The sequence below is a fragment of the Inquilinus sp. 2KB_23 genome (genome assembly GCF_052115705.1).
In the GTDB taxonomy this organism is placed as follows: Bacteria; Pseudomonadota; Alphaproteobacteria; order DSM-16000; family Inquilinaceae; genus Inquilinus; species Inquilinus ginsengisoli_A.
The window spans coordinates 112,113-168,445 of sequence record NZ_JBFRHF010000004.1 but is presented as its reverse complement, the minus strand read 5'-3'; the positions used below and the strand labels follow the sequence as shown (position 1 = coordinate 168,445).

Below are 56,333 nucleotides of genomic sequence, written 5' to 3'. Positions count from 1 at the left end.
GCGGCGGGCGACTGACCGGCCATGACCTCCGGTCGCTCCCTCTTCGCGAAAGCCAAAAAAGCCCCGCTTGCGGGGACCGGAGATCACTGCCCGCGGTAACCCGCCGCGCGCTTCAGGATCCACCAGACCCCGCCGGTTCGGACGGGGTCTTGTCATTTCGGCACCATCCCCGTCTCCGGCCCCAGGAGACGAACGATGCCCCTTCTCAATCCCAACGGCCTCTGGCTGCCGCTGATCACCCCGTTCCGCGACGGCGTGCTGGACGAGACCTCGCTGCGCCGGCTGGTCCGGCACTATGCCGCCGGCCCGGTCGACGGGCTGATCCTGGCTGCCACCACCGGCGAGGGCATGACGCTCGATGCCGGGGAGACCGAGCGCGTGGTCGCGATCGCGGCGGAGGAGTCCATGCAGCCGCTCATTCTCGGCCTGTCCGGCAGCGACACGCGCAAGCTGGTCAAGGAGATCGCCCACACCGCCGACTGGCCGATCGCGGGAACCCTTATTGCCTGCCCGTATTACGTCCGCCCGTCGCAGGATGGCCTCATCCGCCACTTCTCCGCCCTGGCCGACGCGACGGACCGGCCGATCCTGATCTACAACATCCCCTACCGGACCGGCGTCAACCTGGGCAACGAGGCGATGCTGCGCCTGGCCGAACGGCCGAACATCGTCGGGGTCAAGGATTGCTGCGCCGATGCCCGGCAGTCCTTCGAGCTGCTGCGCGACCGGCCGGCCGGGTTCTCGGTGCTCACCGGCGAGGATGCGCTGTTCTACACCGCCCTGACCCAGGGCGCCGATGGCGGCATCCTGGCCTCGGCCCATGTCGAGACCGAAGCCTTCGCCGCGATCCGCAACCGGCTGCTGGCCGGCGACCAGCCGGGCGCCCTCGCCGCCTGGCGGGACCTGTCCGAGCTGCCGCCCCTGCTGTTCGCCGAGCCGAGCCCGGCGCCGATCAAGCATTGGCTGTGGCGCACCGGCCTGATCGACAGCCCGGAGCTGCGCCTGCCGATGACCGGAGTCAGCGACGCCGTCGCCGCCCGGCTCGACCGCGAGATCGACCGCCGTCGGCCGGCCGGCGGCGTGGCGCGAGCGGGGGACCGGCAGCCGGGCCTCGTTCCCGCCTGAACCTGCGGGTCAGCCCGGCCCGGGCCGGGCGATCAGCCGGTCGACCTCATGCGGCTGCAGCCGGGCGTCGATCACCAGCCAGGCGGCGCCGAGCAGCCCCGCCCCCTCGCCCGAGCGGGCGGCGACGATGCGCAGATCCTGCGTCGCCAGCGGCAGGCAGCGCTGGTAGACCAGCTCGCGCACCCCCGCCAGCAGGTGCTCCCCGGCACGGGACAGGGTGCCGCCGATCACGATGATGCTGGGGTTCAGCACGCTGACCACGTCGGCCGCGACCTCGCCCAGCACCCGGCCGGCCTGGCGCACCAGGCTGATCGCCTCTGGCCGGTTGCGCTCGACCAGGGCCATCACGTCGCGGGCGTCCCGGGCGTCGAAGCCGCGGGCGCGCAGGTCGCGGGCGATGGCCCAGCCGGCGGCGTAGGCTTCGACGCAGCCCAGCTTGCCGCAGCGGCACAGCGGCGCGTCGGCATCGCGCAGCTGGATGTGGCCGATATCGCCGGCGGCGCCGCGGGCGCCGCGATGCATCCGGCCGTCGGTGATGACGCCGCTGCCGATGCCGGTGCCGGCCTTGATGAACACCAGCTGGCGCTCCTCAGGCCAGAACTGGCGGTGCTCCGCCAGGGTGCGCAGGCGGACGTCGTTCTCGGCGAAGACCGGCGCCGCATACTCCCCCGCGAACCAGCCGGGCACGTCGAAATGGTCCCAGCCGGTCATCACCGAAGGCCCCACCACCTGGCCGGCGGCATGGTCGACCGGGGCCGGCAGGCTGAGCCCGATGCCCAGCACCTCGGCCGCCGGCCGGCCGATCTCCGCCAGCAGCTCGCGGAACTGGGCCGCGATCCAGGTCAGGATCGGCACCGGCCCGCTGCCGACGCCGAGCGTGCCCAGCCGTTCGGCCAGGATGGTCGGGCCCAGGTCGGTGGCCGCCACCCGGATCCGGCTTTCGCCGATATCCGCCACCAGCGCCACGCCGAAGGCCTGGTTCAGCTTCAGCACCCGCGCCGGGCGGCCGCCGCTGGCCTGGGTCTCGCTGGCCTCGTGCAGCAGCCCGGAGTCGAACAGCACGCCGAGGCGCTGGGCGATGGTGGCGCGGGAGAGGTCGGAGATCCGGGCCAGGTCGGCCCGCGACTTCGCCTGGCCGGACAGGATCAGCGACAGCACATGGCCGGCGCCGGCGGTGCCCAAAGCGTGGATCTCGGGGGCTGTCTGTCGCATCGCGCTTCCTAGCAAGGCGCGCCGGGGAAGGCCATCGGCCATTGACGCCATAATGATCGTTTTTGATCAAAAGATCCATAAGATCGGATTGACTCTCAGCAAAAGTCCGATTTATCGTCTGGCGTCGGACAACCGTCCGGCCAATGGTCGGCGCCGCAGAAGCGGCGACCCGCAAACAGGAGGAAACCGCGATGATCCGATCGCAGACGCCCGTGGTTGCGCTTGTCCCGAAATCCCATCGCCTCGCCGGCCTGCTCGCCGCCGGCGCGGTCGCGCTCGCCCTGATGGGCGGCAGCACCGCCGCGCTGGCCCAGGAGGCCATCGTCGGCCTGGTCACCAAGACCGAGGTCAACCCGTTCTTCGTCAAGATGCGCCAGGCCGCCGAGGCCGAAGCCAAGGCGAAGGGCCTGAAGCTGATCGCCCGCGCCGGCAAATTCGACGGCGACAATGAAGGCCAGGTGGCGGCGATCGAGGATTTGATCAGCGCCGGCGCCAAGGGCATCCTGATCACCCCGAACAACTCCAGCGGCGTGCTGGGCGCGGTCAAGAAGGCCCGCGACGCCGGCATCCTGGTGATCGCGCTGGACACCGCGACCGACCCGGCCGACGCGGTCGACGCCACCTTCGCCACCGACAACTTCCAGGCCGGGGTGCAGCAGGGCCAGTACGCGCGCAAGGCCCTGGGCGACCGGGCGCCGAAGCTGGCGATGCTGGACGGCACGCCGGGCGGCACGGTCGACACCTTCCGCCATGACGGCTTTCTCAAGGGCTTCGGCATCGCCGAGGGCGACGCCGCCATCGTCGGCAAGCAGAACACCAACGGCGCCCAGGACAAGGGCCAGACGGCGATGGAGAACCTGCTGTCGGCCCATCCCGACATCAACGTCGTCTACACCATCAACGAACCCGCCGCCCAAGGCGCCTATGCCGCGGTCAAGGCGGCCGGCAAGACCGACGACGTCGTCATCACCTCGATCGACGGCGGCTGCCTGGGCGTGAAGTACGTCAAGGACGGGCGCGTCGCCGCCACGGTGATGCAGTTCCCGTTCAAGATGGCGCAGATGGGCGTCGATGCCGTGGCGGAGTACGCCAAGAGCGGCAAGAAGCCGAGCGGCTTCGTCGACACCGGGTCCTTCCTGATCACCGGCAAGGCGCTGCCGGGGCTGGAGTCGAAGGATCTCGAATTCGGAGAGAAGAACTGCTGGGGCTGATCGCCAGCGCGATCCGGGCGGGCCACGGACGGCCCGCCCGTTCCACTCCCTCCGATCCGTGAGAGAGCGATGGCCCCTCCCCCTTCGTCCTGGATCGGTCGCACGGCGCGGGTGCTCACCACCCCGCCGCTCGGCCCCCTGATCGTGCTGGTCGCCTTCGGCGCCGTGTTCACGGCGATGAGCGACCGCTTCCTGACGCCCGGCAACATCTCGCTGATCGTGCAGCAATCGGTGATCATCGGCACGCTGGCGATCGGCCAGACGCTGGTGATCCTGACCGCCGGCATCGACCTGGCCAACGGCGCCATCGCCGTGCTGGGCACCATCGTCGCCGGCAAGCTGGTCGATCAGGGCCACGACGCGCTGCCGGCGCTGCTGCTGGCCGTTGCGCTGTGCAGCCTGGTCGGGCTGGTCACCGGCACACTGGTCAGCCGGCTGAAGCTGCCGCCCTTCATCGTCACGCTCGGCCTGCTCGGCATCGTCACCGCCGCGACCCGGCTGTTCTCCGGCGGCGGCGCCTTCCCTGTGATGGACGACTTGCTGGGCTGGACCGGCAACACGCTGCGCCTGGGCAGCGCCGTCGTCACCTACGGCATGGTCATCATGCTCGGGCTCTATGCCCTCGTCTGGTACATCCTGACCCAGACCGCCTGGGGCCAGCACATCTACGCCATCGGCAACAGCCCGGAGGCGGCGCGTCTGGTCGGCATCCCGGTGCGGCGGCGCATCCTGTCGGTCTATCTGTTCGCCGCCTTCCTCTACGGCATCGGCGCCTGGCTGGCGCTGGGGCGGATTCCGAACGCCGACCCCAACGCCATGCAGAACGCCAACCTGGACAGCATCACCGCGGTCGTGATCGGCGGCACCAGCCTGTTCGGCGGCCGCGGCAGCCTGATCGGCACGCTGATTGGGGTGCTGATCGTCGGCGTGCTGCGCAACGGCCTGACCCTGATCGGCATCGACCCGCTGTGGCAGGACCTGGTCACCGGCGTCCTGGTCATCACCGCGGTCGCGCTGGACCAGCTGTCGCGATGGAGGCGGGTATGACCGATGTGGTGCTGGAGGCCCGCAATGTGGTCAAGCGCTACGGCCATGTCGTGGCGCTGGGCGGGGTCGATTTCGAGCTGCGCGCCGGCGAGGTGCTGGCGGTCATCGGCGACAACGGCGCCGGCAAGTCGACCCTGATCAAGATCCTGTCCGGCGCCATCACCCCGGATGAGGGCGAGGTGCTGCTGGACGGCGCGCCGGTGCGGTTCCACGGGCCGCTCGACGCCCGCCGCCGCGGCATCGAGACGGTGTACCAGGACCTGGCGGTGGCGCCGGCGCTGGACATTGCCGCCAACCTGTTCCTGGGGCGCGAGCTGCGCCGGGCCGGGCCGCTGGGGCAATGGCTGCGGCTGCTGGACAAGCCGCGGATGCGGCGCGACGCGCAGCGCCATATGGACGAGCTGCGCTTCCGCCTGCCCTCGATCGGCCATGCGGTCGAAAGCCTGTCTGGCGGCCAGCGCCAGGGCGTCGCCGTGGCCCGCGCCGCGGTGTTCGCCCGCAAGCTGGTGATCATGGACGAGCCGACGGCAGCGCTGGGCGTGCGCGAGACCGGCCAGGTGCTGGACCTGATCCGCACCATCCGCGACCGCGGCCTGCCGGTGGTGCTGATCAGCCACAACATGCCGAACGTGTTCGAGGTCGCCGACCGCATCCACGTCATGCGCCTGGGCCGCCGCGTGGCCGTGACCACGCCGCAGCGCCACAGCATGGCCGAGGTGGTGGCGATCATGACCGGGGCGATGCCGGGCGACCAGCCCGCCCCGAACGAGACGACCACATGACACCCCTTTTCCTCCCCTGACCGAAAGACGAGAGAGCGAGCATGACCCGCCTGGACGAGAAGCTGGCCCGCATCCGCGCCGGCCATTACAAGCGCAGCGACTTCATCATCGCCGATGCCAAGGACGGCGACATGGGGCCGAGCCTGACCTCGACCGGCCCGAAGCGCGCGCCGGACGGCAGCTGGACCCGCTACCGCACCCGCGACGAGTTCCTGGACACCATCCGCCAGGTGGTCGAGCAGGACATCGTCGACATCATGCTGGTCTCGGCCTCGAACCTGGAGCGGCTGGTCGAAAGCGGCACCTTCCGCAATAGCAAGGTGAAGCCGGCGATCCGCGCCAACGACACCACCGATGTCTGGGTGGTGCGCGGCTGCAGCTATCCCCAGCAGCCCTCGCGCCCGTTCCGCTCGGCCCTGCTGCCGCGGGTGAAGCATGGCGGCCTCGCCCCCGACCCGAAGGCGCCGGTGACCGGCACCGATCTCGGCCTCTACTCCGTCACCTTCAACAACGACCTCGACTCCGACATCCGGTCGCTGGAGGCCTTCGCCGAATTCCGGGCCGACTGCGCCGCCAACGGCTTCAAGTACTTCTTCGAAGTGTTCAACCCGAATGTCTCGAGCGGCATCGACCCGGCGCTGCAGCCGCATTACCTCAACGACTGCATCCTGCGCTGCCTGGCCGGGGTGATGAAGGCCGACCGGCCGGAATTCCTGAAGATCCCCTTCAACGGCCCGAAGGCGCTGGAGGAGCTGGCCGGCTTCGATTCCAGCCTGATCGTCGGCGTGCTCGGCGGCGGCGCCGGCACCACCCGCGACTGCTTCGAGCTGCTGCACCAGGCCGAGAAATACGGCGCCCGCGTCGCCCTGTTCGGCCGCAAGATCAACCTGGCGGAATCGCCGCTGGCGATGGTGAGCTTCATGCGCCAGGTGGCGGACGGCACCATCGCGCCGGAAGAGGCGGTGCGCGCCTATCACGGCGAGCTGCAGAAGCAGGGCATCACCCCGCTGCGTCCCCTGGCCGACGACGTGCAGACCACCGAAGCCGTGCTGAAGCAGGGCTGAGCCGTGGAGCAGCGTTCGGGCATCATCTGCGGCGGCACCATCTGCATCGACGTCAACAAGGTGCTCGACCGCTTCCCGCCGCAGGAGCACGTCGCCAGGATCCTGGAGGAGACGCCGGATTCGGGCGGCCCCGGCTTCAACATGGCGGTCGACCTTGCCCGGCTGGGCGCCAGCTTCCCGATCGAGGTCGTCGGCGTGATCGGCGACGACCCCTACGGCCGGCTGGCGCTCGAGGTCTGCCGCGACCACGGCATCGGCGCCGGCCGGATCGCGGTGCTGCCGGGCGGACGCACCGCCTACACCGACGTGATGATCGTGGCCGAGGGCGGGCGGCGGACCTTCTTCTACCAGGAGGGGGTCAACGCCCTGCTCTCGCCCGGGCATTTCGACCTGACCGGGTCGACCGCGAAGATCTTCCATGTCGGCTCGCCCGGCGTGCATGCCCGGATGGACGCGCCGCAGGGCAACGGCAACGGCTTCACCGAGGTGCTGGCCCGCGCCCGCGCCTCGGGCCACCGCACCAACATGGAGCTGGTCGGCGTGGCGGGGGAGCGGCTGCGCGACCTCACCGTGCCCTGCCTGCCGCTGCTCGACAGCATCATCATCAACGAGCTTGAGGCGACGGCGCTGACCGGCGTCGAGACCCACCGCGACGGCCGGCCGGACTGGGCCCTGGTCGAGGCGGCGGCGGCGGCGCTGATCCGCATGGGCGTGTCGACCCTGGCGGTGGTGCATTTCCCGGACGGCGTGGTCGCCGCCGACCGCGACGGCCGCCTGTGGCGCCAGGGCGCGGCCTGGGTGCCGGCCGAGGCGGTGAAGAGCACCAACGGCGCCGGCGACGCCCTGGCCTCCGGCGTCATGCTCGGGCTGCACGAGGGCTGGCCGGTGGAGAAAGGCCTTCGGCTGGGCGTCTGCGTCGCGGCGCTCAGCCTCGGGTCCTACAGCACGTCGCGGGCGATCCCCTCGGCGGAAGAGTGCTTCGCGTATGGCGAGAGGGCGGGGTTCAAGCCGACGAGCTGACCGGCAGGCACCGCGCCACCCCCTCACCCTCCCGGCCCAAGCGGGCCGGGCTCCTCCCTCTCCCCAAGGAGAGGGATTCGTCACCTCTCCTTGGGGAGAGGTCGAAATCGCACCGCGATTTCGGGTGAGGGGGTGGCCCGCCCTCTCCTCCCCGCTCACCCCGGGATCGGGAACCGCCGGGCGAAGTCGCGCACGGCGTTGGCCAGCGCCCCTTCCGGCCGCGCGCCGGTGACCGCGTCCACGATCAGATCCGCCAGCGTCGCCATCTGGCCTTCGCGCATGCCGCGGGTGGTGACGGCCGGCGTGCCCAGCCGCAGGCCGGACGGGCGCAGCGGCGGTCGGGTGTCGTCCGGCACGACCTGCTTGTTCGAGACCAGGCCGATGCGGTCGAGGCGCTGCTGCGCCTCGTCGCCGTCGATGCCGAAGCTGGCGGCGACGTCGACCACCATCAGGTGGTTGTCCGTGCCGCCGGTGACCAGCTGCGCGCCCCGCCCCTCCAGCGCCTCGACCAGCGCCTTGGCGTTGTCCAGCACCCGCCTGGTATAGGCCTGGAACTCCTCCTGCGCCGCCAGGTGCAGCGCGGTGGCCAGCGCCGCCACCTGGTCCATATGCGGGCCGCCCTGCAGGCCGGGGAACACCGCCTGGTCGATCGGCTTGCGGAACGGCTCGCGGCACAGGATCAGTCCGCCGCGCGGGCCGCGCAGGGTCTTGTGCGTGGTGGTGGTGACGACGTCGAAGCCGGCCGCCAGCGGGTTCGGCAGCGTCTTGCCGGCGATCAGCCCGCCGATATGCGAGACGTCGGCCATGGTGATCGCCCCGACCTCGTCGGCGATCGCCTTGAAGGCGGCGTAGTCGATGTCGCGCGGGTAGGAGGAGAAGCCGGTGATCAGCAACTTCGGCCGCTCGCGCCGCGCGGTCTCGCGGATGGCGTCGAAGTCGAAGCCGCCGCCGGCCACGGTGCCGTAGCGGATGAAGCGGAAGATCCGGCCCATGGCCGAGACCGGCGCGCCATGGGTCAGGTGTCCGCCATGCGACAGGTCCATCGCCAGGATGGTATCGCCGGGCTGCAGCAGGCCGAAATACACCGCCTGGTTCATCGGCGACCCCGACAGCGGCTGGACATTGGCGTGCTCGGCCCCGAACAGCGCCTTGGCCCGCCCCTGGGCCAGCCACTCGATCTCGTCGGCATGGCCGTTGCCGCCGTAGTAGCGGCGCCCCGGCTGGCCCTCGGCATACTTGTCGGCGAAGACCGAGCCGAGCAGCGGCCGCAGCTCGGGGAAGGCGTGGTTCTCGGAGGCGATCAGGGTCAGGCCCTGGTGCTGCCGGCGCTCCTCGCGCTCGAGGATCGCGGCGGCCTCGGGGTCGGCGGCGGCCAGCACGGCGCGGGGGTCGAGATCGGCCGATTCGGGTTGGTGCTGCATGGGAGTCTCCGTTTCGATGCCCAGAAAACAAAAATCGCCCGACCAGCTTCCAGGAGAAGGCTGCCCAGGCGAACGGCATCGAAACGGTCTTCCGCGCTCCCTCGGGGTGATCCCCGTCTCGCCAGTCACGCGGAAGGTATGGCTGATCTCGCGACCGCTGGGATGATCGGCGGGACTCGCCTTCGCGTCAACTGCCGATCAGACCGGCCCCTCGCAGCTGTCGGCGAGATAGGCCCGCCGCGCGGCGTCGTCGCGGCCGGAGCGGAGGTAGCGCCGCCACGCCTGCTGCTCGTGCCACACCGCGCCGAGCTCCCAGACGCAGAAGGTGCCGCGATGCGGCCCGGGCAGCGGGAACAGCCGGAAGTCGGGCTGCTGCCGCCCGTCCTTGGCGTAGACCGTCTCCCACAGCTCGTTCTCGTTGTGCCAGGTGCTGACCAGCAGGAAGTAGAAGTCGGCGCCGCAGCGATGCAGGATGGCGAAGCCGAGATCGCCGGAGACCTTCAGGGCACCGGCCCGGTCTTCGCGCAGCACGAAGTCACGGGCCAGGGCCCGGATCCCGGCCGGAACCGGCGCGTCGGCCAGCGCGATGTCGTACCATTTGAGCCGGGCGCCCGGCAGCGCCACCGGCGCGCCCGGCGTGATCAGCTTGTCGCGATGGATGTAGCCGGCGGCGACATTGGTGACGGCCGGCAGGTCCGCGGCGGCCGATGTGTCGGGCATCCGATCCTCCTTGCTAGGGTCGGATCAGGAGAACATAAAGCGAACATTCAGTCAAGGATCGGGACAGCCCACGGCCCTAGTACAGCCGCCCGCCATTCGGCACCGGGCGCTCGATCGCGGCCAGCACGACATTGCCGTCGGCGTCGGGGAAGCCCAGCACCAGGATCTCGGACATGAACTTGCCGATCTGCTTCGGCGGGAAGTTCACCACCGCCGCGACCTGGCGGCCCAGCAGCGCCTCCGGCGTGTATAGCGCCACCAGCTGGGCCGAGCTGCGCTTCCGCCCGATCTCGGGCCCGAAATCGACGGTCAGCTTGTAGGCCGGCCGGCGCGCCTCGGGATAGGGGTCGACCGCCACGATGGTGCCGACCCGGATGTCGACCTTGGCGAAATCGTCGTAACTGATCGTCATGCTGCCCTCTGCGCTGCCGGCGCAGACTGCCGCGCCGGATCCGGCAGGGCAAGACGCAGAAGGCCGCCCGGAGGCGGCCTTCGATCGCGACGTCGGAACAGCCGGGTTCAGCGCTTGGCCGGGGCCTTCAGCACGCCCTTGAGCTCGTCGAAGCTGGCGCTGACGCGCTTGCTGACGATCTCGGCCGCCTCGGTGTTCGACTTGGCCAGCAGCTCGGCCAGTTCCTTCATGTCGGTGATCGCCTTCTCGAAGGCGGTCTTGGCCAGCTCGGTCTGCTGCGCCAGCTTCTCTTCCGGCTTGCCCGGGGCGGCGACGGAGGAGAACTGGGCCTGCAGCTCGGTCAGGTTCTGGCGCAGGATCTCGCCCTGGCGTCGGGCGAAGGCCTGGAGCCCCTCGGCCGCGGTGCGGTTGGCGGCGGTCAGCGCCTCGATGTTCTTGCGCTGGGCCTGCAGCACCGCGTCGACATCGACGCCCGGCAGCTTGAACTCGCCCAGCACCTTGGTGAAATCGACGTCCCAGACCGGCGGCTTGCTCATGGCCCAACTCCTGATTGCACAAGAATGCAGCACCTTACACGCGCCGCCCCTGCCGCAAAAGGAAAATTGTGCACTGCAACAAAGCCGTCACTTCAATGCAGTGTCGGCTCCTGCCCTTCCACCGCCTCGGGCGCCACCCCCGCGGCAGCGCGGCGGGTGCCGCGACCGCGGCCGAAGGTGTTCTCCAGCTGCTCGGCCTGGCGCAGTCGCTGGTCCAGCGCCTTCATGGTGCGGTCCAGCTCCGGCGAATCATCCTGCTCCCACACCCGCAGCACCAGGAGGTAGACGAGCCCGAGCGCCCGCACCCGGGCCCGGCCGAACAGCCCGGCGGTGGGGATGCCGGCGGATTGCAGCGTCCAGCGCATCGACAGTTCGAGCTGGCGGGCCTGCGCCAGCGCCGACAGCGGGTCGAGCCGCAGGTCGCGCAGGATCGCCTTGACCCCGGCGCGGTGCGCCGTCAGCACGTCGAAGCGGCGCATCAGCAGGTCGAACAGCCGGTCGCGCGGGGCCTCGTCCTCGCCCGGCAGCGCCTCGGACAGCGCCGCCTGGTCGATCAGCCGGCCCAATCCGGCCAGCAGGTCGGTCTTGCTGGGATAGTGGCGGTACAGCGCCGACATCGGCACCCGCGCCGCCTGGGCGACATCCGCCAGGGTCAGGGCGCGCCAGCCCCTCTCCGCCGCCAGGTCGACCGCGGTGGTGACGATGTGGTTGGGCACGTCGGCCTTCTTCGCCATGCTTCCCGGCTCCTCGAGGATCAGGCCTTCCAGGCCGCATAGGGCCCAATCTAGCGCAATTCGGCAGCAAGGCGAGCCCGGTTACTGGCAGACCGCCTCCAGCTTGTGGCCGTCCGGGTCGAACACGAAGGCAGCGTAGTAGGCCGGCCCGTAATGCGGCCGCAGCCCGGGGGCGCCGGCGTCACGGCCGCCCTGGGCCAGGGCTGCGGCATGGAACCGGTCGACGGCCTCGCGCGTCGGGGCGTTGAAGGCGAGGTGGAAACCCGGGCCCGGCGGAACCACCGGCCCCGGCTGCCGCTTCAGCGCAAGCTTATCGTTGCCGCCGGGCGGGCCGTAGCCGGCGGCGGTGTCGTCGACCCACACCCGCACCATGCCGACCGGGGCCAGCACCGCATCGTAGAACCGGACGGCGCGGTCGAGGTCGAAGACGCCGAAGGAGAGATGGCCGATCACGGCGTCCTCACGCCCGGCGCTGGGCGATGTCCGCGACGACGCCGCCGGTCAGTGCGACCAACTGGTCGGGCGTCAGGGCGAAGACCGAGTTCGGCGTCCCGGCCGCGGCCCAGATCGCCGGCAGCGCCAGCAGGTCGCGGTCGATCACCACATGCGGCGGCGTGGCGTGGCCGACCGGGGCGACGCCGCCGATGGCGAAGCCGGTGGCATCGCGCACGAAGCCAGCATCGGCCCGTTCGATCCGGGCGCCGCCGAGGCGGTCGGCCAGGGCCGCGGCCACCGCCGCCTCGTCGACCCGGTTGACCCCGCTGGCGATCACCAGCACCGGCCGGCCGCTGCCGCGGGCGCGGAACACCAGCGACTTGGCGATCTGCGCCACGTCGCAGCCGATCGCGGCGGCGGCATCGGCCGAGGTGCGGGTCGATTCGCCGAACACCCGGATGTCGGGCTCGTGGCCCAGCGCCTGCAGCGCCGCGGCGACGCGCTCAGCACTGGTCGCCACTACGCCAGCTCGCGTCCGCGGCGGGCGGCGGCGGCGACGGCGCGGGTCATCAGCGGCTGCAGCCCGTCCGGCGCCATCAGCACGTCGAGCGCCGCCTGGGTGGTGCCCTTCGGGCTGGTCACCGCGATGCGCAGCTCGGCTGCGCTTTCGCTGGCGGCGCCGGCCAGGGCGCCGGAGCCGACCACGGTCTGCCGCGCCAGCCGCATCGCCAGGTCGGCGGGCAGCCCGGCGGCATGGCCGGCCGCTGCCAGCGTCTCGATCAGGTGGAAGACATAGGCCGGGCCGCTGCCGGACACGGCGGTGACGGCATCCATCAGCGCGTCGTCGTCGATCCAGGCGGTCTGCCCGGCGGCCTGCATCAGCGCCTCCGCGCGCTGGCGCTGCGCCGGCGTCGCCAGCGGATTCGCCACCAGCACGGAGATGCCCTGCCCGATCGCGGCCGGGGTGTTGGGCATGGCGCGGACCACCGCGGCCTCGGGCCCCAGCCCCTGCTCCAGATACGCCAGGGTGCGGCCGGCGGCGATCGACAGGAACAGGGTGCCGGGCCCGGCAAAGCGGCGATAGGCCGGCAGCGCCTCGAGCATCATCTGCGGCTTGACCGCCAGCACCACCACCTCGGGCGCCAGGTCGGCCGGCAGGCCCGCGGCGTCGCGGACATGGTGCAGGCGCGGATCGGCCAGGGCGACATCGGCCGGCTCGACCGCCCAGATGTGGTCGGCGGCCTTGCCCGCCAGCCAGCCCTGCACCAGCGCGCTTCCCATCCGGCCGCAGCCGACCAACAGAAGATCGGTCACCCCATTGCTCCCCATATCGTCAGGCCGGCCATCATGGCGCCACGGCCGGGCAGCGCAAGCGGTATCGGGAGAGATGCCGGCATGCGTCGTCTTTCCCGCCGGCCCCCGTCATTGCGAGCGCAGCGAAGCAATCCGTGGCGCCGCCTGGCATGGATTGCTTCGTCGGCTACGCCTCCTCGCAATGACAAAGAGGGGCGTGCGAGGGGCGATGCTGACAGTCTTGATGGGAATCGGAAGAACGCCCACAGCATCGGCTCAGCTGCTGTTCGGCGGCTTGCGGGCCGGTCGGCCGGCCTCTTCCGCATCTGCGGAGGGCTCGGGCGCTTCGGGGGGCGGGTCGGTGAGCGCCTCGTCGAGCGGTTCGGCCGCCTCGTCCCCGGCGATGACCTCGTCCCAGCCCTGGGGCAGCCGGCCCGGCTCGCGGCCGAGGCGGCGGCAAATGCGCCGCACGATCTCGTCGATCGGCAGGGTGTCGAGTTCGACGTCCAGCGGCTCGGTCTCGGTCAGGCTCTCGCGCGGTGCGGCGGCCGCCTTGGCACCGGCCGGCCGCTCGGGCCCCAGCGCCACGGCCACGGCGCGGGCGACCTGCGCCCGCCGCCGCTGCCGGCGCTCCTGGATCTCGGCGGCGGCTTTCTCCGCCGCGTCCTTGCGGGTCCGGTAGGCCTCGCGGATGCGCTCGGTCATGGCGATGGTCAGGCGCACCGCACGGGCGATGCGGGCCTGCGACAGCGCGAAATCGATCACCGGCGGCTCGAACCGGTTCCCGGCCACGATGTGCTGGCCCTCGAGCCGGCGGGCGGTGCGCATGTCGATGTCGACCAGCTCGCGCAGCGTGCCCAGCGCCCACACCGTCCACTCCCGGTCGGGGTCGACCGGCTGGGTCTCGGCTGGGGCGGCGTCGATCGGCGCGTTGTCCATGGAACATATCATGAACAAACTGGACCGCTTGCGCAATGAACAAGGCGTTTACGGTCCGGGCCACGCGTAGCCTCTCCCGCTTGCGAGACCTTTTCAGAATGCCTCCGAACCGTCCCGGCGGCTCGCAACGACATTGGCCTAGGTTAAAATGAGTCCCCCCTCCCCTCGCGGGAGGGGGTAGGGGGAGGGGGTTTTCGATGCCCAGAACCGGCCCTGACTCTGGCAATTTGGCTCCGACGGCGAAGCCTGTCCTTTGCGTATTCATGCGCGGACGCGCGCAGACCCCTCCCCCTACCCCCCTCCCGCAAGGGGAGGGGGAGCAAGAAAGGAGCGGGCTCGGTCTATTCCGAAAAGGTCCCGCAAGCGGGAAAGGCTACGCGTCAGCTCGATCTGACGACTTAGGCCACCCGCAGCAGCGGCGCGGCCTTGGCCGGGGTGCGGAGCGCCTCGGGGATCCACTCGCCATGGGCGGCGAGCAGCTCGTCGACCAGCCGCCAGATCTGGTCGAGATCCAGCTCCGCCGCGGTGTGCGGGTCCAGCATGGCGGCGTGGTAGATGTGGTCGCGGTTGCCGGTCAGCAGCGCCTCGACCGCCAGCGACTGGACGTTGATGTTGGTCTGCATCAGCGCCGCCAGATGCGGCGGCAGCCGGCCGAGGCCGATCGGCTGCACCCCGTTGCGGTCGACCAGGCACGGCACCTCGACCGTGCAGTCGGACGGCAGGTTGTCGATCAGCCCGTGGTTCTGCACGTTGCCGTAGATCACCGCCGGCGTTCCCGTCTCCTTGGCATGGATGATGGTCGAGCCGTATTCGACGCTGCGCTTGATCTCCAGCGGCACCGACGGGTCCTGCAGCTGCGCGCGCAGGGCGCCCCATTTGTCGATCTGGCGCTCGCAGCGGGTGATGTACTCGTCGAGCGGGATGTTGAAGCGGTCGACGATCTCGTCGCGCCCGCGCTTGATGTACCAGGGCACGTATTCGCTGAAATGCTCGCTGGATTCGGTGACGAAGTAGCCGAGGCGCAGGAACATGTCGTAGCGGACGCGGTTCCACTCCGGCACCCGGCCCTCCTCCACCACCTTGCGGATCAAGGGGGTCAGGTCTTCGCCGTTGCGTTCGAACGTCAGGTAGAACGCCATGTGGTTGATGCCGCCGCAGACATAGCTGATCTCCTCGACCGGCACGCCGATGTCCTCGGCGATCTCGGCCGCGGTGCCCTGCACGCTGTGGCACAGCCCGACGGTCTTGATCCTGGTCGCCCGGTTCAGCGCCCAGCAGTTCATCGCCATCGGGTTGGCGTATTGCAGATGGGTCACGTCGGGGCACAGCCGCTCCATGTCGCGGGCATGGTCCAGCAGCACCGGCACGGTGCGCAGCGCCCGCATGATGCCGCCGATGCCGAGCGTGTCGGCGATGGTCTGCCGCAGCCCGTAGGTCTTCGGCACCTCGAAATCGGTCACGGTGCAGGGCTTGTAGCCGCCGACCTGGATCATGGTGATGGCGTAGTCGGCGCCGTCCAGCGCCCGGGCACGGTCGGTGGTCGCCTCGATCGTCGCTGGCGCCCCCAGCGTGTCGGCGATGCGGTGCGCCACCGTTTCCGACGTCGCCAGCCGCTCGGGATCGATGTCGAACAGGGTGATGCGGGCATCCGCCAGGTCCGGATAGGACAGGATGTCGCCGATCAGGTTCTTGGCGAAGACGGTGCTGCCCGCGCCGATGAAGGTGATCTTAGGAGAGGTCATGGTCGGATCCCGGTTGGCGGAAGGGCCCGCGGCCAGGGCGGCCGCGGGCCGGGTTGGAATGGCTATTGGAACAGCGCGTTGACCTGGTCGTTCGCATCCTTGAGCAGCGGCGCGACCGGCACGTCCTCGAGGAAGATCCGGTCGAAGGCCACGTTCATGATCGACAGGATCTGCGGCGAGTAGTCGGTGATCGGGTACAGGAAGGTCTGGTCCGGCGTCGCCTCGCTGGTGAAGGCGGTGACATCCTGGCCGCGGCCGGCGAAGGCCTCCTGCGCCAGCTTGGCCGCCGACGGGATCGCCGGGAACACCACGCCGGCCTTGCCGATGATGTCCTGGCAGTCGGTCGACCCCAGGAACTTGACCCATTCCCAGGCCTCGTCGGGGTGCTTGGTGCCGGTCCAGATCGAATCGCCAAGGCCGTTGAACATGCTCTTGCGGCCCTGCGGCCCCTGCGGCAGCGGCACGAAGCCATAGGGGAAGGACACGTTCTTGGCGTACCAGGTCGAGTTCCAGGACCCGTCGGAGACCAGCGCCCCCTTGCCGGCGCCGAGCAGGGCGGTGCCGCCGAGGGCGCCGACATCCTTCTGCGGGATGGCGTAGCCCTTCTTCAGCGACAGGTCGCGCAGCCAGGTCAGGGTCTCGGCCAAGACCGGGTCGTCATAATGGTAGGCGGTGCCCCAGGGCCCGTCGGTGAACTTGAAGCCGGCGGAGACGGCGAGGTAGCTCCACTGGGTCTGGCCGTAGCCGTCGATCTTGGGAATGATCAGCCCGTACTGCACGACCTGCTTGGGGTCGAAGCCGGCCTCGTTGCCGCGCTTGCCGTTGGCGTCGAGCGACAGCCGCGCCAGGATCTTCTCGAAGCTGCCGCCGTCCTTCGGGTTCCAGGTCGCGGCGCGCAGCTCGTCGACGGTCACGCCGGCCTTGTCCAGCATCGCCTTGTTGTAGACCAGGGCGACCGTGTCCCAGTCCTTGGGCATGCCGTAGACCTTGCCGTCGCGGGTCCACAGGTCGAGCAGCCCGGGGCTGAAGATGCCGGTGTCGACCTTGTCGCGCTGGATCAGCGGCGTCAGGTCGGTGATCTGGCCGTTGGCGACGAATTCGGGGTAGGAGCGCAGATGGTCGGCGAAAACATCGGGCGCCTCGCCGGAGACGAAGCCGGTCGACAGCGTGGTCCAGTAGTCGAGCCAGCCATACTGCGTCACCTTGACGGTGATGTCGGGGTGCTTGGCGTGGAAGGCGTCGCCGCAGGCCTGGTAGTGCGGCGCCTGCAGTGCGTCCCACAGCCAGTAGTTCAGCGTGGTCTCGGCCCGGGCCGCCCCGCTGGTCGCCGCCAGCGACACGGCTGCCGCCGCCGACAACAGGAATTTCGACAGCTTCGCGTTCATCTCAGGCCTCCTCCGATGGTGTTTGTTGGCACGCGGGTCATTTCAGCCCGCTGAACTGCAGGGATTCGACGACGCGCCGGCCGAACAGCACGAGCAGGACGATCACCGGCACGATCGACAGCACGGTGCCGGCCATCATCCCGGTCCAGTCCGGGTTGCCGTTCTGCTGCTGGGTCTTGAAGGCGGACAGCGCCACCGACATCACCCGCACCTCGGCGTCGCGCCCGACCAGGAACGGCCAGAAGAAGTCGTTCCAGGCGTTGATCGACAGCAGGATCGACAGGGTGGCGATGGCGCTCTTGTGCACCGGCAGCACCACGCTCCAGAAGATCCGGAACGGCGAGGCCCCGTCCATCCGCGCCGCCTCCTCCAGCTCGCGCGGGGTCGACAGGAAGAACTGGCGCAGGAAGAACACCGCGAAGGGCGACATCAGGATGGTCGGCGCCACCATGCCCTGGAAGGTGTTCAGCCAGCCCAGCTCCTTGATCAGCACGAAGTTCGGGATGAACAGCACGATCGCCGGGATCATGGTGGCGGCGATGAACAGGTAGAAGATCACCGTCGACCCGACGAAGCGGATGCGGGCGAAGGCGTAGGCGGCGAGCGCCGAGAAGAACACCTGCCCGCCGACCGTGAGCAGGGTGAAGATCGCGCTGTTGCGCAGCGCCATGGCGAAGTTGATCGGCGAGGACGGCGTCGACGGGTCGACCGGCGCCAGCCCCAGCACCCGGCGGAAATTGTCCAGGGTGATCTCGGTGGGCACCAGCAGGGTCGCCTGGTCGAACAGCGTGGCGGTCGGCACCAGCGCCGTCTTCAGCGTGATCCACAGCGGGAACAGCGAGCAGACGATGAAGCCGGCCAGCATGGCCCAGGCGACGAGCCGGCCGGGCGAGAACCGGAAGGACGATGGGCGCGGCAGGGCGAAGGTCGCGGTCATGGCGGCGCCCCTATTCGAGGTCCGAGCTGCCGGCGCGCAGCGCCCGCATCTGCAGGATGGTGATCAGGATCAGCACGGCGAACAGCGCCACCGACATCGCCGAGGCGTAGCCCATCTTCGAGAAGCGGAAGGCGCTTTCGTAGACGTACCAGATGATCGCGCTGGTCGAATTCGCGGGCCCGCCCTGGGTGGCGACGGCGATGGTGTCGAACACCTGGAACGACCCGATCACGCTGGTCACCAGCACGAACACCAGCACCGGGCGCAGCAGCGGCAGGGTGACCCGGCGGAACACGGTCCACTCCCCCGCCCCCTCCAGCCGCGCCGCCTCCTGCAGCGACCGGGGGATCGCCTGCAGCCCGGCGTAGAACAGCAGCGCGGTCAGCCCGACATGGCGCCAGATGTTGATCGCGGCGACCGAGACGATGGCGAGGTCTGGCGATGCCAGGAAGGCCTGGCGCGGCACCCCGATCAGGCCGAGCGCGACATTGGTCATGCCGAGCAAGGGGTCGAGCAGCCACAGCCAGATCAGCGCGGCGATGACGTTGGACAGCAGGTAGGGCGCGATCACGATGGCCCGCACCGTCACGGATTTGCTCAGCCGGTCCATCAGCAGGGCCAGGCCGAGGCCCAGCACGGTCTGCAGCGGGATGTTGTAGAGCACATAGGCGATGGTGATGCGCACCGACTGCCAGAAGCGCGGGTCGTCGATCAGCTTGGCGTAGTTGTCGAGGCCGATGAACTTCGGCGCCCGCATCAGGTTCCAGTCGGTCAGGCTGATCTCGACCGCCCGCAGGGTCGGGTACAGGTAGAAGACGGCGAAGCCGATCAGCGCCGGCAGGATGAACAGCCAGCCGGTCAGGTTGCGCTGCAGCGCCGCCCGCAGCTTCGGCCGCGACCGCAGCCAGCCGATGCTGTGTGCCGGCTTGCCCCACTCCGCTGCCACCATCTGACATCCTCCCGGGATCGGACCTCTGCGTTGGCCGCAAAGTCCTCTGTCTGTCGGATGACACGTGTCACTTTCGTTACTAACACGTGTTAGCTATACTCAAGCGCCAGTCGGATCGCTTGTCAAGCGGAAGCCGGCATGGCAACAGGGCGGCGGGAACACCCTCCCCGAGGTGGGTCGGACCCGACGCGGAAGACCGGAGCGGAATGGAACGACGCAGGATCACCAGCCACGATGTCGCCCGCCGCGCCGGCGTGTCGCGCGCGACCGTGTCGATGGTGCTTAACCGGTCGGCCGCGGTGACGATCAGCGCCGAGACCCAGAAGCGCGTGTTCGAGGCGGCGGAGGCGCTGGGCTACCGGCCGAATTCGGCGGCGCGGATGCTGGTGCGCGGCGACACCGAGACCATCGGCCTCGTGGTCACCGACCCGCAGGTGCTGGCGGTCGACGGCTTCGTGCCGCAGCTGCTGTACGGCATCACCCAGGCGACGCGGGAGAGCGGCTACCGCATCCTGCTGGAGGGGGTGGAGCCCGGCGCAGGGCCGAACGCCTATGGCGAGCTGGTCGAGAGCCGGCGGATCGACGGCATGATCGTGCTGAACCCGCCGACCGAGGCACCGCAGATCCATGCCCTGATCGACCAGGGTTTTCCGCTGGTGCTGCTGGGGTCGGTGCGCCACCCGCGCGAGCATGCGTGCAACTTCTCCACCCGCCGCGCCATCCGTCGCTCGATGGACCATCTGGTCGGGCTGGGGCACCGGGCGATCGCCCATATCGGCTTCTCCCCGGCCGGCTTCGTCGCCACCGATGCGCGGCTGAACTCCTATCGCGAATCGCTGATCGCCCATGGCATCGAGCCCGACGACCGGCTGGTCGCCTATGGCGCCTTCAGCGCCGAGAGCGGCCACCGCGCCATGCGCGAGCTGCTGGACCGCGGCGGCGAATGTCCGACCGCGCTGCTGGCCGGCAACGACACCATCGCGCTGGGCGCCATGGCGGCGATCAGCGATGCCGGGCTGTCGGTGCCGGACGACATCGCCATCGTCGGCTTCGACGACCTGCCCTTCGCCGCCCAGCTGCGCCCGGCCCTGACCACGGTGCGCAACCCCGGCGTCGAACAGGGCCGCCAGGCGGCGCAGCTGCTGATCCGGCTGCTGAAGGGCGAGACCGTCGACCAGCGGCGCATCGCCCTGCCGACCGAGCTGGTCATCCGCGAATCCTGCGGGGCGAAGCGGCGCGGCGGCGTCTGATAGCGCTGCATTTTGCCACAATTTGATGTATTCTTGATGCGCGCCTCCGACCGACGGCGGCGCAATATTATGCGAAGGATACATTATGAGGAATTTTGGGAAATATTTGATCGCGCTGGCCGCAACCTGCGGCTTGGCCGCCATCACCGGCCCGGCGATGGCGGACGACCTGGAATTCACCCTGACCAATGCCACCTCGGTCAGCGCCACGGAGTTCTACGTGTCGCCGGCCAATGTCGACGATTGGGAAAGCAATCTGCTGGACGGCAAGTACCTGCCCGCCGGCAACGAGGTGACGGTGACCATCGGCGATGGCCGCCGCACCTGCACCTATGACCTGAAGACGGTGTTCGAGGATGGCCGGACGGCGCAGAACGACGGTGTCGACCTCTGCCAGACCGGCAAATACACCGTGCACGAGTGAGCGACAGCCGGGGCGGTGCCGACGCACCATCCCGGCTAGACCCGTCAGGGGGTTGAGGCCGGGCAGCCCTGCCGGTCGAACAGCGCGGCAAGGCCACAGGCCGAGGTCAGCATCCGGTCGCCGTCATGGCCGACGCCCGGAACCAGGCTGAGGCTCTGCCGCAGGCCGTCGGGGTGGCGGCCGCGCAGGTACTGGACATAGGCCTCGCCACGCGCCAGCCGATAGGAACCTTCCGCCTCGCCCATGCAGGTCTTGTCGAGCGCCGGGTGGTTCGGGTCGGTGTCGGCGGTGCCCAGCAGGTAGACCACGTCGCGGGCGACATAGGCCCGCTCCAGCGCCGCCGGGGTCGCCGCCCCGGCATAGTGCGGCAGGTCGGCCATGCCGTATTTCCAGTGATCGTATTTCGGGCAGGCGGCAGTGCCGGCGAAGGGCGCGAAGCCGCCATGGCCGTCCGGCCGGTCGGCGCTGAAATAGGCGTAGGAGGACGGGTTGGCGACGACGTAGCGCACGGCGATGCCGGCGGCCTTCAGCGTCGCCTCGCCCTTCGCCAGGATGGCGTAGCGCTGCACCACCTGGCCGCCGCCGGAGTGGCCTGCCACCACCACCGTCTTCAGGTTGGGAAACAGCTTGCGGTCGGCCAGCCGGGCCAGGATCGCGTCGAGCGCGTCGAAGGAGCTGATGGCGGCCGGGCCCCTGGCGTCGGCGCCGCCCTCCCAGCCGGTCGTGCCCCAGCGCAGCGTCCCGGCCGGCAGGTGGAACGCCGCGGCATCGATATCGGCCAGGAATTGCGGCACGACCAGGATCGCCGACTGGCCGGCCTCCCCCGCCGCCGCCTGCGCCTTCTCGGCCGAGGCATTGTAGACGTCGGCGTTGCGCAGCCGGCCGTGGATCACGATCACCGCCCGGGTGACGCCCGGCTGCGGCTTCGACCAGTCGCGCGAGACATAGAGCGCCAGCTCGCCGGTTCCGGCCGGGGTCGTCACCGTAAGGCGCTGGTCGGCCACCACCTTGACCGGGTGCGGCCTCTCATCGGCGGCCCGCAGGGGCAGGGCCGAAAGCATCAGGCAGGCCGTCGCGGCGATGCCGAGGACACGTCGAAGGACCACGCTGGGTCTCCTTGCCGATCACGGGTCCTACACGGCGACCGGGCGGCGGACCGTCGGTCCGCCGCCTGGCTTCTTGCTATTCCGCCGGGGCGGGCGCCGTGCCGTCGTCGAGCGCCGGCAGCGGCTCGCCGGCGAGGGCGGCCCGCAGGCGGTCTTCGTCGAGCGCGCCTTCCCAGCGCGCGACCACGACGGCGGCCACGGCGTTGCCGATGAAGTTGGTCAGCGCCCGGCATTCCGACATGAAGCGGTCGACGCCGAGGATCAGCGCCATGCCGGCGACCGGCACCGTCGGCACCACCGACAGCGTCGCCGCCAGGGTGATGAAGCCCGAGCCGGTGACGCCGGCCGCGCCCTTGGAGCTGAGCATCGCCACCAGCAGCAGCAGGATCTCGTCGCCCAGCGACAGATGCGTGTTCGTCGCCTGGGCGATGAACAGCGCCGCCATGGTCATGTAGATGTTGGTGCCGTCGAGGTTGAAGGAATAGCCGGTGGGGATCACCAGGCCGACCACCGACTTGGCGCAGCCCGCCCGCTCCATCTTCTCGATCAGCGACGGCAGCGCCGCCTCCGACGAGCTGGTGCCCAGCACCAGCAGCAGCTCGGCCTTGATATAGCGGATCAGGGCCAGGACCGAGAAGCCGTTGTAGCGGGCGACGGCGCCCAGCACGACCACCACGAAGATGATCGAGGTCGCGTAGAAGGTGCCGACCAGGAAGGCCAGGTTGATCACCGACCCGATGCCGAACTTGCCGATGGTGAAGGCCATGGCGCCGAAGGCCCCGATCGGCGCCACCTTCATCAGGATGTGGACGACCTTGAACACCGCGCCCGACACCGCCTTCAGGAAGCTCAGCACCGGCGTGCCCTTCTCGCCGGTCATGGCCAGGCCGACGCCGAACAGCACCGAGACGAACAGCACCTGCAGGATGTCGCCGCCGACGAAGGCGCTGAACATCGTGGCCGGGATGATGCCGGTCAGGAAGCCAACGATCGACTGGTCATGCGCCTTGGTGGCGTAGCCTTCGATCGCCTTGGTGTCGAGCGTGGCCGGATCGATGTTCAGGCCGGCGCCCGGCTGGACCAGGTTGGCGATCACCAGGCCGACGATCAGCGCCAGGGTCGAGAACACCAGGAAGTAGCCCAGCGCCTTGGCGCCGACCCGCCCCACCTTCTCCAGGTCGTGCATCCCGGCGATGCCGGTGACGACGGTCAGGAAGATCACCGGCGAGATGATCATCTTCACCAGGCTGATGAAGCCGTCGCCGAGCGGCTTCATCGCCGCGCCGAGCTCGGGGTAGAAGTGACCGAGCAGAATGCCGATCACGACGGCGATCAGGACCTGGACATAGAGATGCCGGTAGAACGGTAGGGACGGCCGCGGAGCGGCGTCGGCTTGCCGAGTGGCCATGGGGCTTGCACTCCTTGTGGCCCGCACCGCCGATGACCGAGGGCGCGGCTTCCTGGGTTTCCTGCCACCCCGGGGATGATCCCCTTCTTACGGATGGCTGGGCCATACGCAGCAATTGCCGTGCCATATTGCACCGGCACGAAATCTCGTCGCCATCGCATTGATGGCAAAGCGCTATTTCTCTCGCCGCCGATCCGATCGGCCGCGCGCATGGCTGGAATTCCGCACGGATCGCCACAGTCGCGTGCGGAGATCCGCACAACCTCCGGGGAAGGCAGCTACGCCGCAAGCTGCTAGACTGGTGCACCCCGGAACCAGGCCGCATGACCACGACCGCCAACCCTGACATCGCCACCCCTCGCCCCGCCCCGGCGGGCAGGCCGGGCATCGCCGCGCCCGTGCGGGTGCGGCGGGACTGGGCCGTTTTCGCGCTGATCGGCCTCGCCCTGTTCACGGCGGTCACCTGGCTGGCCGGGCCGGTCGGGCGCGACCGGGCGCTGGGCGACATCGCGCGCTCGGCCGAGGCGGCGCTGGGGCTGCATGTCGCCATGCTGCGCAGCGAGCTGGAGAAGCAGCGGTCCCTGCCCTTCGTGCTGGCCCAGGATCCCGATGTCCGCGCCGCGCTGGGGGCCGCCAACGACCGCCAGCGGCTGGACGGCATCAACGCCAAGTTCGAGGCCCTGAGCCAGGGCACGCGGACGGCGGTGATCTACCTGCTGGACCGCAGCGGCACGGCGATCGCCGCCAGCAACTGGCGCGAACCGATCAGCTTCGTCGGCCAGCACTACGCCTTCCGTGCCTACTACCTGCAGGCGGTCGATGCCGGCGCCGCCGAGTTCTTCGCCATGGGCACGATGAGCCGGCGCCCGGGGGTCTATCTGTCGCGCCGGATCGACGGGCCGAACGGCCTCTTGGGCGTGATCGTGGTCAAAGTCGAGTTCGACGCGATGGAGGAGGCCTGGGGGCGCTTCGCCGAGACCGCCTTCGTCACCGACGAGCGCGGCGTGGTGCTGCTGACCGACGTGCCGGAATGGCGGTTCCGCAGCCTCGGTCCGCTGCCGGAGTCCGACCGCGCGGCGGTGCGCGAGAGCCTGCAATACGGCGCGGCGCCGCTGGAGCCGCTGCCGATCGCGCCCGATGCCGACGCCGGCCGGCCCGATGCCGTGGTCGCGACCCTGCCGGACACCCGCGGTCCGGCCCCGTTCCTCGCGGTGGCCGCCGCGGTGCCGAGTACAGGCTGGACCCTGCATCTGCTGGCGCCGACCATGCCGGCGGCGGGGCGCGCCGCCTTCGACACCCGGCTGATCGCCGGGCTGGTGACGCTGCTGGTCCTCGCCGGCGTGGCGGCGCTGCTGTACCGCCGGCACCGCGCCCTGGGCCATGCCGCCCGGCAGGCGGCGGCGCGGGCCGAGCTGGAACGCCGCGTCGCCGAGCGCACCCACGCGCTCAACGACGCCAACCAGCGGCTGACCGGCGAGATCGACGAGCGACGCCGGGTCGAGCTCGTGCGGCAGCAACTGCAGGAGGAGCTGGCCCAGGCCAACCGCCTGGCCATCCTCGGCCAGGTCGCCGCCAGCGTGGCGCATGAGATCAACCAGCCGGTCGCCGCCATCCGCTCCTATGCCGACAATGCCGCCGTCTTCCTCGACCGCGAGAAGCCGGCGGCGGTGCGCGACAACCTGGCGATCATCGCCGGGCTGACCGACCGGGTCGGCGCCATCACCCAGCATCTGCGCGCCTTCTCGCGCAAGGCGGCCAACCGGATCGAGGCGATCTCCTGCGCCGCCGCGATCGAGGGCGCCCTCATCCTGACCCGCCCGCGCCTGCGCCGGCAGTCGGTGCGGCTGGCCCAGGACCTGCCGCCGGCGGATGTGAGGGTCGTCGCCGAACGGGTGCGGCTGGAGCAGATCCTGGTCAACCTGCTGCAGAACGCGCTGGACGCCGTCGACGGGCTGCCGGAGGCGGAGATCCGCATCGCGGTGAATGTCGAGGGCGATCGGGTTAGGATCGCGGTGTCCGACACCGGCAAAGGCCTCGACCCCGCGACCATGAAGGCGCTGTTCATCCCCTTCGCCACCAGCAAGCCGGCAGGGCTCGGCCTCGGCCTGGTGATCTGCCAGGACATCGCGCGCGAGTTCGGCGGTGCCATCGCGGCCGACAACCGTGCCGAGGGCGGCGCGGTCTTCACCGTCACGCTGAAACGGGCGCCATGAGCGCCGCGGGACAGGTCGTCTTCGTCGACGACGAGGCCGAGATCCGGCACGCCAATGTGCAGAGCCTGGAGCTGGCCGGCTTCGAGGTCGCGGCGCTCGACTCGGCCGGCGCCGCGTTGGCCGCGGTCGACCGCGACTTCGCCGGCGTCGTCGTCACCGACATCCGCATGCCCGAGACCGACGGGCTGGCCCTGTTCCGGCAGCTGCGCGCGCTCGACCCCGACCTGCCGGTGATCCTGATCACCGGCCATGGCGACATCGCCATGGCGGTGGCGGCGATGCGGGACGGCGCCTACGACTTCCTGGCCAAGCCCTACCCGGCCGACCGGCTGGTCGACAGCGTCCGCCGGGCGCTGGAGAAGCGGCGGCTGGTGATCGAGAACCGCCGGCTGCGGGCGGCGCTGGAGGGCGCGGACGGCGTGGCCTTCCTCGGCGACACGCCGGAGATCGAGCGGCTGCGCCGCACCGTGCGCGACGTGGCGGATGCCGATGTCGACGTGCTGGTGCTGGGCGAGACCGGCTCGGGCAAGGAGGTCGTGGCCGAGGCGCTGCACCGCTGGAGCCGCCGCCGAACCAAGCCGCTGGTCGCGCTGAACTGCGGCGCGCTGCCGGAAAGCGTGATCGAGAGCGAGCTGTTCGGGCATGAGGCCGGCGCCTTCACCGGGGCGCAGAAGCGCCGCATCGGCCGGATCGAGCACGCCGATGGCGGCACCCTGTTCCTCGACGAGGTCGAGAGCATGCCGCCGGCATTGCAGGTGAAGCTGCTGCGGGTGCTGGAGGAGCGGGCGGTGGCGCCGCTCGGCACCAATGAGCGCCGGCCGCTGGACCTGCGCGTCGTCGCCGCCACCAAGATCGACCTGAATCAGGCGTCGCAGGATGGCCGGTTCCGCGCCGATCTCTACTACCGGCTCAATGTGGTGACGCTGCGGGTCCCGCCATTGCGCGAGCGCCGGGCCGACATCCCGCTGCTGTTCGCCCATTTCCTCGGCCGCGCCGCCGAACGCTTCCGCCGCGACCCGCCGGCGCTGGGCGATGCGGTGCGGCGCCGGCTGCTGGACCATGACTGGCCGGGCAATGTCCGCGAGCTCGCGCATTTCGCCGACCGGGTCGCGCTCGGCCTCGGCGATGCCGAGGGCCTGGAGGAGCCGGAGGTATCGGCCAGCCTGCCGGAGCGGGTCGAGCGCTATGAGGCGGCGCTGCTGCGCGAGGCGCTGGCGGCGCATAGGGGTGACGTGCGCGCCACGACCGAGGCCCTCGGCCTGCCGCGCAAGACCTTCTACGACAAGCTGGCCCGCTACGGCATCGATCCGAGCGCGTACCGGGCGGAGCCGATTGGGAAAAGAGTTGGCTAGAGACCGTCCAGCAGCGCCGGCAGGTCTCGCGCACCGTGCAAGATGCGGACGACACGCGGCGGCCGACGGGTAGCATTGTAGACGAGAATATAGGGAAAATCCCTCAGGACCAGGAAGCGGTATGGCGCACTCGCCAGATGAGGACGCAATACCCCGATATTGGCCTGGCTGCCGATGCGGGCAGCGGCGTCATCGACGGACTTCCGGAATGCACGGGCCGCGCCCGGATTGTCTTGCGCAATCCATCGCGCCGCATCGGTCAGATCGCGAAGAGCCTGTCGGGAGAGTGTGGCCTTCACCGCTCGGCTTCATCGATGATGCGGTCGACCTCGGCCAAAGCATCCTCAATGGAGACATCCCCGTCCCGATCGGTCTCTTCTTCCACCTGGCGCAGCATCGCCGTGAAGGCATGGCGGCGCTCCTCGGCCTCCTGCAGCAGGCGAAGGCCGGACCGCACCACCTCGCTGACATTGTTGTAGCGGCCCTCCGCCACGCATTCCCGAGCAAACCGCTCGAGCTCCGGCGTCAGATGCACATTCGTCGCCATGGCGCAAACCTATGTCAAACCTTGACATAGAATGGCGTGTACCCAGCCTGGGCACAAGCCGTTCCCGGACCTGCTCCCATGTCGCCTCACGGCAGCTTGACGAAATCCGCGTCGATCGTGCTCTCGATCTTGCCGTTCACCGCCCGGGTGTAGTGGAGCGAAAGCTGGCCCGGCGCGGTCAGGGTGCGACGGTAGGACTGCACCTCGGTCTTGCCGCCGGTCTTCGCCGTCAGCTCGGTGACCAGCGTCGCGCCGTCCAGCTTGGCCTTGGCCCGCGCGCCGGTCTCCAGCCGCGTGGTCCAGACGCTCGGGGTCTTGGACGGCGGGAACAGCACCGTGTTCTCGCGCATGCTCTTCGGGTCGATGTTGGCCGCGCCGTCCTGGCCCTCGGCGCTGCGCCAGCGCAGCAGCAGCGCACCATCGGCCGAAGCGTCGATCATCAGGGCGGCCGCGCGCTTGGCCTCGCCCTCGCCGTCGCTGGCCCCGACCCAGGAGCCGCGGAACGCCTCGATCCCGGCCAGCGCGGTGGCGGCCGTCGGCGGCGCCTTCACCGCCGGGGCGGCAGCCACCGGAGCGGCCGGCGCCTTGGTTTCGCCCGACGCCGGAACGCAGGCGCCCAGCATCGTGATCGCGGCCATCCCCAGGACGGCGTGCCGCAGCTTCATTGTATCCCCCTTCTCGCCCCCCACGGGCCGATTCGACCGCCCATCATGGCCGATGCGGTGCGACGGCAGCACGGGAAATCGCCAGAACCCTGGGAACGGGCTGCGTCGCCCACAGGTTCCATCCTGCCCTCGGCCCCCATCAACGCGAAAGGCCATCCCGAGGGGTCGGGATGGCCTTTCGCAGAGTCGTCGAAGCCGTGATGGGCTAGGCGCGCACCACGCCCGTGATCGGCGCGTCGAGGCCGAGCGCCGCCGCGGCGGTGGCGACGATGTGCTGCGCCGACAGCGCCGCCTCGGCGTATTGCAGCTCCGGCTTCTCATGGTCCTGGAAGCGGTCCGGCAGGGTCAGCGGCCGGATCTTCAGCCCTTGGTCCAGCAGCCCGCTGCGCGCCAGATGGTGCAGCACGATGCTGCCGAAGCCGCCCTCGGCGCCCTCCTCGACGGTCAGCACCACCGCGTGGTTGCGGGCCAGCTGCTCGACCAGGTCGGTGTCGAGCGGCTTGGCGAAGCGGGCGTCGGCGACCGTGGTCGACAGGCCCATGCCGCCCAGCGTCTCGGCGGCCACCAGGCATTCCTGCAGCCGCGTGCCGTAGCTGAGGATGGCGATGGTGGTGCCTTCGCGCAGCACCCGGCCCTTGCCCAAGGCCAGCGGCACGCCGCGGGCCGGCAGCTCGACCCCGACGCCGTCGCCGCGGGGATAGCGGAAGGCCGAGGGCCGGTCGTCGAGCGCGGCGGCGGTCGCCACCATGTGCACCAACTCGGCCTCGTCGGCCGCGGCCATCAGCACCATGCCCGGCAGGCATCCGAGATAGGCGATGTCGAAGGCGCCGGCATGGGTGGCGCCGTCGGCCCCGACCAGCCCGGCCCGGTCGATCGCGAAGCGCACCGGCAGGTGCTGGATCGCGACGTCGTGCACCACCTGGTCATAGGCGCGCTGCAGGAAGGTCGAATAGATCGCGCAGAACGGCTTGAAGCCTTCCGTCGCCATCCCCGCGGCAAAGGTCACCGCATGCTGCTCGGCGATGCCGACGTCGAAGGTGCGGCTCGGGAAGCGCTGGGCGAACTTGTCCAGCCCGGTGCCGGTGGGCATGGCGGCGGTCACCGCGACGATGCGGTCGTCGGCCTCGGCCTCCTGGATCAGCGCCTGGCCGAACACGCCGGTGTAACTCGGCGCGTTGCTCTTCGGCTTGGTCTGGGTGCCGGTGATGACGTCGAATCGGGTGACGCCATGGTACTTGTCCGGCGCCGCCTCGGCCGGGCCGTAGCCCTTGCCCTTCTGGGTGACGACATGGACCAGCACCGGCCCGTCATCGGCGTCGCGGACATTCTCGAGCACCGGCAGCAGGTGGTCGAGATTGTGCCCGTCGATCGGGCCGACATAGTAGAAGCCGAGCTCCTCGAACAGCGTGCCGCCGGTGACGAAGCCGCGGGCGTATTCCTCGGCCCGCTTGGCGGCACGCGCCACCGGCTTCGGGAACACCTTGGTGACGTCACGCATCAGGTGCCGCAGCGAGCGGTAGGAGCGCGAGGAGATCAGCCGCGACAGATAGGCGCTCATGGCGCCGACCGGCGGCGCGATCGACATGTCGTTGTCGTTGAGGATGACCACCAGGCGGCTCCTCAGCGCGCCGGCGTTGTTCATCGCCTCATAGGCCATCCCGGCGCTCATCGCGCCGTCGCCGATCACCGCCACGACGCGGAAGTCGTCGCCCTTGAGGTCGCGGGCCACCGCCATGCCGAGCCCGGCTGAGATCGAGGTCGAGCTGTGCGCCGCGCCGAACGGGTCGTACTCGCTCTCCGACCGCCGGGTGAAGCCCGACAGGCCGCCGCCCTGGCGCAGGGTGCGGATGCGATCGCGCCGCCCGGTCAGGATCTTGTGCGGATAGGCCTGGTGGCCGACGTCCCAGATCAGCTTGTCCCGCGGGGTGTCGAACACCCGATGCAGGGCGACGGTCAGTTCGACCACGCCGAGGCCGGCGCCGAGATGGCCGCCCGTGGTCGAGACCGCATCGATGGTCTCGGCCCTGAGCTCATCGGCGACCTGCTTCACATCGGACGCCGGCAGGCGGCGGAGATCTGCGGGGGAGTGGATGGAGTCGAGCAGCGGGGTGACTGGCTTCATTCAGCTTCGCTTTCGGCAGGCTTGATCCATTCGGTTCGGCGGCTTCGTCCTGTGGCGCCATGACGGCGGACGATCGATCGAACCACCTTAATTTCCTGCCCGATATAGTCCCCAAGTATAGGGGAGCGCCGGCGCGATCAAGGAAATCCGGTGTCGCAGCCCTGGCATGGCGCGAATTCGCCGCGCCTGCGTCCCCCCGGCCACGGAGCGTGCGAGACCCGTGATTGACAAGCTTTGTCCGCCCCCTTAAGAACCGCGGACCGAGCGGCATTGCCGCCCGGGACGGAGGGGTGGCCGAGCGGCTGAAGGCAACGGTTTGCTAAACCGTCCACGGGAGAAATCCTGTGCCCGGGTTCGAATCCCGGTCCCTCCGCCATCTTTCTGCCGCGGGCGATTCCCGCTTCGGCTGCCTTGGGTCGGCCGATACATTCCGTCGCGCCGCCTTGGCAGGGCCCGGTCATCGTATTAGATAAACGGGCTCCCGGGATCCTTCCCGGCTTTCCGGAACCGAGATGGACCCTCAGCCCGCGTCTTCCGCTCCCGGTACCCCGCCCGTCACGGCGGTGGCGGACACGTCCGCCCGGCCTGTCGTGGTCGGATCCTACAATGTGCACAAATGCGTCGGCCTGGACGGGCGCTTCGACCCGGCCCGCATCGCCGCCGTGGTGGCCGAACTCGGCGCCGACGTGGTGGCGCTGCAGGAGGTCGACCGCCGCTTCGGCCGCCGCTCCGGCCTGCTCGACGCCGAGATGCTGCGCCGCGACAGCGGGCTGCACCTGCTGCACGTCTCCGACCTGCCCGACGGCCATGGCTGGCACGGCAACGCGCTCTTGGTGCGCGACGGGTCGGTCACCCGCCTGCGCCGCCTGACCCTGCCCGGGGCCGAGCCGCGTGGCGCCATCATCACCGAACTCGCGCTGCCCGCCGGGCCGCTGCGCGTGGTCGCCGCCCATTTCGGGCTGCTGCGCCGCTGCCGCATGCGCCAATCCGCCATGATCCTCGACGCCATCGCCGAGGGCGAGACCATGCCGACCCTGCTGCTGGGCGACCTGAACGAGTGGCGCCCGGGGCGCCGGTCCTCGCTGCGGCCGCTCGATGCGCTGTTCGGCCCGATGGCCGCGAGCCCGCCGAGCTTCCCCGCCCCCCTGCCCCTGATCTCGCTGGACCGCATCCTGGGCTGGCCGCAGGGTATCCTGCGCCAGGTCCAGGTGCATCGCAGCACCCTGGCCCGGATCGCCTCCGACCACCTGCCGCTGAAGGCCTGGGTCGACCTGGATCCGGCGCGGCTCTCACTTCAGGACCGGCTGCCCGAAGCCGCCTGAGGCTCAGCCGACCCGCGGCGCGGCCGCTCAGCGCCAAAACGGTTTCGACAGCTCGTTCTGGCGGTCCGACCGGGTCCAGCCGGCGTCGATCAGTTCCCATTCGCTCAGCCCGGCCAGCTCGCGCCGCTGCCGGGCACGCTCCCAGGCATCCTCGAGCGCCAGCACCAGGCGCAGCGCGGCCGAACCCGCCGCCGGTGCGGGAGCCGGCCTGGGCGCCCCGCGGACATTGTCGTTCGCGCCCTGCCCGATCGGGGTGTCGGAGGCGCCGGGTGCGGTCGAAACGATGATGCCCATCTCAATCCTCGCGGAAACAGCAGGACCGGCTCGGTCGGCAGGCCCGGTTGTGGCCCGGGTCACAGCCCGGCCGAGCTCCGGGACCAAGCCCGCCCGCCGATCCTCCCGATGCTGAACCTCGGCGGCCAGGAGGGGAAGATCCAAGCGGGGCGCGCCGGGGAGACCAATCAGGCTCAGCCTCCCCGGCGCGATGCCGCGATGGTGCGACCGAGTCGGTCGGCCAGCGCCGTTCCCGGCGTTCCCAGGGCGGTGGCGATGCTCATGTGGTTCTCGCCCGGCAAGGTCGTGAAAGAGGCATCGACCCCCGCCGCCGCGAGATGGGCGGCAAAGGCCCGGCCCTGCCCCAGGAAGGGCGGCGTCTCGTCGGCGCCGACGACGATGTCCACCGCCCGCCCCGGCATCGGCGTCGCCGCCAGCGGCGACCATGCCGCCACCTCCGCCGCGGTCAGCGCGATCTCCGGCTGCAGGAAGCTGCGGGTGATCGGGCCGAGGTCGTAGATGCCGCTGACCAGCAGCAGCGACCGCACCGGCATGGCCGGCGCCGCATCCTCGCGCGCGCCGTGGCAGGCCAGGAAACTGGCGAGATGGGCCCCGGCCGAGGCGCCGCTGGCGCTGATCGCTTTGGGGTCGCCACCCCAGCGCCCGGCATTCGCGGCCACCCAGGCCACCGCCCGCCGCACCTGGTCGACCAGCACCGCCATCCGCGCCTTCGGCATCAGCGAATAATCGATGATCGCGGCGATCGCGCCCTGTGCCGTGACGGCATCCGCGACGAAGGCGTAGTCGGCCTTGGAGAACGCCCGCCAGTAGCCGCCATGGACGAAGACATGGACCGGATGCGACCCCTCCCCCTCCGCCGGCAGGTAGAGGTCGAGCTTTTCGTCCGGATGGTCGCCATAGGCGAGGTCGGGCACGCCGCGCAGGGTTCGGCGGGCCTGCTCGCTGGCTCGGCGGTAGGCGGCGAGATGGGTTTCGAACTCCGGCACATGGGCGCGGATCATGAAGGGGTCCAGTGGCTCGCTCATGTCAGGACAGCCTCGGTTTGGAGAAAGGGTTCGGTCTCGGGCAAAGCGAGGCCCTCCAGCGCGGCGCGGGCGGCCGGCAGGGCGCCGACCGGCACGCGCAACAGCAGCACGGCGCGAACCTGGCCGTCGAGGCCCAGCAGCGGCCGCGCGGCCTCGCCGGTGTCCGGGCAGGTCTCGCCGGCGATGCTGGCCACCTTCTGGTCGCCTTCGGCGCGGATCGCCGCCATCAGCTCGGGCAGGGTCAGCGGCTTGCCGGAGTCGCGGCGCGGCCGGGCATGGGCGGCCAGCAGCCAGCGCAGCCGCCGCTCCGGCAGCGCCGACACCAGCAGGCGCCCGGCCAGGGTCCAGTTGACCGGCGTGCGGCTGCCGACGGCGATCGGCGCGGCGCCGGGCGCGGCGCGGCTGAGGGCGATGGCGCAGCGTTCGCCCTGCAGCACCGCCAGCGCGGCGCTGCCGCCATGCGACCGCGCCAGCCCGTCCAGCGCCGGCTCGACCGCGGCGGCGAGGTCGGCGATGCCGAGGGCGGCGAATCCGGCCGCCCGCACCCGCGGCCCGGCCCGGATCCGGCCGCGCTGGCCGCGCTGCAGCAGGCCATGCCCGACCAGCGGGCCAAGCAGGTCGTGCAGCGAGGAGCGCGGCATCGCCACCGCCTCCAGCAGCTCCGCGGTGCCGGCCTCGCCGCCATGGGCCTTGAGCCAGACCAGGATGTCGAGAGTGCGCAGGATCGACCGCGCCGCCCCTTCCGCCGTTGCGCCCTTGCCCACCACGAAGGTGTTGGGGTCGTAGTCCTCGCCCATGCCGTGGCCCAGCACCAGGGTCGGCGGCCGGTCCCAGCGGACATGGTCCTCGACGAAGATGTCGGCGCGGACCGACGCCGTCTCCCAGCCGCGGCTGACCACCAGCGGGGTGTGGACCTCGATCCGCCGTGGCAGGGTGCGGCCGGCCAGGATGTCGAGCCCGACCTCGACCGCGCGGATGCCCATGGCCGGCGGGAAGTCCATCGCCGCCAGCGGCACGCCATGCAGCACCGCCAGCTGGTAGACCGCGTTCTGGTCGCCGCCGGTGTGCGGCGGCACCCGGCCGTCGCGCCCGGCATCGACCCAGGCCTGGATCGACCCGGCGCCGTGCAGCCCGCTGTCGCACCACACGCCGTCGATGGCATCGCCCCAGCGCTCGATCAGCCCGGCCATGGCGCGGCGGCCGGCGGCCACCAGCATCTCGGTGTGGACGGTCTCGAGGATGCGGATGCCCGGCGCCAGCGAGAACACCTCCTGCGCCGCCCGCGCCCGCCGCAGCAGCGGCCCGATCTCGGGCGCGCCGACCATCATCACCACGCTGCCGCGGCCGCCCAGGGTCTCGACCAACCATTGTGCCGGCAGCCGGCCAATCGCGGTGTCCGGCCCGGCGACCTGGATCAGCGAATGCCCGGCATCGCCCAGCAGCCGGTCGACCATCACCACCGGCAGTCCGGCGGCGCAAGCCCGGGCCAAAGGCGGCAGCAGCGCCTCGGTCTCCAGCGGGCTGACGATCAGCGCGTCGACGCCCATGGCCCGGAAGGCGTCGATGTCCCGTGCCTGCGCCGCCGGGTCGTCGTCGGCATTGGCGATGCGCAGGGTGGCGATGCGGTCGGCATGGTCGGCGGCGGCGAACTGGACGCCGTGGATCAGCCCCTGGCGCCAGAGATTGGCCCGCGAGCCGTTGGAGAAGCCGAAGACATAGGGCGGCGGCCGGGCATGGGGGGCCGCATCGACCAGCTCGGTGAAGTCAGGGTTCCACAGGAAGGACCGGGCCGGCGCCGTGGAGGTCTGCGGCCGCGCCCGGGCGGGCGCCGGCTGCGGGCCGGCCTCCAGCGCCACGGCGAGGTCGAACCAGGCGGCGCCGAGCCGGACGGTGCCGCGGCGCGGCGCGTCGAGCCAGCCGGCCGCCAGCATCGGGCGCAGCACCGCATAGAGGCTGGAGCGCGGCACGGCCAGGCCTTCGGCCAGGGCGGCGACCGCCGCCCCGCCCGGCGCCCCGGTCAGGCGGTCGACGATCCCGAGCAGGATGTCGACGCCCGATTGCCGCTGCCCGGTCACGGCGCCCCGGCCGTCACTCGGCAGCGGCCGCCGCCCGGGCTGCCGCGCGCGGCGACAGACGGTGCATCGCCCCGTCCTTCATCACCATGCGGATGGCGCCGTGGTTGTGGATCAGGGCGATGTCCTTCAGCGGGTCGCCGTCGACCAGGATCAGATCGGCGAGGAAGCCCTGCTTCACCTGGCCCAGCCGGTCGCCCATGCCCATCAGCTCGCCGCCGATCCGGGTGGCGCATTGCAGCGCCTCCGACTCGGTGTAGCCGAACAGCTTGACGAAATGCTCGACGTCGCGCGCGTTGGTGCCCTGCGGCGTCCAGGCGAAGCCGTAGTCGCCGCCGATCACCACGCGGATGCCCCGGCGCCGCATCTCGGCATAGGTGCGCTGGCTGGCCTCCAGGCACAGATGCATGCCGAGCTTGCGCGCCTTCTCCTCGCTGATGCCGTAGTCGCCGGCCTCGTGGATGGTGTTGTAGATCAGACCGATCGCCGGGCCGACGAAGACCTTGTCCTTCGCCGCCTCCAGCAGGTCCAGCGCCTCGGTATCGGCATGCTCGCAATGGTAGATCACGTCGACACCGGCGCGGATGGCGCGCTTCACCGCCTCGCTGGCCCGGGCGTGGCAGTTCACCCGCCGGCCGAAATCATGGGCGGTGTCGACCGCGGCCTCGACCTCGGCCTTCGACATCACCGTCATGCCGCCCTTGGCGGGGTCGACGAAATCGTCGCCGGAGATGTTGATCTTGATGTTGTCGACGCCCTCGCGGATGCAGACGCGGGTGGCGTGGCGCACCGCCTCCGGCCCGTCGCAGACCCAGCCGAAGCTGGAGCGCTGCAGGTGCAGCCGGCTCTCGTCGCCCAGGCCGCCGGTCACCGTGATCTCCGGGCTGGCCGCCTTGATCCGCGGGCCCTTCAGCCGGCCCTCATTGACCTTGTTGCGGATCACCACGTCCAGCCGGGTCTTGGCGCTGGCGGCGGAATAGGCGCTGGTGAAGCCGTGGTCGAGCAGCAGCTCGGCGTTCCACATGGTCTCCAGCACATGCTCCTCGGTCGGGACGTCGCCGAGGTCGGTGTTGGTACGGGCGCCGCAGAAGGACAGGTGGGCGTGGCCCTCGACCAGCCCCGGCAGCAGCGTGGCGCCGCCGCCGTCGACGGTCTCGCAGCCCCCGGCATCCAACCGCTCGCCCGCCGGCGCCACCGCGTGGATGCGGTCGCCGCGGACCACGACCTGGCCGGGATAGGGGTCGCGGCCGGTGCCGTCCCAGATCTTCGCGCCGGTGATATGATAATCGCCCATCGGGTCCTCCGGTCAGAGCGGGGGTGGACCCGAGCCCACCCCCAGCGCGTTGGCTATTTTCCGGTCCACCGCTGCGGGTAGTCCGGCATCCCTTCGCAGCCGCACATCGCGTAGTGCAGCGGCGGCATCTTCTCGTTGACGTATTTGTCGAGGTTGTCGGCCGTGATCGTCGGCTGCGGCAGCGACCAGGCCGGGCCCGGCACCGCTTCGCCCTTGAGCACGCGCAGCGCCGCGATGACGGCGGTGCGCCACTGGTAGGTCGGGTAGGTCGGCGCCACCGCCTTCATCCCCGACTGCTTCCACTTCTGCAGGAAGTCCTGCTGGTCCTCGCCGGTGACGATCGGCACCGCCATGCCCTGGTCCTCGAACGCCTCGATGGCGGCGACGCTGGTGGCGCCGGCATCCATCCACACGGCATCAAGCTTGCCGGTCCGGGTCAGGTAGTCCTCGACGATCGACTTGGTCTTGGCCCGGTCGCCATCGGTGAATTCGACGCCGACCACCTGAATACCCTTCTCATCGAAGATGCGCTTGGCCGCGGCCCAGCGGTTCTCCAGCACGTCGACGCCGGGCAGGATGCGCAGGGCCAGCACCTTGCCACCCTTCGGCACGTTGGCGGCGATGTAGTCGGCCGCGGCGATGCCGAAGGCGTAGCCGCCGATCGGCTTGACCACGGTGACCGGGCAATCCGTCAGCACGCCACGGTCGAAGATGATGACCGGCACCTGCTTGCAGGCTTCCTCCACCGCCGGGGTCAGCGCCGCGGTGGTGTTGGGCGACACGATCAGCACGTCGCATTTGCCGCTGGCCAGCATCGCCTTGATGTCGGAGATCTGCTTGTCGTCCTTGCCCTCGGCGTCGGCCACGGTGAAGGAGGCGATGTCGCTCTTGTGGATGTCGACCTCGGCCTGCATCGTCAGCCAGCCGACCACGCGCCAGGGATTGCCGACCCCGGCGTTGGAGAAGCACAGCTTGTAGGGCCCGGGCTTCTTGTACTTGGCGGTGTCGACCATGCCGCCGCCGATATGCTGCTCCCACGGCTTGTCGGCCGGGCCTTCCGCCTTCTCGGACATCATCGCCCGCTGGGCCGCGAACTCCTTGGGGTCGTCGAAGCTCTGCGCCTGCGCCGCGCCGCCGGCTGCCACGGCCAAAAGGGCAGTGGCGCCGATCATCGTCCCGATACGCATGACATTCCTCCCTCATTGTTCTGGTTCTTGGAATGGGTGCCGGAGCTACGCACCTCCCCTTCGGCGGCGCCAGACGCTCCAGCCGACGGCGCCGATCAGGATCAGCCCCTGGGCCGCGTCGCGCAGCGGCTTGGGCAGGCCGATCAGGTTGAGCAAAGTGAACAGGGCGGACAGGCTGAGCGCCCCGGCCACCGCGCCGGGCACGGTGCCGCGGCCGCCGAGCAGCTGGGCGCCGCCGATGACGATCGCGGCGATCGCCTGCAGCTCGTAGCCGTCGCCGACATTGGTCGAGACCCCGGCGAAGCCGCCGAGCAGGATGCCCGCCGTCACCGCCGACAGGGCCGAGACCACGAAGGCGATGGTGCGCACCAGGCGGACACGGGTGCCCGCCAGCTCCGCCGCCCGCGGGTTGTCGCCCACCGCCAGCAGCAGCCGGCCCAGCACGGTGCCGTGCATCAGCCACCACAGGATCGCGACCGTCACGATCATGACGATGACGGCCAGCGGCAGCAGGTCGATGCCGGGGATGCCGCGCCAGGTCAGCCGGCCGAAGTCGCGGAAGTTGTCGGGCAGGTAGCCCTGCGGCGACCCGCCGGACCAGGCCAGGGCAATGCCCTTCAGCGACAGCAGCGCGCCGAGCGTGGCGATGATCGACGGCACCTTGAGCCAGGACACCACCAGCCCGTTGACCAGGCCGACGGCGAGGCCGATGGCGTAGAGCAGGCCGATCACCCACCAGGTCTGGGCCGGGTCGCCCTGGATCAGCAGCGACGCGGCCATCACCACCAGGGTGATCAGCGATCCGACCGAGAGGTCGAAGCCGCCGACCACGATGACGAAGAGCTGCCCGGCCGCGAGGATGACCAGCGGCGCCGCCCGGCGCAGGAAGTTCATGTAGCCGTTGGGCTCCAGGAAGGCCGGGCTGGCCACCGTGATCGCCACCAGCAGCAGGATCAGCACCCAATAGGCCGGCCGGACCGCGGCGAGGCGGCGCAGCAGCGACAGCGCGGCGGGCGGGCGGCCGGCAAGGGCTGGGGCGGCCAAGGCTTGTGTAGCGGGCCGCGGCTCGGTGGTCTCGATCATGCCACATGCCCCCGGCTGCGATAGGCGTAGACCGCGACCGCGGCGATGACGATGGCGCCGCGCAGCACCTGCTTCACGAAGGCGTCGATGCCGATCATGGTGAACACCGCGTCGAGCGTGCCGAACAGGATGACACCGGCCAGCGTGCCCCAGACCCCGCCGCGGCCGCCGGCCAGGATGGTGCCGCCGATCACCACCACGGCGATGGATTCGAGGTCGTAGACCCCGTCGCGCCCGACCCAGGGCGCGCCCGAGCGCAGACGGCTGGCGAGGTACAGTCCGGTCAGCCCGGCGCCGAGGCTGCAGATGATATGCGCGCCTAGCGTCACCCGATGGGTGCGGATGCCGGCCAGGCGGGCGCCGTCCGGGTTGCCGCCGGTGGCGTAGAGATGCGCGCCGAACCGGGTCGAGCGCAGCACGAAGGCGGCGGCGGCGGTCAGCACGAACAGCCCGATCACCGGATAGGGCACCGGCCCGACCTGGCCATAGGCGAGGATTTGGAAGCTTTCCGGCACCGACCCGGCGAAGTTCTGGAACGAGGCGCTGAGCATCCCCTGCAGGATCAGCCCGACGCCGAGCGTGGCGATCAGCGGGTTGATCTCGAGCCGCGTCACCAGCAGGCCGTTCACCACCCCGACCAGGGCCGAGATGGCCAGCACCGCGGCCACCGCCGGCAGCATCATCGCCGGGTCGCCCTGCATCATCCAGGACGCCATCACCGCGGCGACGCTGACCAGGTTGGCGACCGACAGGTCGATCGACCGGGCCAGGATGACGAAGGTCTGGCCCAGCGCCACGAAGCCGAGCGCCACCACCCGTTCCAGCACCGCGATGACGCCGTCGGGCGACAGCTGGGCGGTCTGGCCGGTGGCCAGCGCGGTGACGGCGAAGGCGATCGCGGACCCGGCGATCAGGATCAGCGGCACCGGCAGCTCGGCGCGCCGTGGCCGCCCGGCGGCGACGGTCGCGCTCATGCCGCACCCGCCTGGATCGGGGCGGCATCCGACCGGTGGCCGGTGGCCAGCGCCATGATCTCCTCCTCGGTCGCGCCGGCCGGCCGTTCGCCGACGATCCGCCCGCCGCGCATCACCAGGATGCGGTCGGCCAGGCCCAGCGCCTCCGGCAGGTCCGAGGTCGAGACCAGGATGCCCTTGCCGCGGCCGGTGAAGCCGCGCATCAGCCGGTAGATCGCCGCCTTGGCGGCGACGTCGACGCCGCGGGTCGGTTCGGCGAAGACCAGCAACTCCGGGTCGCAGGCCAGCCAGCGCGCCAGGATCGCCTTCTGCTGGTTGCCGCCCGACAGCAGCCGGGTCTCCTGGTCCCAGCTGCTGGCGCGGACATCGACCGCCTGCAGCAGCCCGTCGATCGCCGCGGCCCCGACCGACTTGCCCTTCGGCCAGGCCAGCAGCCCGGCCAGGCCGCGCCGGGCCAACAGGCCGTTGTCGCGCACCGACTGCATCAGCGCCAACCCGTCGCGCTTGCGGTCGTCGGGGACGAGGCCGAGCCCGTGCGCGACCCCCGCCCGGGCCGATCCCGGCCTGGTCTCCCGCTCCGCGATCCACATCCGGCCGGACAGGAACGGATCGGCCCCGACCACGGCGCGGGCCAGCGCGGTCTTGCCCGACCCTTCCAGCCCGGCGATGGCGACGATCTCGCCGCGCCGCACCGTCAGGTCGATGCCGGACACCGTGGCGTTGCCGCAGGCCTCGACCCGCAGCACGGGGTCGCCGGGCGGATCGCTGGGCCGCGGCGGGAAATAGTCGCTGAGCGGCCGCCCGACCATCAGCCGCACCACCTCGTCCGAATGCGTCTCGGCCCGCGGCCGGGTGGCGACGTGGCGGCCATCCTTCAGCACGGTGACGGTGTCGGCGATGGCGAACACCTCCGGCATCCGGTGCGAGATGTAGACCACGGCGACGCCGGTGGCCTTGAGGCCGCGGATCAGGGCCAGCAGCCGCGCCGCCTCGACGTCGTCCAGCGCCGCGGTCGGCTCGTCCATCACCAGGATGCGGGCGTCGATCGCCAGGGCCTTGGCGATCTCCACCGTCTGCTGCTCGGCGATGGTCAGGTCGCGGGCCGGCGTCTCCGGGTCGATGCCGGAGGACAGGCGGGACAGCAGGGCGTGGGCGCCGTCGCGCATCGCCGCCCGGTCCAGCCGGAAGCGCCGCACCGGCTCGATGCCGAGATGGATGTTCTCCGCCACCGTGCGGTCGGGCAGCAGACTCAGCTCCTGGTGGATGATGCTGATGCCGGCGGCGCGGGCGGCGGCGGGATGCGGAAAGCGCACCGGTGCGCCATCGATCAGGATCTCGCCGGCGTCGGGGGCGTGGACGCCACCCAACACCTTGATCAGCGTCGACTTGCCAGCGCCGTTCTCGCCGCACAGGGCGTGGATCTCGCCGGCGCGGCAGGCGAAGGCGACGCCGTCGAGCGCGACCACGCCGAGGAAGGCCTTGCGGATGCCGCGCATCTCGAAGCGGGGGGCGGTGGCGCTCATGCCGCGGCCTCCCACTCTCGCCGGATCAGGGCGATGGACTCCGCGAACAGCGTGTCGAGGTCGGGGAACATGTCGCGCCAGATCCGGGTGGCCGCGGCCAGGTCCGGCAGCGACCGGCCGAAGGCCTCGACCGTCAGCCAGCCATCATAGCCGGTGGCGCGGATGGCGCGGAGGATCGCCGGGAACGGGATGTGCCCGCGGCCCGGGATGCCGCGGTCATTCTCCGAAATGTGGATGTGGGTGATGCCCGCGGCATGGGCGCCGATGACCCCGATTGGGTCGCGCTCTTCGATGTTGGCGTGGAAGGTATCGTACATGAAGCCGAAATTCGGGTGCCCGACCCGGGCGCGCAGGGCTTCCGCCTGCGCCATGGTGTTCAGGGCGTAGCATTCGAAGCGGTTGACCGCCTCGATCGACAGATGGATCCCGGCCCCCTGGGCGCGGCCGGCGGCCCAGTGCAGTGCCTCTGCCAGATTCGCCAGTTCGTCCTCGGTCGGGCCGGAACCCGAGAACACGCCGAGCGGCGAATGGTACGGGCCGCCCATCACGGTGGCGCCGAGGGCGTGGCCGCAATCGACCGCCCAGGCCAGCCGGTCGCGCGCCCGGGCCCGGATCGCGGGGTCCGCGCTCATCGGGCTGCTGTCCGGATCGGGGATCACGGTGGTGAAGGTGCGGGCCAGGCCGAGATCGTCGAGCACCCTGCCGAGCGCGGCGCAATCGGCGGCGGTGCCACCCATGACCGGCACCTCGACGCCGTCATAGCCGTGGCGCTTGAGGGATTCGAGCACCCGATGGTCGGCGGGCCCGATGGCCCCCCCGATCACCAGGAGGTTGAAGCCAATTTGCACGCGTTCCTCCCAGGGTCCGGGCCCGTGGCTGCTGCCCGGGCCCTGGCTCTTTTGTGGAAGGATGGCGGCAGCGCCGGCCCAGCGTCAACGCGGCGGCACGATCCGATGTCCGGTATTCTGGACAAGCGCCGTTCCGCTGGACGAGCGGCCAGGGATGGCCCGGCGCCGCTCAGGCGGCCGGCGCGCCCCGGGGCGGCGGGGCGCGGCGCAGGCGGACCACGGCGGCATCGAGCGCCGAGAGGAAAGTCGWTTTGTCCTTGGCCACCATCGGCTTGTTGCCGCCGCCGACTGTGCCCATGGCGCGCAGGTCGGCCATCAGCGCCCGGCTGGCCAGCGCCATGCCGATCGATTCCTTGGTGAAGGGCCGCCCGGTGTTGCCGATCACCGTCGACCCCGATTTCAGGCAGCGGTCGGCCAGCTGGATGTCGGCGGTGACGACGATGTCCGCCGGCCCGCAGCGCTCGGCGATCCAGTCGTCGGCCGCGTCGAAGCCGTCGCCGACGATCACCAGCTGGATGCGCGGGTCGCGCGGCACCATCACCCCGCCATTGGTGACGACGAAGACCGGCAGGCCGTAGCGCTCGGCGACGCGGTAGATCTCCGCCTTCACCGGGCAGGCGTCGGCGTCGACAAGGATGCGGATCGGGTCGGTCACGGGCTGCGGTCGGTTGCGGCGGGGACCGGAACCATAGCGGCGACGGCGCCGTTGCTCCAGCGCCCTTCCCGCCGAGGATAGCGCTGTCTTGCATGGCCGACGCCGCCGCATCGCCCGATCCGATCCCACCTGAGGAAGCGCGGGCGAACGGCCTGCGCTATGTCAGCGACGCCGATCCCGGCATCCGCCGCCGCCGCGCCGGCAAGGGCTTCGCCTACCGCCTGCCCGACGGCACGGCGCTGCGCGACCCGAAGGTRCTGAAGCGCATCGCCAGCCTCGCCATCCCGCCGGCCTACACCGATGTCTGGATCTGTCCGGACCCGCGCGGCCACATCCAGGCCACCGGGCGCGACCAGCGCGGGCGCAAGCAGTACCGCTACCACCCACGCTGGAAGGAGGCCCGGGCGGAGACCAAGTACGGCCGCATGGTCGCCTTCGGCCGCGCCCTGCCCCGCATCCGCAAGCGCGTCGACGCCGACCTGGCCGAGCGCGGCCTGACCCGGGCCAAGGTGCTGGCGGCGATCGTGCGGCTGCTGGAGGCCACGCTGATCCGCATCGGCAACGACGAATACGCCCGGACCAACAAGAGCTTCGGCCTGACCACGCTGCGCAAGCGCCATGTCGATGTCGAGGGCGGCGCCATCCGCTTCGAGTTCAAGGCCAAGAGCGGCGTGCTGCACCGGTCGGCCTTCCACGACCGCCGCATCGCGCGCATCGTCCGGTCCTGCCAGGACCTGCCGGGCCACCGCCTGTTCCAGTACGTCGACGATGCCGGCGAGCGCCAGGCGGTCGGGTCGGACGAAGTCAACCAGTACCTGCGCGAAATTGCCGGCCAGGACTTCACCGCCAAGGATTTCCGCACCTGGGCCGGGACCCTGCTGGCCGCCCAGCTGCTGTCCGCCGACCCCGACCCGGAGGCCGCGCCGACCAAGGCCGCGGTGGTGCGCTGCATCGAGCAGGTGGCAGTGCAGCTGGGCAACACGCCGGCGGTATGCCGGGCCTGCTACGTCCACCCCGGGGTGGTCAGCGCCTATCTCGACGGGCGCTTGGCCACCACCCTGCGCTGGCCGCCGGGCGACGATCCCGACGGCCGCCGCGGCGAGGCCGCGCTGCTGCGTTTCCTCAAGCGGCTGGATGGCGCGACGGCCTGACCGTCCTGGCCTGAACCTTACAAATTGGTCACAGGGCCAAAAGGCCTTGACCGCTTCGCTGCGCGGGTCGATATCGCCGGTGTCGGGGCCAGCCGCCGACGCAATCAAGGATCCGCCGCTCCCATGAGCACGCCCAGTCGACCTAGCGCGACTTTGCCGGCGCCGACGCTGCGAGCCTGACCCTCCGGGGATCCGGTTCCCCTCGTCGCGCGGCCAGGCCGCGCCGGTGCGAGGTGAACCATGAACCACCTGCCATTCGATCTTCGTCCCAGCTATCGGCGCGTCTCCTTGGAAGGCGACGACCGAAGGCCAGTCTGACGCCGGCTTAGAGCCGGACGTTCCGCGCCGCGCGTCCCCCTGGGAGGCGCGGTGACTGCGACTGCCTGCCCATCGGACGAAGACCATGACCCTGCACCACCCCGCCCTCGCGGCGGAGCGGCCCCGCTTCCTGCCCAACCTCTGGGACCTGGTGGCCTTTTCCCTCGTCTTCGGCGCCATCGTGCTGGTCGCCCATGGCGGCCGCGCGACCCTGGCGCCGCTGGCCAGCGTCCAGCAGACGCCGATCTCGCTCGACCCGCTGGCGCTGCCCGACTACGCCCTGCGCACCACCCTGCGCATGCTGGCGGCGATCGTCGCCTCGCTGGTCTTCACCTTCGTCTACGCCACCGCGGCGGCCAAGAGCCGGCGGGCCGAGATGGTGCTGATCCCGCTCCTGGACATCCTGCAGTCGGTGCCGGTGCTGGGCTTCCTGTCCTTCACCGTGGTCGGCTTCATGGCCCTGTTCCCGGGCCAGGTGGTGGGCGTGGAATGCGCCGCGGTGTTCGCCATCTTCACCTCCCAGGCCTGGAACATGACCTTCAGCTTCTACCAGTCGCTGAAGACCGTGCCGCGCGACCTGGACGAGGCCAGCCGCAGCTTCCGCCTGTCCGCCTGGCAGCGCTTCTGGCGGCTGGAGGTGCCCTTCGCCATGCCCGGGCTGGTGTGGAACACCATGATGTCGATGTCCGGCGGCTGGTTCTTCGTGGTGGCGTCGGAGGCGATCTCGGTCGGCGACACCACCATCACCCTGCCCGGCGTCGGCTCCTACGTCGCCCGGGCGATCGACCAGCGCGACCTGGCCGCCGTCGGCTGGGCGGTGCTGGTGATGGGCGCCGTGATCCTGGCCTATGACCAGTTTCTGTTCCGGCCGCTGGTGGCCTGGGCCGAGAAGTTCCGCTTCGAGCAGTCGGCCGGCACCACTGTGCCGCGGTCCTGGCTGCTGACCCTGGTGCAGCGCACCCGGCTGTTCCAGATCGCCCTGGCCCCGGTCGGCGCGGTGATCCGCACCGTGTCGCGGCGGCGCTTCGCCTTCATCCCGGCCGGCGACGGCCGCGGCGGCGCGGTCGCCCGGATGTGGTCCAGCCGCTGGGCCGACGGCGCCTTCGCCGCGGTGGTGCTGGCGGCGATCGCCTATGCCCTGTGGCAGATCGTCGGCTTCGTCGCCACCGAGCTGAGCTGGGCCGATGCCGGCGAGGCGGTGCTGCTGGGCTGCTTCACCCTGATCCGCGTCGTGGTGCTGATCGCGCTGGCAACGGTGGTCTGGGTGCCGATCGGGGTCTGGATCGGCCTGCGCCCGCGGGTCGCCGAGCGGGTGCAGCCGCTGGCGCAGTTCCTGGCCGCCTTCCCCGCCAACATCGCCTTCCCCTTCGCAGTGGTGGCGATCGTGCGGCTGGGCCTGAACCCCGACGTCTGGCTGGCGCCGCTGATGGTGCTGGGCACCCAGTGGTACATCCTGTTCAACGTCATCGCCGGGGCCAGCGCCTTCCCGACCGACCTGCGCGAGGCGGCGTCCAGCTTCCGCATCCGCGGCTGGAAGTGGTGGCGCAAGATCATCCTGCCCGGGATCTTCCCCTACTACGTGACCGGGGCGATCACCGCCAGCGGCGGGTCGTGGAACGCCAGCATCGTCGCCGAGGTGGCGAGCTGGGGCGACACCACCCTGACCGCGCACGGCCTCGGCGCCTACATCGCCCAGGCCACGGCGGCGGCGGACTATCCGCGCATCGTGCTCGGCATCGCCGTCATGTCGGTCTTCGTCTCGCTGTTCAACCGGCTGCTGTGGCGGCCGCTCTTCACCTTCGCCGCCCGCCGGCTGCGCCTGGACTGAGGAAAGATCATGTACGACACCACCACCCTCCCGCGCCCGGCTGCGAACGACAATCCGGTCCTGGTCGACATCGCCGGCGTCCGGCAGGCCTATCACAAGGGCGACAACGACCTGCTGGTGCTCGACGACGTGTCGATGACCATCCGCGAGGGCGAGATCGTCGGGCTGCTCGGCCGCTCCGGCTCGGGCAAGTCCTCGCTGCTGCGCATCATCGCCGGCCTGGTGCCGCCGACCGCCGGCGCCGTGACCTGGTGCGGCCGCCCCATCTCCGGCCCCTCCGAGGGCCTGTCGATGGTGTTCCAGAGCTTCGCGCTGTTCCCCTGGCTGACCGTGCTGGAGAATGTCGAGATCGGGCTGGAGGCCCAGGGCATCGCCACCGCGGAACGGCGGCGGCGGGCGCTGGAGGCGATCGACCTGATCGGCCTGGACGGATTCGAGAGCGCATATCCGAAGGAGCTGTCGGGCGGCATGCGCCAGCGCGTCGGCTTCGCCCGCGCCTTGGTGGTGCATCCCCGGCTGATGCTGATGGACGAGCCGTTCTCGGCGCTCGACGTGCTGACGGCGGAGACGCTGCGCACCGACCTGATCGAGCTGTGGATGGAGGGCCGGCTGCCGATCAAGTCGATCCTGATGGTGACCCACAACATCGAGGAGGCGATCCTGATGTGCGACCGCGTCCTGATCTTCTCCTCCAACCCCGGCCGGGTGGCGGCGGAGATCCGCATCGACCTGCCGCACCCGCGCAACCGCCTGGACCCGGTGTTCCGGCAGATGGTCGACGACATCTACGCCCGGATGACCAACCGCAGCCCCGGCGGCAAGGCCGAGCCGAAGGCGGGCTTCCCCGGCACCGGCATCGGCATGGAGCTGCCGCATGTCTCGACCAACCTGATGTCGGGGCTGATGGAGGCGCTGGCCGCGCCGCCCTATGCCGGCCGGGCCGACCTGCCGGACCTGGCGGCGACGCTGCAGATGGAGGCGGACGAGCTGTTCCCGATCGCCGAGGCGCTGCAGCTGCTGCGCTTCGCCGAGCTGGCGGACGGCGACATCCACCTGACCGAGCACGGCCGGCTGTTCGTCGAGTCCGACGTCGACCAGCGCAAGCGGCTGTTCGCCAGCCATGCGCTGGCGCATGTGCCGATCGCGGCGCTGATCCGGCGGGTGCTGGACGAGCGGCCGAGCCACCGCGCGCCGCGGCTGCGCTTCTCCGAGGAACTCGAGGATTTCATGTCCGAGGACCGGGCGGAGGAGACTCTTCGCGCCGCGATCTCCTGGGGCCGCTACGCCGAGCTGTTCGCCTATGATGGCGAGAGCGGCCAGTTCAGCCTGGAGAATCCGGCTTGACCGGCGGAGGTCCCAGATGGTGTTGGGATGCGCTACCAGTTCGCCATCGAGGCCTGCAGGATCCGTTCCAGGTCGCCGCGGCCGACCGGCCTGGGCGCGCCGACCAGCAGGCGCTGCTGCTTCAGCGCGCCGTCGACCAGCGCCGGGATGTCCGCCTCGGCATAGCCCAGCTCGGCGATGCCGCTGGGGGCGCCGACCTGCCGCATCAGCGCGATCAGCGCCTGCGGCAGGCTGTCCGGCCCTGGATCATTGACCGATCGACCGGTCAATAGTTCAGCCGCCTGGATGTGCTTCTCCGGCGCCGCGTCATAGGTGAAGCGGAACGCCGCCGGCGAGGTCACGATCACCGAATAGCCATGCGGCACGAAGGCGTGGTCGCGGCTGTAGCCGGCGGCATGGAAGACGTGCTTCAGCCCGGCGATCGGATAGGCGCAGGCGTGCGGGATGTGCACTCCGGCGGTGCCGAAGCCGATCCCGGCCATGGTGGCGCCCAGCATCATCGTGCCGCGCGCCTCGAGATCGTCGCCGTCGGCCACGGCGCGGGCCAGGAAGCGGCCGCCGAACTCGATCGCCTTGAGCGACCAGATGTCGGCGACGGGGTTGCTGCCCTGGTAGGGCGGCCGGTCGTCCGGCGAGGCCGGCCGCGGCCGCGCGTCGAAGGGCTTCGAGATGTAGGATTCGACGGCGTGGCAGACCACGTCGAGCCCGGCCGAGGCGGTGACGCCGGCCGGCGTGGTCCGCGCCAGCTCCGGGTCGACCACGGCCAGGGTCGGCCGGATGAAGCGGTGCGAGATGCCGGTCTTCAGCTTGAGGTCGGGGATGTCGAGGATGGCGACCGTCGTCGCCTCCGACCCCGAGCCGGAGGTGGTCGGCACCGCGATCAGCGGGAACAGCGGCCCCGGCGGCTTGCGACCGCCGCCGATCGGCGCGTTGACATAGTCCATGATCGCGCCGCCGTGGCGCTTGATCAGGTTGGCGACCTTGGCGGTGTCGATGGTCGACCCGCCGCCCAGCGCGACGAAGCCGTCGACATCGGCCGTGGCCGCGAAATCAGCGGCGCGCGACAGCGACTCGAGCGTCGGCTCCACCGCGATGTCCTCGAACCGGACGGTGCCGATGCCGGTGCGTTCGATGATGCCGGCGACCCGGTCGACCAGGCCGAATTCGTGCAGCGCCGGGTCGGCGACCAGCAGCACCCGGGCGACGCCCAGGCGCTTCAGGTCCCAGCCCAACTCCTCGACCGCGCCGGCACCGAACTTCAGCGGCGCCGCCTCGATGGTGAAGACGCTTTCTAGGGTCGTCATGGCCGCCATTTCCTCAGACGTCATTCCCGCGAAAGCGGGAATCTCTATCCGGTCAAAGCGTCGCGAGATCCCCGCTTTCGCGGGGATGACGAAGGTGTCTTAAAGCCGCTGCAGCGCCTGGTAGATCAGCTCGAAGAAGCCGGCGGCATCGATGTCGCGCAGCACCCGGCAGTTCTTCGGCCGGTCGGTGCCGCCCCACTTCCCGGCCATGCCCCACCAATCGACCACGGTCATGCCCAGCGTGTGCTCGCCCGACAGCTCGATCGCGACATGGCAGTCACGGCCGCCGAACAGCTCCGGCTTCAGCAGATAGGCGATGACGCAGGGGTCGTGCAGCGGCGCGCCGGTCGTGCCGTAGCGGTCCATGTCGAAGCGCTCGAAGAAGCCCAGCATGCCGACCACGCTCTTGGCCGCCGGCGTGCCCAGCGCCGCCACCCTGTCGAGCCACGGGCGGGTGGTCAGCGCCTTGTGGGTGACGTCGAGCGGCACCATGGTCAGCTTGATGCCGCTGGTCATCACCACATGGGCGGCGTGCGGGTCGACATAGATGTTGAACTCGGCCGCCGGGGTGGTGTTTCCGCCCTCGAAGAAACCGCCGCCCATGAACACGATCTCGCGGATCCGCGGCGCGATCCGCGGTTCGCGCACCAGGGCCGAGGCGATGTTGGTCAGCGGCCCGAGCGGGCACAGCGTGTAAGTGCCCTCCGGCGCCGCCATGATGGTGTCGATGATCCAGTCGACCGCATGACCCGGGACCGGCCTGGTGGTCGGATCCGGGAGGCCCGACCCGTCCAGCCCGGTCTTGCCGTGCACCGCCTCGGCGGTGACCAGCGGCCGCACCAGCGGGCGGATCGAGCCGGCGATCACCGGGATGTCGGTGCGGCCGGCCAGTTCGCACAGCTTCAGCGCGTTGGCGGTGGTGAGATCCAGCGGCACATTGCCGGCGACGGTGGTCAGGCCGGCGATCTCGAGCTCCGGCGAACCCATCGCCAGCAGGATGGCGATGGCGTCGTCCTGGCCCGGATCGGTGTCGATGATGATGCGCCTGGTCTCGGCCATTCCACCCTCCCGTTCAAACTGGTGTCGGAAGGCTGGCTAGCACCGCGGCGCGGTGTCGTACAGGGGGAGCCGGACGGTTATTCGGCGGCGAGCAGCACCGGCACGTCGTCCTGCTCGCGGTTGGCTTCGTTCACCATCTGGCGGATCGCGGTGATGCACTTGCCGCAGCGCGGGGCGCAGCCCAGCCCGGCATAAACCTGACCGGCGCTGCGGGCGCCGGAATCGACGGCGCAGCGGATCTGGGTGTCGTTCAGGGCGTTGCAGATGCAAATGTACATGCGCCGGCGGCTCCGAGGTCTCGCCGCTGGATGTAGATGATATTGCGAATGAGTGTCAATAGGCGCTCTATCCTGCCCGCGCGGCGCGCAGCCGCAGGGCGGTCAGGATCCCGAACACCGGCCCGCCGATGGCCGCCCCGACCAGGATATAGGGGAACAGCCCGAACCAGGCCGCGGGCGCGAACAGGTACAGCGTGTCGTCGAAGTCGAAGCCGAGGATGCCGACATAGGCCTTGGTCTCGACCGCCCCCGCGCTCTCCAGCCGTTGCGACAGGATCGACGCCGCCAGCACGCCGGCGCTGGCCAGCACGCCGAGCAGCGGCGCGATCCAGCCAAGGTCGCCGGTGCGCAGCCCGATGCCGATGCACAGGAACAAGAGCGCATTGACCGTGATGTCGCAGTAGTAGTCGTAGATGTGGCCGAAGGGCGACGACAGGCCCCCCAGCCGCGCCAGCTCGCCATCCGCCCGGTCGAGCAGGCAGGACAGCAGCCAGATCACCCCACCCCAGACCGTCCAGCTGGCATCGCCGACGGCGAAGGCGGCGCAGCTGGCCAGGCCGGTGACCAGCCGGCCGGTGGTCAGGTGGTTCGGCGTCACCCGGGTGCCGATCAGGGGCCGGACCATGATCCGGGTCAGCCGGTGGGTCCAGGAGGTGTGGGGCTGGGTGTAGATCGAGCTCATGCCTGTCCGCCGCGTGCGTCCTCCGGCGTCCGCAGCAGGCGCCGGCCTTCGAGGAGATACCAGATCAGCAGCGCCGGCGCATGCAGCACCAGTTCGCGGATACGCTTGACCAGCGACACCGACAGCCCGATCTCCGGCGGCAGGCCGAACATCACGCCGAGCGCCAGGAAGGCGCCGTCCTGCACGCCGAGCGCGCCGGGGATCAGGAAGGCGGCGGTGCGCACCGCCTGGCCCAGGCTTTCCATCACCAGGGCCTCGGCGAAGCCGATGTCGGCGCCGAGCACATGCAGGGTCAGCCAGACCTCGCCGGCGCCGAGCAGCCAGGACGCCAGGTGCCCGGCCGCGGCCTCGGCCATGGCCCGCCGGTCGCGGTAGATGCTGATCACGGTGTCGTGCAGCCCGGACAGCGACCCGAGCGCCGGCCAGTCGAACTGCTGCGCGATCCGGCCCAGCAGGCGTTCGAACAGCCGAAACATGCCCCAGCGCTGCGCCAGCACGAAGGCGATGCCGGTCAGGATGGCGACGGCCAGGCCGAGCCCGCCGAGGCGCACCATGTCGCCGCCGCCGATCAGCACCAGCACCGACAGGCCGATGGCGAAGAACAGGATCTGGGTCAGGAATTCGAGGGTGAGGTCGACCAGCATCCCCGCCCCGGCCTGCACCGTGCGGGCGCCATGCAGCGCCAGCACGCGGGCGCCCAGCACATCGCCGCCGACCTGGGCCACAGGCAGGACCGCATTGGCGGATTCGCGGACCAGCCGGGCCCACAGGAAGGTGCCGAAGCCGGCCGACCACAGCGGCCGCATCGCCGCGCGCCAGCCCAACGCCGAGCACATCATCGGCAGGATATGGGCGGCCACCACCAGCAGGATGCCACCGCTGGCGCCGAGCAGCAGGTTCAGCAGCGCCGCCGCATCCTGCGACGCGATCAGCACGATGATGCCGAGCAGCCCGGCGAGGCCGACCAGCGCCGTGGCGAATTTGATGGCCTGGCGCTTCATGCGCGGGTCCCCGTGCGCAGGCGGGCGCAATCCTTGGATGGTGACGTCACTCTGCGGCACCGGTCGTGGCGGTCGGGTCAAAGGCTGTGGCGCAATCGCGGCTCGACATGCCTGGGCGGCTCCGTTGGGGCGGGCGGATTAACAGGATAGGCCGGGCTTGTGTCAATCGATCGCGCGGGCAGGTCTGCGGGCGGATGCAGGCCGCCGGCCGACGCGGTTTCCGGATCACAATCGTTCAAACATCATACGATTTGGCGTCGACTGTTCCAAAATGCTGGCCTCCGCCGCGATCGCTCTTTATGGTGCGGCAAAGTTTGCGCAGTGGAGGAAACATGGCTGGCGTTACGCTCCGTGGCATTCGGAAGTCGTTCGGCGACATCGAGATCATCAAAGGCGTCGATCTCGACATCCGCGACCATGAATTCGTCGTCTTCGTCGGCCCGTCCGGCTGCGGCAAGTCGACCCTGCTTCGGCTGATCGCCGGTCTGGAGGACATCTCCTCCGGCGACCTCGCGATCGACGGGCAGAAGGTCAACGACCTGCCCCCGGCCGAGCGCGGCATCGCCATGGTGTTCCAGAGCTACGCGCTCTACCCCCACATGACGGTCTACGAGAACATGGCCTTCGGCCTGAAGCTCGCCAAGACCAACAAGGCCGAGGTCGAGCGCAAGGTCGGCGATGCCGCCAAGGTGCTGCAGCTCGAGCCGCTGCTGAAGCGCAAGCCGAAGGAACTGTCGGGCGGCCAGCGCCAGCGCGTGGCCATCGGCCGCGCCATCGTGCGCAACCCGAAGGTCTTCCTGTTCGACGAGCCGCTGTCGAACCTCGACGCGGCGCTGCGCGTGCAGATGCGGATCGAGATCGCGCGGCTGCACAACGACCTGAACGCGACCATGATCTACGTCACCCATGATCAGGTCGAGGCCATGACGCTGGCCGACAAGATCGTGGTGCTGAGCGCCGGGCGGATCGAGCAGGTCGGCTCGCCGCTCGAGCTGTACCACCACCCGGACAACCTCTTCGTCGCCGGCTTCATCGGCAGCCCGAAGATGAACTTCATCGAGACCACGGTCACCGCGGCCGACGGCGCCACCGCGACGGTCAACCTGCCGGGCGGCGGGTCGGTCACCGTGCCGGTGCAGCAGGGCCGCGCCAAGTCCGGCGACAAGGTCACCCTCGGCATCCGGCCGGAGCACATGTCCGTGGCCCTCGGCGGCGCCACCGGCCCGGCCTTCCCCGGCCAGGTCTTCGTGGTCGAGCGCCTGGGCGGCGAGACCTTCCTCTACCTCAAGACCGACGCCGGCATGATGACGGTGCAGACCGAGGGCGACAGCCGGGTCAAGACCAACGACCAGGTCTCGATCACCTTCGCGGCCGAGACCTGCCACCTGTTCGATGCCCAGGGCCAGGCCCTGCAGCGGGCCGAACGCCACCCGATGGCCGATCTGGGCCGCGAACCGGCGATGGCCCAGGCCTGACGTGACAACCGCCAGGATCCTCAAGATCCTGGCGACGGCCGGGGTCGCGCTGTTCTTCACCCTGGTCGCGATCGGCAACCTGACCGATTACGGCTCCAACTTCGCCTTCGTCCAGCATGTGCTGGCGATGGACACCACCTTCCGATCGCCCGCCCTGATGTGGCGGGCGATCGACGTTTCCTGGGCCGACCACCTCGCCTACGGGCTGATCATCGCCTGGCAGGTGGCGACCGCCCTGGTCTGCTGGATCGGCGCCATCCGCATGGCCGGCCGCTGGGACGCCCCCGCCGCCGTGTTCAGCCGCGCCAAGTCGACCGCCATGGCCGGGGTCGGCATGGGCTTCGGGCTCTACGCCTTCGGCTTCATCGCCATCGGCGGCGAATGGTTCGCGATGTGGCAGTCGCATGAGTGGAACGGCCAGGCCAGCGCCCACATCTTCCTGACCATCGCCGGCATTGTCCTGGTGTTCCTGAACCAGAAGGACGAGGACCTGCCCTACGACCTGCAGGACTGAAAAACTTAATAGAATCAACACTAAGGCGCCGAGAGGCGCCTTTTTCATGTGCCGCGCCGATTTCTGAGTCCGTCACAGAGAAAACCGAGCGTTTCCGCGGGTTACAAATCGTTGCGACGGCGATTCCCGATCGTTCGCGTATGTTCCATGTGACACGGGATGGCACACGGCGCATGGAATCCGTTCTGCTGATGTTCCCGATGGTGTCGGACCGTGAAGGGGATCATGATCGTCGCATTATGATGCAATTCATTGACCGGGCCATGAGTGCCGCCTTTTGGTTCCTGGTGCTCATGATGGCTTGGGGTGCGCTGCTCGGCTGAGCGATCCCGGCTGTTCAGTCGGAGCGTATTGCTCGATCACATTTCACGGGAGGATTTCAATGGCACAGCCAATTGTCAGCCAATATACCGAGGGCCACGGCGAACCTCACTGCCTTGAATTGCACGTCTATCGGTCCCCTAAGGACAAGGGGAAGATGTGCGCAATGATGCAAGGCATCAAACCAGGGCATCCGAATCCCGGCTATGGGGACGTCGCTGTGGCAATCGCGCCCTACCCCATCCAGGTGGTGAGCGACCGAGACAGTGCCATCAGGCTAGGGATGGAGACTGCAGAGCGTCACGGCTACCCCGTCGTCCTGTTGAAGGACGACACGAAGCGGAAATGACCCTCGCTTATGCGCGCTGTTCCGCGACGGATCACGGCTGCACGGACGGCGGATATTGCGTCCAGCCGCGGCGAGGTGGCCTGAACGGTCAGATATGGTGCGAGCATAAAAATGCCAAACCCAACCGAAGACGACCGAAAATATCTGATAGAGTATTCAGTCGCACAATTTAACGCTACGGCAAATTACCTGAACATCGTTATGGCGGTAGGATACGCGGGCTTCTTTGCAATTTGGAGTCTTACAAAGCAGTATATGTGCAAGACGGAAATGTTATTGTCCGGCACGCTCATGGCCGCATCTCTAATCCTATTTGTCCTGTATGAGGTGTTCAAAGTTGCGATGGGCAGCATCACCGCAGTCTCCGCTTACAAGAGCGCCGACAGCAATGATCCAGCTAAGTTGATTAGCTATTTAAAGAATTCGGAGGAAAACAAAAGAAAATGGGGCGTCGCTAACTCTTGGATATGGTTTGTATCGTTCGGAATATCGATTGTTACAGCTTTCGGCGCAATCGGAATTATTTTGTCCGCATTCATTAGATCACTTTTACAATAGAGAATATTATGAACAGAGACACCTTCGCGGTTGCGAATCAAATCGAAGACTTAAATGAAAAGGTGGCATGGCTTCACGCTGCTCTGCGCGAGGAGATAGCTCAAGGAGATTGTGGCGAGAGCGAACGATCTGGTGCCGGCGATCCTGACCGATCACAAGGGAAGATGGATTGACGAAAACAATTCCTTTTCCAATACCGGCCATTTGTGTGGCCTCAATGCATACAAAGAGTTTTTGAGGGGTGATCTGATAATGGAAATGAAAATAAAGAATTTAGAGGTCGCAATCGACGTTGAGAGATCTCGTTTGGAAAGCATAAAGAACGAGATAGTCGATGAACTTGCGGAAATGTCAAAAAATCTCGTCGATAATCGTCTAAACTCTCTAATTGCGAAGCACTCTGATTACATAAGTGTAATGGATGTTGAGAAGTTGAGGGAATTTAAGGTAGAAATCACGCAATTTTCAGATGAAATCCCCAAGAGATGCCGGGCGGCTCTCCTAAAAGAAAATATGTGGCCTCACCAAAAGCTATTTAGCGAGACGGTTAAAAGCGCCGGGAGGCAAGATGTAAGAGGACACATTTTGCCCGAAGGAATTAACGAGCGATATCGGACCCTTTTTGCTGATTTTCCGAAAATAATTAGCAGAAATCTTCCTGGTCAGAATGTTGATTTAGGCGAGTGGTCTTACAAGACTACAAATGCAGCCGGGCAGACGTTGTATGGTGGTTATGCGCACGCGCTTCCATCGACGGAAATTTTGAACGTCTTATTGAAAAAATATGCGGAAAGTTACAATAAACTATTAGCTCATGCTCAAGAGATTGATAAGCTGAAAGATGTGATCTCCACGAAAGCCGCAAAGAGTCGCTGGGACAGCGTCTGATCTCTCGGCGGCGTCACCAATGCGCCGTCCACTCTTATACCATGAGAATGAGTTCCCTTGGGCATACGAGCGGCGAAGGCGCACGTGCGGCCGATCCTGGTTAGACGGCAAGCAGGCACAGCAGGCCGACACTAGGTCGGCCGTACTGTTAGGCTTCACGACCGGCTATCTCTAGTTCGCCGGCCCAGGTCCCAATGGTGGAGTCTGTCCACTGCCGCCAAAACTGCATCCGAGGCGCGGTCGAGAGCGACGCCGAGGTGGATTAGCACCTCGATTGTGATCCTGATCATGTCCGGTGCCATTCCGCGACAGCGATCCGCTCTAGGATCTGCTGCAGCCGCTGAACGAGATCGAACCCCGTATCAACGTTGTACCAATTCTCGACGTCTTCGCTGTCGTCGTCGTTAGCGCGGTGCCGCCTCTCGCCCCTTGATAGAGCGATGCCGTACCGGGCTAGCGTTAGAGTGGATGCGTCGGCGCCCGGCTTGGCTGCCCAGAGATCCCCAAGGGCGTTGGTGGCCCGATCAAACAGCCGATCCTGATCTCGTGGCTCTACTGCGCCTCTGTATTCCGACTCAAGCCGATCATGCCTGGCTGCGATTTCTGCGAAATTCGACATCTTGCGTCTCCCTGTTCGGCGGCCAACCCATGTAGGTAGCCGTTGAATGAAGAAAACGTTAGATCGAGTCTCCAATTGGAGTCCCATGTTGTTTGAGAAACGCGGATATGTTTCCGACGCATGAAGTACAGAATTCGTATTTACTGGAGAGCATTGGGAGTATTTCGAATATATATAGAGGCAAATTTCAGAATAGAATGCGGACGCAGATTAGACTAATTTCGAGACTCCGAGATAAATATTCCAGCGATAATGAACAAAATGCTCAGCACGGCTACGTGTTGATCTAGGAAAAAACGAACTATACTAGCTAGTC

General features: G+C 69.4%; 55 protein-coding genes, 1 tRNA gene and 1 riboswitch. Of the genes, 20 read left to right on the top strand and 36 right to left on the bottom strand.

Annotated elements, in window-relative coordinates; all coding sequences use genetic code 11:
* Positions 1-195: 195 nt before the first annotated feature.
* Positions 196-1,125 (top strand): 4-hydroxy-tetrahydrodipicolinate synthase, encoded by a 930-nt coding sequence (gene dapA, locus AB4112_RS06745; protein ID WP_441718023.1) that lies wholly within the window; start codon positions 196-198, stop codon positions 1,123-1,125.
* A gap of 9 nt (positions 1,126-1,134) precedes the next feature.
* On the opposite strand, the gene AB4112_RS06740 is transcribed toward dapA, so the two are convergent.
* Entirely contained in the window at positions 1,135-2,337 is a 1,203-nt protein-coding gene (locus AB4112_RS06740) for an ROK family protein (protein WP_441718020.1), read from the bottom strand.
* A 191-nt stretch (positions 2,338-2,528) separates the two neighbouring features.
* Between AB4112_RS06740 and AB4112_RS06735 the strand changes: the two genes are divergently transcribed.
* The 5 genes from AB4112_RS06735 (at position 2,529) to AB4112_RS06715 (ending at position 7,461) form a co-directional block, all read left to right on the top strand.
* Positions 2,529-3,548 (top strand): substrate-binding domain-containing protein, encoded by a 1,020-nt coding sequence (locus tag AB4112_RS06735; protein WP_441718018.1) that lies wholly within the window; start codon positions 2,529-2,531, stop codon positions 3,546-3,548.
* Between the two features lie 69 nt (positions 3,549-3,617).
* A complete protein-coding gene (locus tag AB4112_RS06730) occupies positions 3,618-4,595 on the top strand; it encodes an ABC transporter permease (protein ID WP_441718016.1) in 978 nt (325 codons plus the stop codon).
* Complete coding sequence (locus AB4112_RS06725) at positions 4,592-5,377, top strand: ATP-binding cassette domain-containing protein (RefSeq protein ID WP_441718013.1); 786 nt, start codon at positions 4,592-4,594, stop codon at positions 5,375-5,377. Before AB4112_RS06730 ends, AB4112_RS06725 begins: the two co-directional genes overlap by 4 nt.
* Positions 5,378-5,418: 41 nt before the next feature.
* Complete coding sequence (locus tag AB4112_RS06720) at positions 5,419-6,441, top strand: hypothetical protein (protein WP_441718011.1); 1,023 nt, start codon at positions 5,419-5,421, stop codon at positions 6,439-6,441.
* A 3-nt stretch (positions 6,442-6,444) separates the two neighbouring features.
* Positions 6,445-7,461 carry a carbohydrate kinase family protein gene (locus tag AB4112_RS06715; RefSeq protein ID WP_441718008.1) on the top strand — a complete coding sequence of 339 codons (1,017 nt, stop codon included), beginning with the start codon at positions 6,445-6,447 and terminating at the stop codon, positions 7,459-7,461.
* Positions 7,462-7,616: 155 nt separating this feature from the next.
* Here the strand turns inward: AB4112_RS06715 and glyA are convergent, their stop codons facing one another.
* From glyA to AB4112_RS06650, 13 genes are all read right to left on the bottom strand, one after another.
* Positions 7,617-8,882, bottom strand: a complete 1,266-nt coding sequence (gene glyA, locus AB4112_RS06710; protein WP_441718005.1) for a serine hydroxymethyltransferase — start codon at positions 8,880-8,882, stop codon at positions 7,617-7,619.
* 55 nt (positions 8,883-8,937) lie between these two features.
* A riboswitch (ZMP/ZTP riboswitch) is annotated at positions 8,938-9,021 on the bottom strand.
* A 59-nt stretch (positions 9,022-9,080) separates the two neighbouring features.
* Entirely contained in the window at positions 9,081-9,602 is a 522-nt protein-coding gene (locus tag AB4112_RS06705; RefSeq protein WP_309792742.1) for a hypothetical protein, read from the bottom strand.
* 76 nt (positions 9,603-9,678) lie between these two features.
* Positions 9,679-10,014: a tRNA-binding protein gene (locus tag AB4112_RS06700; protein WP_309792743.1), complete on the bottom strand. Its 336-nt coding sequence runs from the start codon at positions 10,012-10,014 to the stop codon at positions 9,679-9,681.
* A gap of 107 nt (positions 10,015-10,121) precedes the next feature.
* A complete protein-coding gene (locus tag AB4112_RS06695; RefSeq protein ID WP_309792744.1) occupies positions 10,122-10,550 on the bottom strand; it encodes a phasin family protein in 429 nt (142 codons plus the stop codon).
* Between the two features lie 92 nt (positions 10,551-10,642).
* Positions 10,643-11,284, bottom strand: a complete 642-nt coding sequence (locus AB4112_RS06690; RefSeq protein WP_309792745.1) for a TetR/AcrR family transcriptional regulator — start codon at positions 11,282-11,284, stop codon at positions 10,643-10,645.
* A gap of 81 nt (positions 11,285-11,365) precedes the next feature.
* On the bottom strand, positions 11,366-11,737 hold the full coding sequence (locus AB4112_RS06685; protein WP_309792746.1) for a VOC family protein: 372 nt from the start codon (positions 11,735-11,737) through the stop codon (positions 11,366-11,368).
* A gap of 7 nt (positions 11,738-11,744) precedes the next feature.
* Complete coding sequence (locus tag AB4112_RS06680; RefSeq protein ID WP_309792747.1) at positions 11,745-12,239, bottom strand: YbaK/EbsC family protein; 495 nt, start codon at positions 12,237-12,239, stop codon at positions 11,745-11,747.
* Complete coding sequence (gene proC / locus AB4112_RS06675; RefSeq protein WP_309792748.1) at positions 12,239-13,033, bottom strand: pyrroline-5-carboxylate reductase; 795 nt, start codon at positions 13,031-13,033, stop codon at positions 12,239-12,241. The genes AB4112_RS06680 and proC overlap by 1 nt, the downstream gene beginning before the upstream one ends.
* Positions 13,034-13,288: 255 nt before the next feature.
* Positions 13,289-13,951 (bottom strand): hypothetical protein, encoded by a 663-nt coding sequence (locus AB4112_RS06670; RefSeq protein ID WP_441717999.1) that lies wholly within the window; start codon positions 13,949-13,951, stop codon positions 13,289-13,291.
* 398 nt (positions 13,952-14,349) lie between these two features.
* Complete coding sequence (locus tag AB4112_RS06665; RefSeq protein ID WP_441717996.1) at positions 14,350-15,693, bottom strand: alpha-glucosidase/alpha-galactosidase; 1,344 nt, start codon at positions 15,691-15,693, stop codon at positions 14,350-14,352.
* A 62-nt stretch (positions 15,694-15,755) separates the two neighbouring features.
* A complete protein-coding gene (locus AB4112_RS06660; RefSeq protein ID WP_309792752.1) occupies positions 15,756-17,078 on the bottom strand; it encodes an ABC transporter substrate-binding protein in 1,323 nt (440 codons plus the stop codon).
* Positions 17,079-17,115: 37 nt separating this feature from the next.
* Positions 17,116-18,015 (bottom strand): carbohydrate ABC transporter permease, encoded by a 900-nt coding sequence (locus AB4112_RS06655; protein WP_309792753.1) that lies wholly within the window; start codon positions 18,013-18,015, stop codon positions 17,116-17,118.
* A 10-nt stretch (positions 18,016-18,025) separates the two neighbouring features.
* The gene (locus AB4112_RS06650) at positions 18,026-18,964 is read right to left on the bottom strand and encodes a carbohydrate ABC transporter permease (RefSeq protein ID WP_309792754.1); all 939 of its coding nucleotides are present in this window, start codon (positions 18,962-18,964) and stop codon (positions 18,026-18,028) included.
* A gap of 206 nt (positions 18,965-19,170) precedes the next feature.
* Between AB4112_RS06650 and AB4112_RS06645 the strand changes: the two genes are divergently transcribed.
* Together AB4112_RS06645 and AB4112_RS06640 are read left to right on the top strand one after the other, a co-directional pair.
* The gene (locus tag AB4112_RS06645; protein ID WP_309792755.1) at positions 19,171-20,214 is read left to right on the top strand and encodes a LacI family DNA-binding transcriptional regulator; all 1,044 of its coding nucleotides are present in this window, start codon (positions 19,171-19,173) and stop codon (positions 20,212-20,214) included.
* Positions 20,215-20,299: 85 nt separating this feature from the next.
* Complete coding sequence (locus tag AB4112_RS06640) at positions 20,300-20,638, top strand: hypothetical protein (RefSeq protein ID WP_309792756.1); 339 nt, start codon at positions 20,300-20,302, stop codon at positions 20,636-20,638.
* 44 nt (positions 20,639-20,682) lie between these two features.
* Here AB4112_RS06640 and AB4112_RS06635 read toward each other — a convergent pair whose 3' ends face one another.
* Entirely contained in the window at positions 20,683-21,744 is a 1,062-nt protein-coding gene (locus AB4112_RS06635) for a hypothetical protein (RefSeq protein ID WP_441717990.1), read from the bottom strand.
* Positions 21,745-21,820: 76 nt separating this feature from the next.
* The gene (locus AB4112_RS06630; RefSeq protein ID WP_309792759.1) at positions 21,821-23,152 is read right to left on the bottom strand and encodes a dicarboxylate/amino acid:cation symporter; all 1,332 of its coding nucleotides are present in this window, start codon (positions 23,150-23,152) and stop codon (positions 21,821-21,823) included.
* Positions 23,153-23,475: 323 nt separating this feature from the next.
* Here AB4112_RS06630 and AB4112_RS06625 point away from each other — a divergent pair, with 323 nt between their 5' ends.
* A complete protein-coding gene (locus AB4112_RS06625) occupies positions 23,476-25,365 on the top strand; it encodes a sensor histidine kinase (protein ID WP_441717987.1) in 1,890 nt (629 codons plus the stop codon).
* Positions 25,362-26,717, top strand: a complete 1,356-nt coding sequence (locus AB4112_RS06620) for a sigma-54-dependent transcriptional regulator (protein ID WP_441717984.1) — start codon at positions 25,362-25,364, stop codon at positions 26,715-26,717. The genes AB4112_RS06625 and AB4112_RS06620 overlap by 4 nt, the downstream gene beginning before the upstream one ends.
* On the opposite strand, the gene AB4112_RS06615 is transcribed toward AB4112_RS06620, so the two are convergent.
* The 4 genes from AB4112_RS06615 to dxs form a co-directional block, all read right to left on the bottom strand.
* Complete coding sequence (locus AB4112_RS06615) at positions 26,714-27,016, bottom strand: type II toxin-antitoxin system RelE/ParE family toxin (RefSeq protein WP_309792762.1); 303 nt, start codon at positions 27,014-27,016, stop codon at positions 26,714-26,716. The genes AB4112_RS06620 and AB4112_RS06615 overlap by 4 nt on opposite strands.
* Complete coding sequence (locus AB4112_RS06610) at positions 27,013-27,264, bottom strand: type II toxin-antitoxin system ParD family antitoxin (protein WP_441717981.1); 252 nt, start codon at positions 27,262-27,264, stop codon at positions 27,013-27,015. Before AB4112_RS06610 ends, AB4112_RS06615 begins: the two co-directional genes overlap by 4 nt.
* Before the next feature lie 86 nt (positions 27,265-27,350).
* Complete coding sequence (locus AB4112_RS06605; protein ID WP_441717978.1) at positions 27,351-27,929, bottom strand: hypothetical protein; 579 nt, start codon at positions 27,927-27,929, stop codon at positions 27,351-27,353.
* A gap of 205 nt (positions 27,930-28,134) precedes the next feature.
* The gene (gene dxs, locus AB4112_RS06600; protein ID WP_309792765.1) at positions 28,135-30,051 is read right to left on the bottom strand and encodes a 1-deoxy-D-xylulose-5-phosphate synthase; all 1,917 of its coding nucleotides are present in this window, start codon (positions 30,049-30,051) and stop codon (positions 28,135-28,137) included.
* Positions 30,052-30,335: 284 nt separating this feature from the next.
* On the opposite strand from dxs, the gene AB4112_RS06595 reads away from it, so the two are divergent.
* Positions 30,336-30,427: transfer RNA gene (locus AB4112_RS06595), tRNA-Ser, on the top strand.
* Between the two features lie 187 nt (positions 30,428-30,614).
* Entirely contained in the window at positions 30,615-31,373 is a 759-nt protein-coding gene (locus tag AB4112_RS06590) for an endonuclease/exonuclease/phosphatase family protein (RefSeq protein ID WP_441717974.1), read from the top strand.
* Positions 31,374-31,400: 27 nt separating this feature from the next.
* Here the strand turns inward: AB4112_RS06590 and AB4112_RS06585 are convergent, their stop codons facing one another.
* The 10 genes from AB4112_RS06585 to AB4112_RS06540 form a co-directional block, all read right to left on the bottom strand.
* Entirely contained in the window at positions 31,401-31,667 is a 267-nt protein-coding gene (locus AB4112_RS06585; protein ID WP_441717972.1) for a DUF1127 domain-containing protein, read from the bottom strand.
* 173 nt (positions 31,668-31,840) lie between these two features.
* Positions 31,841-32,692, bottom strand: a complete 852-nt coding sequence (locus AB4112_RS06580) for an alpha/beta hydrolase (protein WP_441717969.1) — start codon at positions 32,690-32,692, stop codon at positions 31,841-31,843.
* Positions 32,689-34,767, bottom strand: a complete 2,079-nt coding sequence (locus AB4112_RS06575; protein ID WP_309792769.1) for a substrate-binding domain-containing protein — start codon at positions 34,765-34,767, stop codon at positions 32,689-32,691. Before AB4112_RS06575 ends, AB4112_RS06580 begins: the two co-directional genes overlap by 4 nt.
* A 13-nt stretch (positions 34,768-34,780) precedes the next feature.
* Positions 34,781-36,058 carry an amidohydrolase family protein gene (locus tag AB4112_RS06570; RefSeq protein WP_309792770.1) on the bottom strand — a complete coding sequence of 426 codons (1,278 nt, stop codon included), beginning with the start codon at positions 36,056-36,058 and terminating at the stop codon, positions 34,781-34,783.
* A 53-nt stretch (positions 36,059-36,111) separates the two neighbouring features.
* Positions 36,112-37,245 (bottom strand): ABC transporter substrate-binding protein, encoded by a 1,134-nt coding sequence (locus tag AB4112_RS06565; protein WP_441717965.1) that lies wholly within the window; start codon positions 37,243-37,245, stop codon positions 36,112-36,114.
* A 45-nt stretch (positions 37,246-37,290) separates the two neighbouring features.
* The gene (locus tag AB4112_RS06560; protein ID WP_441717962.1) at positions 37,291-38,328 is read right to left on the bottom strand and encodes an ABC transporter permease; all 1,038 of its coding nucleotides are present in this window, start codon (positions 38,326-38,328) and stop codon (positions 37,291-37,293) included.
* Positions 38,325-39,302, bottom strand: a complete 978-nt coding sequence (locus tag AB4112_RS06555) for an ABC transporter permease (protein WP_441717958.1) — start codon at positions 39,300-39,302, stop codon at positions 38,325-38,327. Before AB4112_RS06555 ends, AB4112_RS06560 begins: the two co-directional genes overlap by 4 nt.
* Complete coding sequence (locus AB4112_RS06550; protein ID WP_441717955.1) at positions 39,299-40,825, bottom strand: sugar ABC transporter ATP-binding protein; 1,527 nt, start codon at positions 40,823-40,825, stop codon at positions 39,299-39,301. Before AB4112_RS06550 ends, AB4112_RS06555 begins: the two co-directional genes overlap by 4 nt.
* Positions 40,822-41,673 carry a sugar phosphate isomerase/epimerase family protein gene (locus tag AB4112_RS06545; RefSeq protein ID WP_441717952.1) on the bottom strand — a complete coding sequence of 284 codons (852 nt, stop codon included), beginning with the start codon at positions 41,671-41,673 and terminating at the stop codon, positions 40,822-40,824. The genes AB4112_RS06550 and AB4112_RS06545 overlap by 4 nt, the downstream gene beginning before the upstream one ends.
* A gap of 169 nt (positions 41,674-41,842) precedes the next feature.
* A complete protein-coding gene (locus AB4112_RS06540; RefSeq protein WP_441718321.1) occupies positions 41,843-42,316 on the bottom strand; it encodes a YaiI/YqxD family protein in 474 nt (157 codons plus the stop codon).
* A gap of 104 nt (positions 42,317-42,420) precedes the next feature.
* Between AB4112_RS06540 and AB4112_RS06535 the strand changes: the two genes are divergently transcribed.
* From AB4112_RS06535 to AB4112_RS06525, 3 genes are all read left to right on the top strand, one after another.
* The gene (locus AB4112_RS06535) at positions 42,421-43,479 is read left to right on the top strand and encodes a DNA topoisomerase IB (protein WP_441717949.1); all 1,059 of its coding nucleotides are present in this window, start codon (positions 42,421-42,423) and stop codon (positions 43,477-43,479) included.
* Between the two features lie 403 nt (positions 43,480-43,882).
* Positions 43,883-45,625 carry an ABC transporter permease gene (locus AB4112_RS06530; RefSeq protein ID WP_309792778.1) on the top strand — a complete coding sequence of 581 codons (1,743 nt, stop codon included), beginning with the start codon at positions 43,883-43,885 and terminating at the stop codon, positions 45,623-45,625.
* 9 nt (positions 45,626-45,634) lie between these two features.
* Positions 45,635-46,969: an ABC transporter ATP-binding protein gene (locus tag AB4112_RS06525; RefSeq protein ID WP_441717945.1), complete on the top strand. Its 1,335-nt coding sequence runs from the start codon at positions 45,635-45,637 to the stop codon at positions 46,967-46,969.
* Positions 46,970-47,001: 32 nt separating this feature from the next.
* Here the strand turns inward: AB4112_RS06525 and AB4112_RS06520 are convergent, their stop codons facing one another.
* The 5 genes from AB4112_RS06520 to AB4112_RS06500 form a co-directional block, all read right to left on the bottom strand.
* Positions 47,002-48,273, bottom strand: coding sequence for a hydroxyacid-oxoacid transhydrogenase (locus AB4112_RS06520; RefSeq protein WP_441717942.1), 1,272 nt, complete (start codon positions 48,271-48,273; stop codon positions 47,002-47,004).
* A 99-nt stretch (positions 48,274-48,372) separates the two neighbouring features.
* On the bottom strand, positions 48,373-49,332 hold the full coding sequence (locus tag AB4112_RS06515) for a nucleoside hydrolase (protein ID WP_441717939.1): 960 nt from the start codon (positions 49,330-49,332) through the stop codon (positions 48,373-48,375).
* A gap of 77 nt (positions 49,333-49,409) precedes the next feature.
* A complete protein-coding gene (locus AB4112_RS06510; protein WP_309792784.1) occupies positions 49,410-49,610 on the bottom strand; it encodes a (2Fe-2S)-binding protein in 201 nt (66 codons plus the stop codon).
* A 67-nt stretch (positions 49,611-49,677) separates the two neighbouring features.
* The gene (locus tag AB4112_RS06505) at positions 49,678-50,292 is read right to left on the bottom strand and encodes a CDP-alcohol phosphatidyltransferase family protein (RefSeq protein WP_441717935.1); all 615 of its coding nucleotides are present in this window, start codon (positions 50,290-50,292) and stop codon (positions 49,678-49,680) included.
* Positions 50,289-51,293, bottom strand: a complete 1,005-nt coding sequence (locus AB4112_RS06500; protein WP_441717932.1) for a lysylphosphatidylglycerol synthase domain-containing protein — start codon at positions 51,291-51,293, stop codon at positions 50,289-50,291. Before AB4112_RS06500 ends, AB4112_RS06505 begins: the two co-directional genes overlap by 4 nt.
* A 332-nt stretch (positions 51,294-51,625) precedes the next feature.
* On the opposite strand from AB4112_RS06500, the gene AB4112_RS06495 reads away from it, so the two are divergent.
* From AB4112_RS06495 to AB4112_RS06475, 5 genes are all read left to right on the top strand, one after another.
* Entirely contained in the window at positions 51,626-52,768 is a 1,143-nt protein-coding gene (locus AB4112_RS06495) for an ABC transporter ATP-binding protein (protein WP_309792787.1), read from the top strand.
* Position 52,769: 1 nt separating this feature from the next.
* Positions 52,770-53,282, top strand: a complete 513-nt coding sequence (locus tag AB4112_RS06490) for a DUF2165 family protein (RefSeq protein WP_441717928.1) — start codon at positions 52,770-52,772, stop codon at positions 53,280-53,282.
* 173 nt (positions 53,283-53,455) lie between these two features.
* Entirely contained in the window at positions 53,456-53,605 is a 150-nt protein-coding gene (locus AB4112_RS06485) for a hypothetical protein (protein ID WP_441717925.1), read from the top strand.
* Between the two features lie 458 nt (positions 53,606-54,063).
* The gene (locus AB4112_RS06480; protein WP_441717922.1) at positions 54,064-54,510 is read left to right on the top strand and encodes a hypothetical protein; all 447 of its coding nucleotides are present in this window, start codon (positions 54,064-54,066) and stop codon (positions 54,508-54,510) included.
* A gap of 132 nt (positions 54,511-54,642) precedes the next feature.
* Complete coding sequence (locus AB4112_RS06475; protein ID WP_441717919.1) at positions 54,643-55,398, top strand: hypothetical protein; 756 nt, start codon at positions 54,643-54,645, stop codon at positions 55,396-55,398.
* Between the two features lie 286 nt (positions 55,399-55,684).
* Here AB4112_RS06475 and AB4112_RS06470 read toward each other — a convergent pair whose 3' ends face one another.
* The gene (locus AB4112_RS06470) at positions 55,685-56,017 is read right to left on the bottom strand and encodes a hypothetical protein (protein WP_441717917.1); all 333 of its coding nucleotides are present in this window, start codon (positions 56,015-56,017) and stop codon (positions 55,685-55,687) included.
* Positions 56,018-56,333: the final 316 nt, after the last annotated feature.

Coding starts and splice junctions, on each gene's coding strand:
- dapA (WP_441718023.1), top strand. CDS start 196: ATGCCCCTTCTCAATCCCAACGGCCTCTGGCTGCCGCTGATCACCCCG.
- AB4112_RS06740 (WP_441718020.1), bottom strand. CDS start 2,337: ATGCGACAGACAGCCCCCGAGATCCACGCTTTGGGCACCGCCGGCGCC.
- AB4112_RS06735 (WP_441718018.1), top strand. CDS start 2,529: ATGATCCGATCGCAGACGCCCGTGGTTGCGCTTGTCCCGAAATCCCAT.
- AB4112_RS06730 (WP_441718016.1), top strand. CDS start 3,618: ATGGCCCCTCCCCCTTCGTCCTGGATCGGTCGCACGGCGCGGGTGCTC.
- AB4112_RS06725 (WP_441718013.1), top strand. CDS start 4,592: ATGACCGATGTGGTGCTGGAGGCCCGCAATGTGGTCAAGCGCTACGGC.
- AB4112_RS06720 (WP_441718011.1), top strand. CDS start 5,419: ATGACCCGCCTGGACGAGAAGCTGGCCCGCATCCGCGCCGGCCATTAC.
- glyA (WP_441718005.1), bottom strand. CDS start 8,882: ATGCAGCACCAACCCGAATCGGCCGATCTCGACCCCCGCGCCGTGCTG.
- AB4112_RS06705 (WP_309792742.1), bottom strand. CDS start 9,602: ATGCCCGACACATCGGCCGCCGCGGACCTGCCGGCCGTCACCAATGTC.
- AB4112_RS06700 (WP_309792743.1), bottom strand. CDS start 10,014: ATGACGATCAGTTACGACGATTTCGCCAAGGTCGACATCCGGGTCGGC.
- AB4112_RS06695 (WP_309792744.1), bottom strand. CDS start 10,550: ATGAGCAAGCCGCCGGTCTGGGACGTCGATTTCACCAAGGTGCTGGGC.
- AB4112_RS06690 (WP_309792745.1), bottom strand. CDS start 11,284: ATGGCGAAGAAGGCCGACGTGCCCAACCACATCGTCACCACCGCGGTC.
- AB4112_RS06670 (WP_441717999.1), bottom strand. CDS start 13,951: ATGGACAACGCGCCGATCGACGCCGCCCCAGCCGAGACCCAGCCGGTC.
- AB4112_RS06665 (WP_441717996.1), bottom strand. CDS start 15,693: ATGACCTCTCCTAAGATCACCTTCATCGGCGCGGGCAGCACCGTCTTC.
- AB4112_RS06660 (WP_309792752.1), bottom strand. CDS start 17,078: ATGAACGCGAAGCTGTCGAAATTCCTGTTGTCGGCGGCGGCAGCCGTG.
- AB4112_RS06655 (WP_309792753.1), bottom strand. CDS start 18,015: ATGACCGCGACCTTCGCCCTGCCGCGCCCATCGTCCTTCCGGTTCTCG.
- AB4112_RS06650 (WP_309792754.1), bottom strand. CDS start 18,964: ATGGTGGCAGCGGAGTGGGGCAAGCCGGCACACAGCATCGGCTGGCTG.
- AB4112_RS06645 (WP_309792755.1), top strand. CDS start 19,171: ATGGAACGACGCAGGATCACCAGCCACGATGTCGCCCGCCGCGCCGGC.
- AB4112_RS06640 (WP_309792756.1), top strand. CDS start 20,300: ATGAGGAATTTTGGGAAATATTTGATCGCGCTGGCCGCAACCTGCGGC.
- AB4112_RS06630 (WP_309792759.1), bottom strand. CDS start 23,152: ATGGCCACTCGGCAAGCCGACGCCGCTCCGCGGCCGTCCCTACCGTTC.
- AB4112_RS06625 (WP_441717987.1), top strand. CDS start 23,476: ATGACCACGACCGCCAACCCTGACATCGCCACCCCTCGCCCCGCCCCG.
- AB4112_RS06620 (WP_441717984.1), top strand. CDS start 25,362: ATGAGCGCCGCGGGACAGGTCGTCTTCGTCGACGACGAGGCCGAGATC.
- AB4112_RS06610 (WP_441717981.1), bottom strand. CDS start 27,264: ATGGCGACGAATGTGCATCTGACGCCGGAGCTCGAGCGGTTTGCTCGG.
- AB4112_RS06605 (WP_441717978.1), bottom strand. CDS start 27,929: ATGAAGCTGCGGCACGCCGTCCTGGGGATGGCCGCGATCACGATGCTG.
- dxs (WP_309792765.1), bottom strand. CDS start 30,051: ATGAAGCCAGTCACCCCGCTGCTCGACTCCATCCACTCCCCCGCAGAT.
- AB4112_RS06585 (WP_441717972.1), bottom strand. CDS start 31,667: ATGGGCATCATCGTTTCGACCGCACCCGGCGCCTCCGACACCCCGATC.
- AB4112_RS06580 (WP_441717969.1), bottom strand. CDS start 32,692: ATGAGCGAGCCACTGGACCCCTTCATGATCCGCGCCCATGTGCCGGAG.
- AB4112_RS06570 (WP_309792770.1), bottom strand. CDS start 36,058: ATGGGCGATTATCATATCACCGGCGCGAAGATCTGGGACGGCACCGGC.
- AB4112_RS06565 (WP_441717965.1), bottom strand. CDS start 37,245: ATGCGTATCGGGACGATGATCGGCGCCACTGCCCTTTTGGCCGTGGCA.
- AB4112_RS06560 (WP_441717962.1), bottom strand. CDS start 38,328: ATGATCGAGACCACCGAGCCGCGGCCCGCTACACAAGCCTTGGCCGCC.
- AB4112_RS06555 (WP_441717958.1), bottom strand. CDS start 39,302: ATGAGCGCGACCGTCGCCGCCGGGCGGCCACGGCGCGCCGAGCTGCCG.
- AB4112_RS06550 (WP_441717955.1), bottom strand. CDS start 40,825: ATGAGCGCCACCGCCCCCCGCTTCGAGATGCGCGGCATCCGCAAGGCC.
- AB4112_RS06530 (WP_309792778.1), top strand. CDS start 43,883: ATGACCCTGCACCACCCCGCCCTCGCGGCGGAGCGGCCCCGCTTCCTG.
- AB4112_RS06525 (WP_441717945.1), top strand. CDS start 45,635: ATGTACGACACCACCACCCTCCCGCGCCCGGCTGCGAACGACAATCCG.
- AB4112_RS06520 (WP_441717942.1), bottom strand. CDS start 48,273: ATGACGACCCTAGAAAGCGTCTTCACCATCGAGGCGGCGCCGCTGAAG.
- AB4112_RS06515 (WP_441717939.1), bottom strand. CDS start 49,332: ATGGCCGAGACCAGGCGCATCATCATCGACACCGATCCGGGCCAGGAC.
- AB4112_RS06510 (WP_309792784.1), bottom strand. CDS start 49,610: ATGTACATTTGCATCTGCAACGCCCTGAACGACACCCAGATCCGCTGC.
- AB4112_RS06505 (WP_441717935.1), bottom strand. CDS start 50,292: ATGAGCTCGATCTACACCCAGCCCCACACCTCCTGGACCCACCGGCTG.
- AB4112_RS06500 (WP_441717932.1), bottom strand. CDS start 51,293: ATGAAGCGCCAGGCCATCAAATTCGCCACGGCGCTGGTCGGCCTCGCC.
- AB4112_RS06495 (WP_309792787.1), top strand. CDS start 51,626: ATGGCTGGCGTTACGCTCCGTGGCATTCGGAAGTCGTTCGGCGACATC.
- AB4112_RS06485 (WP_441717925.1), top strand. CDS start 53,456: ATGGAATCCGTTCTGCTGATGTTCCCGATGGTGTCGGACCGTGAAGGG.
- AB4112_RS06480 (WP_441717922.1), top strand. CDS start 54,064: ATGCCAAACCCAACCGAAGACGACCGAAAATATCTGATAGAGTATTCA.
- AB4112_RS06470 (WP_441717917.1), bottom strand. CDS start 56,017: ATGTCGAATTTCGCAGAAATCGCAGCCAGGCATGATCGGCTTGAGTCG.